The sequence below is a fragment of the Actinomycetes bacterium genome, assembly GCA_022396035.1.
GTDB lineage: Bacteria > Actinomycetota > Humimicrobiia > Humimicrobiales > Humimicrobiaceae > Halolacustris.
Map to the genome: position 1 here is coordinate 1 of JAIOXO010000010.1, position 57,087 is coordinate 57,087.

The 57,087-nt window shown below is 41.2% G+C and carries 59 protein-coding genes; 16 read left to right on the forward strand and 43 right to left on the reverse strand.

Going from position 1 to position 57,087, the window contains the following annotated elements:
• Positions 1–18: 18 nt before the first annotated feature.
• Positions 19–1,461: an MFS transporter gene (locus tag K9H14_04515; GenBank protein ID MCG9479455.1), complete on the forward strand. Its 1,443-nt coding sequence runs from the start codon at positions 19–21 to the stop codon at positions 1,459–1,461.
• Positions 1,462–1,640: 179 nt separating this feature from the next.
• A complete protein-coding gene (locus tag K9H14_04520; protein ID MCG9479456.1) occupies positions 1,641–2,999 on the forward strand; it encodes a 2-isopropylmalate synthase in 1,359 nt (452 codons plus the stop codon).
• On the opposite strand, the gene K9H14_04525 is transcribed toward K9H14_04520, so the two are convergent.
• The 8 genes from K9H14_04525 to eno all read right to left on the reverse strand — a co-directional run bounded on the left by K9H14_04525 (position 3,000) and on the right by eno (position 12,347).
• Positions 3,000–4,013, reverse strand: coding sequence for a hypothetical protein (locus K9H14_04525; protein MCG9479457.1), 1,014 nt, complete (start codon positions 4,011–4,013; stop codon positions 3,000–3,002). It lies immediately after the preceding gene.
• 152 nt (positions 4,014–4,165) lie between these two features.
• Positions 4,166–5,221, reverse strand: a complete 1,056-nt coding sequence (gene cobT / locus K9H14_04530) for a nicotinate-nucleotide--dimethylbenzimidazole phosphoribosyltransferase (protein MCG9479458.1) — start codon at positions 5,219–5,221, stop codon at positions 4,166–4,168.
• A gap of 201 nt (positions 5,222–5,422) precedes the next feature.
• A complete protein-coding gene (locus tag K9H14_04535) occupies positions 5,423–7,390 on the reverse strand; it encodes an HD domain-containing protein (protein MCG9479459.1) in 1,968 nt (655 codons plus the stop codon).
• A 133-nt stretch (positions 7,391–7,523) separates the two neighbouring features.
• Entirely contained in the window at positions 7,524–8,480 is a 957-nt protein-coding gene (locus K9H14_04540) for a L,D-transpeptidase family protein (GenBank protein ID MCG9479460.1), read from the reverse strand.
• Position 8,481: 1 nt separating this feature from the next.
• The gene (locus tag K9H14_04545; GenBank protein MCG9479461.1) at positions 8,482–9,051 is read right to left on the reverse strand and encodes an HDIG domain-containing protein; all 570 of its coding nucleotides are present in this window, start codon (positions 9,049–9,051) and stop codon (positions 8,482–8,484) included.
• A gap of 67 nt (positions 9,052–9,118) precedes the next feature.
• A complete protein-coding gene (locus K9H14_04550; GenBank protein MCG9479462.1) occupies positions 9,119–9,895 on the reverse strand; it encodes a hypothetical protein in 777 nt (258 codons plus the stop codon).
• Positions 9,896–9,900: 5 nt separating this feature from the next.
• Complete coding sequence (locus K9H14_04555; protein MCG9479463.1) at positions 9,901–10,941, reverse strand: LacI family transcriptional regulator; 1,041 nt, start codon at positions 10,939–10,941, stop codon at positions 9,901–9,903.
• 110 nt (positions 10,942–11,051) lie between these two features.
• The gene (eno, locus tag K9H14_04560; protein ID MCG9479464.1) at positions 11,052–12,347 is read right to left on the reverse strand and encodes a phosphopyruvate hydratase; all 1,296 of its coding nucleotides are present in this window, start codon (positions 12,345–12,347) and stop codon (positions 11,052–11,054) included.
• 155 nt (positions 12,348–12,502) lie between these two features.
• On the opposite strand from eno, the gene K9H14_04565 reads away from it, so the two are divergent.
• From K9H14_04565 to K9H14_04580, 4 genes are all read left to right on the forward strand, one after another.
• Positions 12,503–12,670 (forward strand): hypothetical protein, encoded by a 168-nt coding sequence (locus tag K9H14_04565; GenBank protein MCG9479465.1) that lies wholly within the window; start codon positions 12,503–12,505, stop codon positions 12,668–12,670.
• Positions 12,671–12,752: 82 nt separating this feature from the next.
• Positions 12,753–14,243 (forward strand): efflux RND transporter periplasmic adaptor subunit, encoded by a 1,491-nt coding sequence (locus K9H14_04570; protein MCG9479466.1) that lies wholly within the window; start codon positions 12,753–12,755, stop codon positions 14,241–14,243.
• A 1-nt stretch (position 14,244) separates the two neighbouring features.
• Positions 14,245–14,979, forward strand: coding sequence for an ABC transporter ATP-binding protein (locus K9H14_04575; GenBank protein MCG9479467.1), 735 nt, complete (start codon positions 14,245–14,247; stop codon positions 14,977–14,979).
• 1 nt (position 14,980) lies between these two features.
• Positions 14,981–16,210 (forward strand): ABC transporter permease, encoded by a 1,230-nt coding sequence (locus K9H14_04580; protein ID MCG9479468.1) that lies wholly within the window; start codon positions 14,981–14,983, stop codon positions 16,208–16,210.
• A 5-nt stretch (positions 16,211–16,215) separates the two neighbouring features.
• Here K9H14_04580 and K9H14_04585 read toward each other — a convergent pair whose 3' ends face one another.
• The 14 genes from K9H14_04585 to K9H14_04650 all read right to left on the reverse strand — a co-directional run bounded on the left by K9H14_04585 (position 16,216) and on the right by K9H14_04650 (position 28,364).
• Positions 16,216–16,449, reverse strand: coding sequence for a YtxH domain-containing protein (locus K9H14_04585; protein ID MCG9479469.1), 234 nt, complete (start codon positions 16,447–16,449; stop codon positions 16,216–16,218).
• Between the two features lie 8 nt (positions 16,450–16,457).
• The gene (locus tag K9H14_04590; protein MCG9479470.1) at positions 16,458–17,378 is read right to left on the reverse strand and encodes a DUF4349 domain-containing protein; all 921 of its coding nucleotides are present in this window, start codon (positions 17,376–17,378) and stop codon (positions 16,458–16,460) included.
• A gap of 18 nt (positions 17,379–17,396) precedes the next feature.
• Positions 17,397–18,836 (reverse strand): NADPH-dependent glutamate synthase, encoded by a 1,440-nt coding sequence (gene gltA / locus K9H14_04595; GenBank protein MCG9479471.1) that lies wholly within the window; start codon positions 18,834–18,836, stop codon positions 17,397–17,399.
• A 32-nt stretch (positions 18,837–18,868) separates the two neighbouring features.
• Entirely contained in the window at positions 18,869–19,717 is an 849-nt protein-coding gene (locus tag K9H14_04600; GenBank protein ID MCG9479472.1) for a sulfide/dihydroorotate dehydrogenase-like FAD/NAD-binding protein, read from the reverse strand.
• A gap of 24 nt (positions 19,718–19,741) precedes the next feature.
• Complete coding sequence (locus tag K9H14_04605; GenBank protein ID MCG9479473.1) at positions 19,742–20,521, reverse strand: AAA family ATPase; 780 nt, start codon at positions 20,519–20,521, stop codon at positions 19,742–19,744.
• A gap of 18 nt (positions 20,522–20,539) precedes the next feature.
• Positions 20,540–21,448, reverse strand: coding sequence for a TPM domain-containing protein (locus K9H14_04610; GenBank protein MCG9479474.1), 909 nt, complete (start codon positions 21,446–21,448; stop codon positions 20,540–20,542).
• A 12-nt stretch (positions 21,449–21,460) separates the two neighbouring features.
• Positions 21,461–22,051: a LemA family protein gene (locus tag K9H14_04615; protein ID MCG9479475.1), complete on the reverse strand. Its 591-nt coding sequence runs from the start codon at positions 22,049–22,051 to the stop codon at positions 21,461–21,463.
• Positions 22,052–22,069: 18 nt separating this feature from the next.
• Positions 22,070–22,636: a nucleotide exchange factor GrpE gene (locus K9H14_04620; GenBank protein MCG9479476.1), complete on the reverse strand. Its 567-nt coding sequence runs from the start codon at positions 22,634–22,636 to the stop codon at positions 22,070–22,072.
• A gap of 18 nt (positions 22,637–22,654) precedes the next feature.
• A complete protein-coding gene (locus K9H14_04625; protein ID MCG9479477.1) occupies positions 22,655–24,415 on the reverse strand; it encodes a hypothetical protein in 1,761 nt (586 codons plus the stop codon).
• A gap of 58 nt (positions 24,416–24,473) precedes the next feature.
• Positions 24,474–24,905, reverse strand: a complete 432-nt coding sequence (locus K9H14_04630; GenBank protein ID MCG9479478.1) for a hypothetical protein — start codon at positions 24,903–24,905, stop codon at positions 24,474–24,476.
• Positions 24,898–25,932, reverse strand: a complete 1,035-nt coding sequence (locus K9H14_04635) for a histone deacetylase (GenBank protein ID MCG9479479.1) — start codon at positions 25,930–25,932, stop codon at positions 24,898–24,900. The genes K9H14_04630 and K9H14_04635 overlap by 8 nt, the downstream gene beginning before the upstream one ends.
• Position 25,933: 1 nt before the next feature.
• Positions 25,934–26,995, reverse strand: a complete 1,062-nt coding sequence (locus K9H14_04640; GenBank protein ID MCG9479480.1) for a peptidoglycan-binding protein — start codon at positions 26,993–26,995, stop codon at positions 25,934–25,936.
• A gap of 89 nt (positions 26,996–27,084) precedes the next feature.
• A complete protein-coding gene (locus K9H14_04645; protein ID MCG9479481.1) occupies positions 27,085–28,023 on the reverse strand; it encodes an FAD-dependent oxidoreductase in 939 nt (312 codons plus the stop codon).
• A gap of 101 nt (positions 28,024–28,124) precedes the next feature.
• On the reverse strand, positions 28,125–28,364 hold the full coding sequence (locus K9H14_04650) for a hypothetical protein (protein MCG9479482.1): 240 nt from the start codon (positions 28,362–28,364) through the stop codon (positions 28,125–28,127).
• Between the two features lie 166 nt (positions 28,365–28,530).
• Here K9H14_04650 and dhaL point away from each other — a divergent pair, with 166 nt between their 5' ends.
• The gene (gene dhaL / locus K9H14_04655; protein MCG9479483.1) at positions 28,531–29,181 is read left to right on the forward strand and encodes a dihydroxyacetone kinase subunit L; all 651 of its coding nucleotides are present in this window, start codon (positions 28,531–28,533) and stop codon (positions 29,179–29,181) included.
• Positions 29,182–29,185: 4 nt separating this feature from the next.
• On the forward strand, positions 29,186–30,181 hold the full coding sequence (gene dhaK / locus K9H14_04660; protein MCG9479484.1) for a dihydroxyacetone kinase subunit DhaK: 996 nt from the start codon (positions 29,186–29,188) through the stop codon (positions 30,179–30,181).
• 112 nt (positions 30,182–30,293) lie between these two features.
• Here the strand turns inward: dhaK and K9H14_04665 are convergent, their stop codons facing one another.
• The 3 genes from K9H14_04665 to K9H14_04675 form a co-directional block, all read right to left on the reverse strand.
• Positions 30,294–31,574: an iron-containing alcohol dehydrogenase gene (locus tag K9H14_04665; GenBank protein MCG9479485.1), complete on the reverse strand. Its 1,281-nt coding sequence runs from the start codon at positions 31,572–31,574 to the stop codon at positions 30,294–30,296.
• 123 nt (positions 31,575–31,697) lie between these two features.
• Complete coding sequence (locus tag K9H14_04670) at positions 31,698–32,741, reverse strand: M56 family metallopeptidase (GenBank protein ID MCG9479486.1); 1,044 nt, start codon at positions 32,739–32,741, stop codon at positions 31,698–31,700.
• A 23-nt stretch (positions 32,742–32,764) separates the two neighbouring features.
• Entirely contained in the window at positions 32,765–33,202 is a 438-nt protein-coding gene (locus K9H14_04675; protein MCG9479487.1) for a BlaI/MecI/CopY family transcriptional regulator, read from the reverse strand.
• Positions 33,203–33,600: 398 nt separating this feature from the next.
• On the opposite strand from K9H14_04675, the gene K9H14_04680 reads away from it, so the two are divergent.
• Both K9H14_04680 and K9H14_04685 read left to right on the forward strand, forming a co-directional pair.
• Positions 33,601–33,780, forward strand: a complete 180-nt coding sequence (locus K9H14_04680; GenBank protein ID MCG9479488.1) for a hypothetical protein — start codon at positions 33,601–33,603, stop codon at positions 33,778–33,780.
• Positions 33,781–33,828: 48 nt separating this feature from the next.
• Positions 33,829–34,218: a hypothetical protein gene (locus tag K9H14_04685; GenBank protein ID MCG9479489.1), complete on the forward strand. Its 390-nt coding sequence runs from the start codon at positions 33,829–33,831 to the stop codon at positions 34,216–34,218.
• Positions 34,219–34,714: 496 nt separating this feature from the next.
• Here K9H14_04685 and amaP read toward each other — a convergent pair whose 3' ends face one another.
• Complete coding sequence (gene amaP / locus K9H14_04690) at positions 34,715–35,350, reverse strand: alkaline shock response membrane anchor protein AmaP (GenBank protein ID MCG9479490.1); 636 nt, start codon at positions 35,348–35,350, stop codon at positions 34,715–34,717.
• A gap of 157 nt (positions 35,351–35,507) precedes the next feature.
• On the opposite strand from amaP, the gene K9H14_04695 reads away from it, so the two are divergent.
• Complete coding sequence (locus tag K9H14_04695; GenBank protein MCG9479491.1) at positions 35,508–36,839, forward strand: DUF2254 domain-containing protein; 1,332 nt, start codon at positions 35,508–35,510, stop codon at positions 36,837–36,839.
• Positions 36,840–36,970: 131 nt separating this feature from the next.
• Here K9H14_04695 and K9H14_04700 read toward each other — a convergent pair whose 3' ends face one another.
• Complete coding sequence (locus tag K9H14_04700) at positions 36,971–37,402, reverse strand: transcriptional repressor (protein MCG9479492.1); 432 nt, start codon at positions 37,400–37,402, stop codon at positions 36,971–36,973.
• Positions 37,403–37,511: 109 nt separating this feature from the next.
• On the opposite strand from K9H14_04700, the gene K9H14_04705 reads away from it, so the two are divergent.
• The gene (locus tag K9H14_04705; GenBank protein MCG9479493.1) at positions 37,512–38,039 is read left to right on the forward strand and encodes a flavin reductase family protein; all 528 of its coding nucleotides are present in this window, start codon (positions 37,512–37,514) and stop codon (positions 38,037–38,039) included.
• Between the two features lie 28 nt (positions 38,040–38,067).
• Here K9H14_04705 and K9H14_04710 read toward each other — a convergent pair whose 3' ends face one another.
• Positions 38,068–38,901, reverse strand: a complete 834-nt coding sequence (locus K9H14_04710; GenBank protein ID MCG9479494.1) for a hypothetical protein — start codon at positions 38,899–38,901, stop codon at positions 38,068–38,070.
• 151 nt (positions 38,902–39,052) lie between these two features.
• The gene (hcp, locus tag K9H14_04715) at positions 39,053–40,618 is read right to left on the reverse strand and encodes a hydroxylamine reductase (GenBank protein ID MCG9479495.1); all 1,566 of its coding nucleotides are present in this window, start codon (positions 40,616–40,618) and stop codon (positions 39,053–39,055) included.
• Between the two features lie 112 nt (positions 40,619–40,730).
• On the opposite strand from hcp, the gene K9H14_04720 reads away from it, so the two are divergent.
• Positions 40,731–41,426 carry a Crp/Fnr family transcriptional regulator gene (locus K9H14_04720; GenBank protein MCG9479496.1) on the forward strand — a complete coding sequence of 232 codons (696 nt, stop codon included), beginning with the start codon at positions 40,731–40,733 and terminating at the stop codon, positions 41,424–41,426.
• A gap of 47 nt (positions 41,427–41,473) precedes the next feature.
• Here the strand turns inward: K9H14_04720 and arsM are convergent, their stop codons facing one another.
• From arsM to K9H14_04735, 3 genes are all read right to left on the reverse strand, one after another.
• A complete protein-coding gene (arsM, locus tag K9H14_04725; protein MCG9479497.1) occupies positions 41,474–42,274 on the reverse strand; it encodes an arsenite methyltransferase in 801 nt (266 codons plus the stop codon).
• A gap of 189 nt (positions 42,275–42,463) precedes the next feature.
• Entirely contained in the window at positions 42,464–42,682 is a 219-nt protein-coding gene (locus K9H14_04730) for a hypothetical protein (GenBank protein ID MCG9479498.1), read from the reverse strand.
• Positions 42,683–42,708: 26 nt separating this feature from the next.
• The gene (locus K9H14_04735) at positions 42,709–43,113 is read right to left on the reverse strand and encodes a DUF4332 domain-containing protein (protein ID MCG9479499.1); all 405 of its coding nucleotides are present in this window, start codon (positions 43,111–43,113) and stop codon (positions 42,709–42,711) included.
• 190 nt (positions 43,114–43,303) lie between these two features.
• Between K9H14_04735 and K9H14_04740 the strand changes: the two genes are divergently transcribed.
• Positions 43,304–44,080, forward strand: a complete 777-nt coding sequence (locus K9H14_04740) for a SagB/ThcOx family dehydrogenase (protein ID MCG9479500.1) — start codon at positions 43,304–43,306, stop codon at positions 44,078–44,080.
• Between the two features lie 60 nt (positions 44,081–44,140).
• Here K9H14_04740 and K9H14_04745 read toward each other — a convergent pair whose 3' ends face one another.
• Positions 44,141–45,082: a YvcK family protein gene (locus K9H14_04745; GenBank protein MCG9479501.1), complete on the reverse strand. Its 942-nt coding sequence runs from the start codon at positions 45,080–45,082 to the stop codon at positions 44,141–44,143.
• Positions 45,083–45,217: 135 nt separating this feature from the next.
• Between K9H14_04745 and nagB the strand changes: the two genes are divergently transcribed.
• A complete protein-coding gene (gene nagB / locus K9H14_04750) occupies positions 45,218–46,015 on the forward strand; it encodes a glucosamine-6-phosphate deaminase (protein MCG9479502.1) in 798 nt (265 codons plus the stop codon).
• On the opposite strand, the gene K9H14_04755 is transcribed toward nagB, so the two are convergent.
• From K9H14_04755 to K9H14_04765, 3 genes are read right to left on the reverse strand one after another with little or no spacing between them, the layout of a single operon-like run.
• Entirely contained in the window at positions 46,012–46,908 is an 897-nt protein-coding gene (locus K9H14_04755; protein MCG9479503.1) for a hypothetical protein, read from the reverse strand. The two genes, nagB and K9H14_04755, sit on opposite strands and share 4 nt — an antisense overlap.
• A gap of 31 nt (positions 46,909–46,939) precedes the next feature.
• On the reverse strand, positions 46,940–48,292 hold the full coding sequence (glmM, locus tag K9H14_04760) for a phosphoglucosamine mutase (protein MCG9479504.1): 1,353 nt from the start codon (positions 48,290–48,292) through the stop codon (positions 46,940–46,942).
• 3 nt (positions 48,293–48,295) lie between these two features.
• Positions 48,296–49,102 carry a glucose-1-phosphate thymidylyltransferase gene (locus K9H14_04765; GenBank protein MCG9479505.1) on the reverse strand — a complete coding sequence of 269 codons (807 nt, stop codon included), beginning with the start codon at positions 49,100–49,102 and terminating at the stop codon, positions 48,296–48,298.
• 247 nt (positions 49,103–49,349) lie between these two features.
• Here K9H14_04765 and K9H14_04770 point away from each other — a divergent pair, with 247 nt between their 5' ends.
• Entirely contained in the window at positions 49,350–50,180 is an 831-nt protein-coding gene (locus K9H14_04770) for a restriction endonuclease (GenBank protein ID MCG9479506.1), read from the forward strand.
• Positions 50,181–50,194: 14 nt separating this feature from the next.
• On the opposite strand, the gene K9H14_04775 is transcribed toward K9H14_04770, so the two are convergent.
• The 7 genes from K9H14_04775 to K9H14_04805 all read right to left on the reverse strand — a co-directional run bounded on the left by K9H14_04775 (position 50,195) and on the right by K9H14_04805 (position 56,776).
• A complete protein-coding gene (locus K9H14_04775; protein ID MCG9479507.1) occupies positions 50,195–50,842 on the reverse strand; it encodes a class I SAM-dependent methyltransferase in 648 nt (215 codons plus the stop codon).
• 163 nt (positions 50,843–51,005) lie between these two features.
• A complete protein-coding gene (locus K9H14_04780) occupies positions 51,006–51,386 on the reverse strand; it encodes a VOC family protein (GenBank protein MCG9479508.1) in 381 nt (126 codons plus the stop codon).
• 18 nt (positions 51,387–51,404) lie between these two features.
• Complete coding sequence (locus K9H14_04785; protein ID MCG9479509.1) at positions 51,405–52,283, reverse strand: formate/nitrite transporter family protein; 879 nt, start codon at positions 52,281–52,283, stop codon at positions 51,405–51,407.
• Positions 52,284–52,597: 314 nt separating this feature from the next.
• Positions 52,598–53,860, reverse strand: a complete 1,263-nt coding sequence (locus K9H14_04790) for a 2,4-dienoyl-CoA reductase (GenBank protein ID MCG9479510.1) — start codon at positions 53,858–53,860, stop codon at positions 52,598–52,600.
• 139 nt (positions 53,861–53,999) lie between these two features.
• On the reverse strand, positions 54,000–54,890 hold the full coding sequence (locus K9H14_04795) for a helix-turn-helix transcriptional regulator (GenBank protein ID MCG9479511.1): 891 nt from the start codon (positions 54,888–54,890) through the stop codon (positions 54,000–54,002).
• Between the two features lie 163 nt (positions 54,891–55,053).
• Positions 55,054–55,890, reverse strand: a complete 837-nt coding sequence (locus K9H14_04800; protein ID MCG9479512.1) for a phosphoenolpyruvate hydrolase family protein — start codon at positions 55,888–55,890, stop codon at positions 55,054–55,056.
• A gap of 1 nt (position 55,891) precedes the next feature.
• Positions 55,892–56,776, reverse strand: a complete 885-nt coding sequence (locus K9H14_04805; protein MCG9479513.1) for an amidohydrolase family protein — start codon at positions 56,774–56,776, stop codon at positions 55,892–55,894.
• Positions 56,777–57,087 lie beyond the last annotated feature (311 nt).

Here is a 57,087-nt window from a genome sequence, read left to right on the forward strand (position 1 = left end):
GTTAATATTTAAAAAATTATGTTCAAAACAAACCACCAGCCTGGATCAATTTGTAGTCTCTCCACCAAAAAGAGAATAAATATACTCCTGGCCGTATGCCTGGGAATTTTTATGACCCCTCTTGATTCCAGCCTGGTCAATATTGCCTTACCGGATATAAGCCACCACTTTAATGTTCAATTGATACAGGTGCAGTGGGTAGTCATTTCCTACCTGCTGGTTATCTCCAGTCTGCTTTTAACCTGGGGCAGACTGGGAGATACCATAGGCCAAAAAAGGACTTATAGCGCAGGCCTGGCAATATTTACTCTGGGGTCGCTGTTCTGTGCTGTCTCTCCCTCCTTAGTCCTGCTGATAATATTTAGGGGGGTACAGGCAATAGGGGCAGGCATGATTATGGCTATGGGGCCCGCACTTATTACTGAATATGCTCCGCCCAGGCACTTGGGACGATATCTGGGAATAATGGCCATAGCAGTTTCGGCAGCTTTAGCTACAGGGCCGGTGCTGGGAGGGTTTCTTACCTATTTCTTCGGCTGGCCGTCCATTTTTTTAATAAATATTCCTATAGCTGCCGGCAGCCTTATTTATGCCTGGAAGGTTATTCCTGCCACCAGACCCAAACCAAAACAAAAATTTGATATATTGGGTTCAATCCTGCTTTTTGTAGCCCTGTCCTGCATTATTTTCCCTATCAGCTTTGTTCAGCGCTTGGGATGGAACTCCGCCTACATTATATTACCTTTAGCAGCAGGAATTATTTCTATGGCTGTATTTTTATTCACCCAGAAAAGAAACAGCTACAGCCTTATAGACCTGAGCTTATTTTCTAATCCTCTGTTCCTAACAGGCAATATTGCCCTTCTTCTAAATTATGTGGTTCAATATTCCATCGTATTTATAATGCCTTTTTATCTTCAGGACCTGCTGGGCTTATCCCCATCAATAGCAGGGCTGCTTTTAATTACATTTCCCCTGACAGTAATGGTGGCAGCTCCTTTAAGCGGCCTGCTGTCAGATAGGTTTAACCTGAGGTTTCTAAGCTCTGCAGGAATGATAATAATAGCCGTAGGTTCTTACTGCCTTTCTTCCCTCGGCCAGGGTTCTACCAGGTTTGAAATAATCGGCGGCCTGGCACTGATAGGCCTGGGCAGCGGCCTGTTTATAACCCCCAATAACAGCGATATAATGGCTTCAGTTCCTGCTGACAGGCGGGGCATTTCTTCCAGTATGATTGCTGCCATGCGCAATATGGGCATGGTGTTTGGAGTATCTGCTGCCGGCTACCTGTTTACTGCCAGACAGACCTACCTAACTGAATTTTACCGGCACTATGATTTAAGCATTTCCACTATCCAGGCTCTGTCTTTTCAGGGTGGGCTGAAGATTACTTTTTTAGTTGCCTGCGGCCTGGCAATAATTGCAGCCTTATCCGCTTTTATTAGAGGCAGGTTAAAATAAACCCTCGACTCACTGTTTATCTATAATATATTTATAGATTAATATCTAAATAATGTTACATTTTTTTTCCCTATATATATCACCCATTCTTTGTTAAAATATGGTTACTTTTGGTAAGACAATTAGATGTTAAGGAGTGAGATATGGGAAATAATGTAAGATATAACAATAAGAGCAGGATGCTTGAAATTGAATACAGTTACAAGGATGTGGAAAAACCTAACCTGTTCAGGAATTTTTATCCATATACAGAAATACCCAAGATTGTATTTAATCATCGTTCAGTGCCCATGAATATACCTGAAAAACTTTATATAACCGATACCACCTTCCGTGACGGTCAACAAGCCAGGTCCCCCTACACCGTAGACCAGATCTGCAAGATATATGATCTTCTGCACCATCTGGACAATAATGCCGGAGTTATAAAACAGTCTGAATTTTTTGTATACTCCAAAAAGGATAAAGAGGCAGTAGCCAGATGTATGGAAAAGGGCTATGAATACCCCAGGATATCGTCATGGATAAGAGCCAAAAAAGAAGATTTTAATATAGTCAAAAGTTTGGGCATAAAAGAAACCGGCATACTGGTTTCCTGTTCTGATTATCATATATTTAAAAAATTAAATATGAACCGTTCCCAGGCCATCAAGACTTATTTGGGTGTGGTAAACGATGCATTGGAAGCGGGAGTTATACCCCGGTGCCATCTGGAAGATATAACCAGGGCAGACTTCTACGGCTTTGTATTGCCCTTTGTAAACCAGTTGATGGAACTATCCCGCCAGGCTGAGACTCCGGTAAAAATAAGGGCCTGCGATACCCTGGGACTGGGAGTTACCATACAGGGAGTAGCTTTACCCCGGAGTGTACAGCAAATAATATATGGGCTTCTAAATTATGGCGAAGTTCCTTCTGAGTGGCTGGAATGGCATGGCCATAATGACTTTTACAAAGCAGTGGATAATTCAGTAACTGCCTGGCTATATGGAGCAGCATCGGTTAACACCTCCCTTTTAGGTATAGGCGAGAGAACCGGCAATACTCCTCTGGAAGCAATGGTCATAGAATTTGCCCAGCTTAAGGGTCAGGATTTTGGCATGGACCTGAGAAAGATTACAGATATTGCGGATTTCTTTGAAAATGAATTGAATTATGAAGTTCCTCCCCGTACTCCTTTTGTGGGCAGGGCTTTCAATTCCACCCGTGCAGGCATACATGCAGACGGACTGCTTAAAGATGAAGAAATTTACAATATATTTGATACCGAAAAAATACTGGGCAAGCCTCCTACAGTAGTTATAAATGCACATTCAGGGCTGGCAGGAATTGCTGCCTGGCTGAATAATTACTTTATGCTAAAGGAAGACAGAAGAATAGACAAAAAGGATAAAAAACTGCAGAAAATAAAGGAATGGGTTGACAAAGAGTATGATGAAGAAAACAGAACCACAGTAATAGGCGATGCTGAAATGGAACATATAGTAAGCAAGTACATGCCTGAACTATTTAAGCTCAGAGAAAGCAGGGTTGAATAATTACAGCTTTCCAGTAAAATGTTCCAGCCCTTTGTGGGGATGTTCCGAGTTATAAACTATATCATATAGGCTGCTCAACAGGGGCAGCCTATCTTTTATGCCCAGGCTTTTTACATAATCTATTCCCAGCTTAAGGGCGTGATAGCCTTCCGCTACCTCTCCTATCTGGAGCATGTCTTTATATGCTTTACCTGCCTCTACTCCCTTTCCAATAAGTTCTCCAAATCGCCTGTTTCTACCGGACTGGGAAGTAACATATAGATCCCCTACCCCCGCTGGCCCATAAGCGGTACACTCTTTACCGCCGCCAGCCTCAACTATTAACGCCATCTCCTTTACCCCCTGCCCAAAGACCAGTGAACTCAGGTTATGGTAAGCACCGGGTTTCTCCTCTGCATACAGCCCATCACATATTCCCAGCGCCATAGCATAAACATTCTTAAAAGCAGAGCATATTTCTACCCCGCATACATCAGGGGTAGTTTCAGTTATATAATAAGGGGCCCTGATTTTTTTAATAATTCTTGTAAGGTCTCCTGCTCTGGTTCCATATACACTCAAGGTGGGAGTAAAATAGGCCAGTTCCACTGCCTTTACCGGACCGCCTACGGAAACCCACTTTAAAGCTTTACCTGTTTTCTGGAGGGCAGCTGCACTTATTCTTTTTACTTGCCCTCCGGCCTCTATCAGCCCCTTAGTGAGGCAAAAAAAGGCTGCCTGTGACCAACCTTTGCATCCTTCCAGCCGGTTCAATACCGGCATAAAGCCCTGGCTGGTTACGGCCATAAATATTAACTGACAGCCTTCTATAGCCTGCTGCAGATCTTCAGAATAGTAAATAGATACTGAACCTGGAAGAGGCTTCTTTAATTTGGGGTGGCTTCCTTTCCTGGCAGCAGAAACAATCTCATCATCCAGCCAGGTACCCCATAAATTAACTTCAATCCCTGCCTGGGCCAGGGGGAAAGTAATAGCACTTCCCATATATCCTGCTCCAATTACCGCTGCCTTCATATTTTTCCTTTAGCTTAAATTAATATCCTGATATGGTTTGTTACTATTATAATCATAAAAATAGTGCACTGACAAGAAAAGTATCGGCATAATTATTCTAATATATTCCCATTTTAACCACTTGAAAAAGCAGTTATGTTTTCTTAAATAGTTTATTTGGATTTGGAAACCCCGGCAGAGTCAAAGGTAGCCATCTGGTTCATTATCTTAACCGCTGCCTCTGCAATATTAATGCCCAAAGCGGCTCCGGTTCCCTCACCCAGCCTCATATCAAAATCAAACATGGGCTTTAATCCCAGATAATCCAGCATTAAAGTATGCCCGGCTTCAGCTGAGCGATGGGAGGCCAGCATATAGGATTTACACCGGGGAGCAATAGCATGGGCTATAAGGGCGCCAGCCGTAGAAATAAAACCGTCTACCACCACCGGTATACCCACCATAGCTGCCCCCAGTATTAATCCTGCTATTCCCCCTATTTCCAATCCGCCAACCTTGGCCAGGACATCCAAACCATCTCCGGCAACCGGTTTATTAACCCTCAGGGCTTTCTCTATTACTTCTTTCTTCTTTTTAATTCCCCGGCGGTCAATACCGGTTCCGCTTCCGGTTACTGTGTCAACCTTTGCTCCGCATATTACCGCAGCAACAGCACTGCTGGCAGTAGTATTGCCAATACCCATTTCTCCCGTCCCTATTATCTGGCAACCTTCCCGGGCCAGATCTTTTACTATTTCAATCCCGGTATTAACCGCAGCCAGTGCCTGCTGAAGGCTCATTGCCGGGCCTTTAGTCATGTTTGCAGTACCAGGGGCAATTTTTTTATTATACAGGCCGGTATGGGATTTGAAATCATGATTTACCCCTATATCCACTACGCATACCCGGGCTCCAATATGTTCGGCCAGTACATTTATGGCTGCCCCTCCGGATAAAATATTATAAACCATCTGTGTGGTTACCTGCTGGGGGTAAGCGCTTACCCCTTCCTCTACCACTCCGTGGTCCGCAGCCATGGTAACTATATATTTGTGCTCCAGGGCAGGACTTAAATTTTGAGTAATAGCTGCTATCTGCATGGCAACAGCTTCCAGTCTTCCCAGGCTGCCTTTGGGCTTGGTTAAACTGTCCAGTTTCTGCTGGGCTTCAGTAAAAAAACGGGGCTGTAGGGTACGAATATTTTCATTTATTTCTTCTTTGCTGTACATTATGCTCCTTTTAAATAAAAGCCCTCAAGTTTTGTTGAGAGCTTTGGTTATTAATAGATTTTATACAAAAAATAATTTTACAGACTTAATTAATACTATCATAAAAAAGAAAGAAAAAGTAAGAAGCCAGGTAAGCAAGACAGTTTAAGAAAACAGTATAATTTTTCTTCTATCTCCGGATCAAGCTGGCTGCCAGTGATTCTAACCTGTCTTCTCTTTCCATATTTGCTGAGGCTGCTCATGCTGTTCAAAAATCTTAAGGCAAGCTACTGCCGCTGCTAAATCATACAGTTTGCCCTTATATTTTTCAATCTCCCTTAATGCCTCTTCTTCCCCCAGTGCGGCACGGTAAGGACGATGGGAACTTATAGCCTCTACCACATCCGCTACTGCAATAATTTTAGCACCCAGACTGATCTGTTTTGCCTTAAGGCCCTGCGGATAACCGCTTCCATCCAAACGTTCATGGTGCTGGAGCACATATTTTTTTACCGGATCTTCAAACTTAATTTTTTCTATCATCTGGTAGCTGGTTTGGGGATGCACCCTAATCATTTTTTTCTCTATTTCAGACAGTTTGCCCGGTTTGGAAAGTATGGATGCAGGTATACTGATTTTGCCAATATCATGTACCAGGCTTCCAATCCCTATGGCTTCAATCTCATGACCGGGGAGTCCCATTTGCCGGGCAATCTTTTTGGCCAGTATTGCCACCCTTATCTGGTGGCTATGGGTATATGGATCCTTGTATTCAACAATTGAAGATAAAGCCTTTATGGTACCATCTAAAGCCTCTTTGGTATGCCGGTAACTAATTTCTAAATCCTTTATGGCCTTATCCCTCTCCTGTTCCAGATAAATATTATTAAGGCCCAAAAAGAGATCGTCGGATATTTCCTTTAGCAGAACCAGCTCCTTTTTTCCATAAATAGTTTTCTCCAGAGAAATAGACAGCACTCCGTAAAACCTGTGTTTGCTGCTTATGGGGGCTATTATCTGTTTATACTGGTTTTCTTTTATAAGGCTGCAGCCGGCACATTCTTTCTGAAGTTTGTCTATAACCATAATTTCAGGCCTGCTTAACATCTTCTTTAAACAAAAGGGAAGATTACCTTCAGCCACCTGGGCCAAAAATTGATCAAACTGGCGGTCAATGCCGGTACAAAAGCCTCTCTTGAACCCGTGGTTCCTGTCAAACAACAGTATCCATGCAATTTTATATCCCCTGGTTTTTACCAGATCCCTGCAGGTTCCCTCAATAAGCCTGTCAGCATCCTTTTCGGACACAATTAATTGATTTATATTCCTGATCACCATAAGCAGGCTGTTCAGATGCTCAATTCTTTGTTCATAGTTCTTCTGCCTGGATATGTCAATTATAATTCCTTTCACATATTCGGGATTGCCGTCACTGCCGACAATATTCTGGATTATTTCTTTTACCCATAACTTTTGGCCATTTTTCTTTATCAGCCGGTATTCCCTCTCCCGGGAATAATTGGGTACCTTTCTAATCTTGGCTGAAGATTTTAAAACCAAATCCCTGTCATACTTATAAACCAGGTCCAGCCAGTTAACCTTTCCTTCCAAAAATTCATCCGGTTTATAGCCGGTGATATCCTCTACTGCTCCGGTTAAAAACTCAAAATTAAAATTCATATCACCCTGAAAATTAATCCCCTTAAAATTTTTTATAAACAGCCTGTATCTTCCTTCATCAGCCCTCAATTTCTTTTCATCCAGTTTTTGCTGAATTATTACAGAAATTACAGCAGAGACACCCTCCAGCAGTTTTCTTTCTTCCTTGAGAAAAGAGCCTTCATGGGCTCGGGGTTCCTCCTGGGTATAAAATACTTCAATACTGCCCAGTTTTTTACCGCTAAATTCAAGATCAGCAGACTGTACCCAGGGTGAACTTTTAAAATTTTTACTGGCATAAATATGGCCGCCATGGCTTATACGAACACGGGTTGCTTCCGGATACTGCCAGGAAGAAGGTAAAAGATTGACCACATTGGCTAAATAACTATCAATATCTTCACTATCCAGCCCCAGCTTCAGCACTCCATACATACCTGACAGCTCTTTGATTCTTTCTGCCAGCTGGTGCCTGGTTTCGGACTTAATTTTCTTTAAAATTTCTTCAGTTTTGTATTCAAAGGTAGTCATAAACACTTATAAGACTTATTAATATATATTAATGTAGCCTTTTATTATAACAGTTGTTGCTTTTAGTAGCTATATGCAGGATATTATCCCTTTCCAACCGAAGCCTTATTGTAGTTTATGTCAGCAGTTTATGTTAGTAGATATTTATCTCAACTCCAAGCGGCAGGGTTTCATACAGCCATTTTGCATCTTCTACTTTAAGCCTGATGCATCCATGGCTGGCGGGTGAGCCCAGCTTTTGGGCTTCCTCCTGGATAAGGTTGCCTTCCTGGTCAAAGGGTAAGCTATGAAAGAGGTAAGCTCCATAAAACCTTATATAATAATAGGCACCCACCTCATATTTGGGGAGCCAGGCATAATATATTTTTTCATTGGTCCAAAAAGTCCCTGTAGGTGTAGGGTCCTCTGCGGTTCCACCCGAACAGGGCATAGACCTCAACAGCTGGTCCTGAAAGTAAACATCCACCTGCTGTTGGTCCAAGTTTACATCAATGGTAAACAGGTCACTGTTACTGTAGTCTATAACCTGATTTTGTTCAGCTGGTTTTTCCGGTAGGACATATTGCAGGCTGACTGTTTCCGTGGCAGTGCCCTGGCTATTTTCTGCTATTGCCTGCAACTCATAACTTTGCCCCTGGGTAAGGTTTACCTGGGCTATGTCCCCACCCCAGGCCCCATTACTATCATCTTTGCTCCAGCTAATTTCAGGCTCTGGGTTTCCGCTAACTATAGCCTTTACCCGGTAATAGCAAATAGGCCCGTCTCCTGCATATTCCGGTCCTGCTATTACCTTCAGCTCCAGCTGGGGGGAAGCCAGCTCCGGTTGCTGACCGGTCTCCTGCTGCTGTTCTGTATTCTGTTCGGGGGTGGAATCCTCAAATTCAGGTTCGTTTTTCTCAGGTTCCTGACCGGGCTCTGCCGGCTGTTTGTCCTCTTCCGGAAGCGTCTGGTCTTCCTCCTCTTCCTGGTTTATATCCACTGCCTCCTGCTGTGCAGGCTTATCCTGGCTGCTGGCTGCAGCCTGGCAGCCGGCCATAAAAATTAAGACTATAAGTAAAATTGCTATAATAAAAAGTGCTTTTCTTCTCATATCATAACCCCAGCTGTTTATCTATTTTTTGCATTGCTCCCAAACCAATACCAACAAACTGCTCCAGTGAAAAACCCAGCCTGGATGATTCCTTAATCTGGGAACGGTTCGCTCCCCTGGCAAAAGATTTCTCACCGAAACGGTTGATTACAAACCGGGCGTCAATTGATTTCAGTTTCTTTTCAGGGCTTATAAGGGCTGAGGCTACTATAAGACCGGAAAGCGGATCAGAAGCATGAAGGGCTATATCCATATCCGTTTTTAAAGCCAGGCCATGCATCTGATTATGTACTTTTACCGCATACACTATATCCGGGCTAAAACCCTCGTTTTCTAGAATTTCAGCTCCTTTCAAAGAATGAGTATGGGGGTCATCTGCGGTCTGGTCGTAATCAATATCATGTACCAGTCCTGCAACCTTCCATTTTTCTACCTGGTAATCTTTACCCTGTTTATTCAAATCAGAGGCAATCTCCCCCATTATGGCTTCTACTGCCAGGCAATGTTTTATCAGGTTTCGGTTGGAAACATATTGTTTTAATAATCTATAGGCCAGATCCCTGTCTGTCATAAGCGCCTCCAATAAATTACAGATACATAATCATAAAATAAAATCACATTTTTTTCTAATCCAATTATCAGCTCTGGCATCCAGGGCAAAAATAGGTTCCCCTGCCCGCTATCCTTATATTTTGTATACAGCTTCCGCATTCAGGGCAAATGCTGCCCTGTTTTCTTCTGCCGATAAGCCAGTTATCCGGAAGCCTGCTGTAATCAGCATTTACCTCTACTGCGGTATTCAGGACATAAAACATGCAGTCATAAAGCCTTCTGATCCGGTCGGCATACAAATTTTTTAGGTTCTCCCCGGGATTGACCCGGGCATGGAAGCAAATCTCATCTGCATAGATGTTCCCAATTCCGGCTGCCAGTGACTGGTTTAGCAGTGCAGTTTTTACTTTAGATTTTCTGCCGGTAAATAACTGCTTAAAACTTGACCAGCTAATACCGAGGGCATCAGGACCCAGTTTTTTATCTCTTATAAACCGCATCCGGTCCGGGGTAATAGTTAATTTACCCAACTTCCTGGTAGAAATATAATAAAGGCTGCCATTTTTAAAATTAAAAATCACCTTAGAATACTCAGGGGCTTTTAGCTCCTGGTTGTATTCCAGCCTGCCGGTCATGCCAAAATGCATAACCAGAAAAATTCCCCGGTCATTTTCTGCAAACATATATTTGCCGTGCCTGCAGACAGAAACAAACCGGTGGCCGGTGATATTTGAACTCAACTTCTGAACAGACACCCCATCAAGAACGTAATCATCTATCACCTGAATATGAGTTACTTTATTACCGGTCGAGGTGTGTGCAAAATATTTTTTGTAAGCTTCTACTTCCGGTAATTCTGGCATAATTATCAGGTATGTGCGCCCACCGATTCTCTTTTCACCAGCTGGGCTTTAAGATAAATAACTTCTTTTTTATTGTTATCTCTTTCTATAGAATTAAACAGGATATTGGCTCCAGCTTTGCCCATCCTTCGTTTAGGAAGGCTTATGGTAGACAGGGCAGGATTGGCAAACCTGGCTGCACTTATATTGCCGTATCCTATTATGGAAACGTCATCAGGAATTACCAGCCCGTTATTCTGTATGGCTTTCATCGCTCCCAGGGCCATGATATCGGTCTGGCAAATCAGGGCGGTGAATTCCGGCTTACCTTTATTTTTTATATGGCTGTCAACTGTGTCATGGCCATAGCTATACTGATTTATAATTATCTGGTTAGCTAAAAAAACCAGGTGTGAATCCAGTTTCAGGCCATTTTGCTCCAAACCTTCTATATAACCACTATACTTGTTTTCCGGAATAACGATATTGGGTGCACTCCATCCCAGATAGCCAATCAAGTTATGGCCTTTGTTTACCAGGTAAATAATCGCATCCTTTATGGCCTGGTTACTGTTAACCACCACCGAGGGATAATTGGTCTCTTCACAATACCGGTTGACTAGTACCAGATTTTTAAGATCCCAGGTTGCGGACATTACTTTTTTAAATCCGCAGGAACCACCGACAAAAATATAACCGTCCACAAACATGGATCCCAGCTTTTTTAACTGGTTTATCTCCACCTCATCATCATAATAGGTACTAACCACTACCGCCAGGTAACCTCTCTTTTTTGCTTCTTCATCGATTCCCTGGACCACTTCAGCATAAAAAGGATTATTTATATCCGGCAGCACTATACCTATAATACCAGTCTTTTTTTTGCTCAGGCCCCTGGCAATAATATTGGGGCTGTAATTGTATTTTTCGGCAATTTCAAAAACCTTTTTCTTGGTCTCTTCTTTTACATGCCTCTGTCCGGATAAAGCATTGGATACCGTTGCAGTGGATACGCCAACCATTTTTGCAATGTCTTTTATGGTTAACTGAGTTTTTTTATCATCCATGGAAAATAGTGGTAGTTGTCCTTAAGGCTAATGATATAGAAACATTAGTTTGGTGACAAACATAAAAAATTTAGGAAAGAAATGGCCAGGATTTACCTGGCCATTTAACCTTATCTCTGAATATTATAAAAAGAATTGAGTCCCAGATACCTGGCCTCGTCTCCCAATTCTTCTTCAATCCTGAGCAGCTGGTTGTATTTGCTAACCCTGTCTGTCCTGGAAGGTGCTCCGGTTTTTATCTGGCCTGCATTTACTCCCACCACAATATCAGCAATGGTAGTGTCTTCAGTCTCCCCTGATCTATGGGATACCACCGCAGTATAACCTGCTGTCTTGGCCATCTCTATGGCATCCAGGGTTTCAGTAAGGGTACCTATCTGGTTTACTTTTATCAGTATGGAATTGGCTACCTTCAGATCTATGCCTTTTTTCAGCCGGCCAGTATTGGTCACAAACAGATCATCCCCTACCAGCTGTACTTTCTGGCCTATTCTTTCAGTAAGTTTCTTCCAGCCAGCCCAATCTTCCTCAGCCATACCGTCTTCAATGGAAATTATGGGATAGTTTTCTACCAGATTCTGGTAATAGTCTACCATCTGGTCCGGGCTCAAAACCTTGCCCTCCCCGGTCAGGTGGTATTTGCCCCCTTTAAAGAATTCAGTAGCAGCAGGATCCAGGGCTATAAAAATTTCCCTGCCCGGCTCATAACCTGCTTTCTGGATAGCAGTTAAAATATATTTTATGGCATCTTCATTAGTGTCCAGGTTGGGGGCAAAGCCTCCTTCATCTCCTACCGAGGTGCTGAGCCCCTTGTCCTTTAATACGCTTTTTAACGAATGGAATATTTCCGCACCCATCCTCAAAGCCTGCTTAAAAGAGTTTGCTCCCAGGGGCATTACCATAAATTCCTGCAGGTCTACGCTATTGTCAGCATGCTTGCCTCCATTGAGTATATTCATCATCGGTGATGGAAGAACATGGGCATTAACCCCACCAATATACTTATAAAGGGGGACATCCAGGGCTACAGCAGCTGCTTTGGCTACAGCCAGTGATACTCCCAGCATGGCATTGGCACCCAGTTTTTCTTTATTGTCGGTGCCATCCATTTCCAGCAGCAGCTGGTCTATTTCTCTCTGATATATTGCATCCATGTTTTCCAGCTCGGGAGCAATAATGTTATTTACATTTTCAACTGCTTTCTGTACCCCTTTTCCCATGTATCGGCTCTGGTCATTATCCCTTAATTCCACTGCCTCGAACTGTCCGGTAGAAGCTCCCGAAGGCACAGCCGCCCTTCCTACTGCTCCGCAATCAAGAACCGTTTCCACTTCTACTGTGGGGTTTCCTCTCGAATCCAGAATCTCTCTGGCATAAACATCAATAATCGTAGTCCAATCACTCATTACGCTGCTCCTTATCCTAAAAATTAATTTTAATGTCAATGGCTAGTCACATTGTAAAGCATTATATCATAATAAAAAACCGATTAAATATTTTGTGCTTGTAATTTGATAACCAAATTCTATAATATATAAAATTAAAACAGAATCCTGTATACATGGGAATAATTGATTATCTAACTCCATTAAAAATTAAGGTTAAAGGGTTTGCCAGAAACAGAATCATGGGGGTATTAAAAGGACTTGTAAATTCGGCTAAAGCAATGGCTGCCTATATCAAAATTCACTGTATGGTGTATATGAAGCTTTTAGAGACTGGACTCTAAAAGAATCTCAAACCATCAGCAATCATGTATAATACAATATATGTATGGATAAATTTTCAATAAAAGAGTCGGGAAATTAAATATGAAAACTAAAAAACCATTATTATTTATTCTGGTTTTAATTGCTGTTTTATCTGTTTTTAGCCTAAACTCCTGCAGACAGCAGGAAACCGAGCAGTTAGAAACCTTTACTGTATCCAGGGGCGACATAAGGCAGGAGGTCTCCTCCACCGGATATGTGGAATCCAGCCAGGTTAGAAATTATTCCCTGCAATCAGCCGGTGAAGTCTTATTCTCTGTACAGAAAGGACAAACTTTCAACCAGGGGGATAAACTACTGGAAGTGGATAATCAGATAACCATACTTAGCCTGGAGCAGGCCAAGGTTAATGTGGAAATATCCGAAAGCTCACTGGTTCAGGCTAAAATTAGTTTCCAGCAGGCATTGGATAATAACCATATAGCAGTGCAGCTGGGCAAAGAAAATAAAGAGCTTTCCCATCAGAGCACGGTTAATGCCCTGGTTGCCCTGCAGGATACACAGAAACTGACCGATAAGTCTAACTCTTATTCCAGGTCAGCGCTGGATAGTGCCCGGCAGTCTGTAAATACCGCCCAGATAACCATTGAAGCGGCAGAACAGTCAATAGCCGATGCCGGCAACATACTGGATGAGGCCAGAGATGAGTCCCTGATAAACGATACCCAGATTGCCCAGTATGAAGCCAACCTTAATTCAGCCCGGGCTAATCTGGAAAATGCCCTAGCCCAGAAGGAGGCAGCGCAGCTTCAGGCAGAATCGGCCCAGAAAAGCTATGAACAGGCCAAGGCCCAATCCAGCTCCCAGATTAATAATGCCCAGGGGGCCTATCAGCAAACCCAGATTAATGAGAGCATAACCTACTGGTCCACCCTGGGGGAAACCCAGAATACCAAGAAACAGATACTGATGGCCCAACAATCTATAGAACAGGCAGAACAACAGCTGCAGCTGGCTAAGATAAATGTGGAAATGGCCAGCCTTGATTTGGATAAAAACAAGGTAATGGCTCCTTTTGGAGGCATAGTTCTGGCAGCTCCCCTGTCCCCGGGTGAGCTGGCTTCACCGGGCATGAGCGTGATATCCATTATAGATAATGACTATATAATCAGCTCCAATATAAATGAGACCGATATAACCAAGCTAAGGCTGGGCCAGGAAGTGACCTTTACCCTGGATGCCTATTATGGTAAACATTATAAGGGGAAAATAACTGACATATCCCCCCTGTCTGAAAACCTGGGAGGGCTGGTATCTTTTGAGATAGAAGTAACCCCTGACCAGGGCCAGGATCTTCTGTATGGACTCTCAGCCAACCTTACCATCGTAACCGCCCAGGCTGCAGATGTTCTGTTGGCGCCGGCGGGGTCAGTTTACGAACAGGACGGAAAACAGTATGTAGATATAACAGAAGATACCCGGATAGAACAGGTGGAAGTTGAAACCGGTATTTCTGATTATGAATACATTGAAATTATATCAGGCTTGGAACAAGGGGATGTAATTATTACCTCCAGGATTGAAAATGACTGATATCATTGATATTGAAAATATCCGCAAAACCTACAATATTGGAAAAATCCAGATAAAAGCCTTAAGGGGTATTGACCTGGTAATAACCGAAGGTGAATTTGTAACCGTAATGGGGCCTTCAGGCAGCGGTAAATCGACATTAATGAACATACTGGGCTGCCTGGATACTCCTACTTCGGGAAAATATACCCTGGGCAGCACAGATGTAAGCAAATTAAATGACAGCCAGCTGGCAGAAATACGTAACAATAAAATAGGTTTTGTGTTTCAGACCTTTAACCTGCTTTCCCGTTCCAATATTTACCGTAATGTAGAGCTGCCGCTGGTTTATTCCAAAAATACAGAAAACAGAAACCGGAAAGTTCTGGATGCTGTGGAGTCTGTAGGGCTAACCGGTTGGATAAAACACCGACCCAATGAGATTTCCGGAGGCCAGAAGCAAAGGGTGGCTATTGCCCGGGCCCTGATTAATAATCCTGCAATTATACTTGCAGACGAACCCACGGGAAATCTTGATTCAGTTACCGGAGAAGAAATAATGGCTATCTTCCAGAAATTAAACCAGCAGGGAATAACCATCCTGCTGGTTACCCATGAAATGGGAATAGCCAGGCATACCCAGAGAATAATTTATCTAAGAGACGGAAAAATATACAGGCATGAAAAAGTTGCAAATCCTATAGACGCCGGCAAAAAGCTTAAAGAAATGCCCAAACTGGAAGACGAGGTAGATTAGAATGCAAAGGATGTTTGAGAATATAAAGATAGCCTTCCAGGCACTTGCTTTAAATAAATTAAGGTCGTTTTTAACCATGCTGGGTATAATAATAGGAGTGGGGGCAGTAGTAGCCATGCTGTCTATAGGAACCGGCGCCCAGCAGATGGTGCTGCAGAACATTCAGGATATAGGCTCTAACCTGATTATAGTATCGCCGGGTTCACAGGATAATGAAGGCGGTTTTGAACAGATGCTGGGAACTGTAGCCCAGGACCAGCTGAAAATTGAGGATGTAGACGCTATAGAGCAGCAATCCAAACATATTGAGGGTGCCATACCGGTTATTTTAAGCTCATCAGTAATAAGTTATCTGGGAAGCAATTCCAGCGCAAGTATCTATGCCTCTACTGCCAAAGCCCTGGATATCTATAATTTTGAAATGGAGGGCGGCCGGTTTTTTAATTCCAGCGACGTGGCCAACTCAGCCAATGTTGCAGTAATAGGCCAAACCATAATCAGGGATCTTTTTGGTAAAAGAAATCCCATAGGGGAAATTATTAAGATAGACAAAAAGAATTTTACGGTAATTGGTACCGTAAAAGAAATGGGCTCCAACCAGTTTGGGCAGGATCAGGACAATGTTGTATCAGTACCCATCACCACCGCCCAAAACAAATTATATGGTATGGATTATATAAATTTAATCATGGCCCAGAGCAAAAGCGAAGCAGTTATAGATCAGGCTTCCCGGGAAGTAAGAACCATACTTAGAAGGACACATAATCTTATGCCTGACCAGGAAAATGATTTTACGGTACAAAACCAGACCCAGATGCTGGACATAGTAAGCACTATAACCAATATTTTCACTATTACCATTGCCGGTATTGCCGGAATTTCCCTGCTGGTGGGGGGAATAGGAATAATGAATATAATGCTGGTATCAGTTACAGAAAGAACCAGGGAAATTGGCATAAGGAAAGCAGTAGGGGCTAAAAACAGGGATATACTTATTCAATTTTTAATAGAGAGCATAGTGCTTAGCGTAAGCGGAGGAATAGTGGGAATCGCTTTTGCGGTACTGGTATCAACAATCATCACCCGGCTTACAGTGCTAAGCACTTCAATAACTGCTTACCCTATTATACTGGCCATTAGCTTTTCCATGGTGGTGGGGCTATTTTTCGGCATCTACCCCGCCATGAGAGCAGCCAGACTTAACCCTATAGATGCATTAAGGTATGAGTAAACCCGCTAATCCGCATCCTCTACTTTTTCTTTCATATCTTCCAGATATTCGCCAATCCTGCCCTTAAGCATGGCCATCTTATCTATCAGGGTGGTGCAGGCGCAGCCAATAGACTGCTCCGCTCTCTCTGCCAGTATCTTCCTGGTCTTCTCCCCTGACCTGGGAGCAAAAAGTATTCCTGCAATTACTCCCAAGCCAAAAGTTAATAATAAATTGGTAAAAACCCTCTGGTTCTTCATGTTCTAAATCACTCCTTTTTTCGGGATCTTCTTCTTTTTACAGATTTCACTATCAACCAAATAATTATTACTATTATAGCTACAAAAACTAACACCGGGCTTATTATTATCAGGGTTGAAATAAGTCCGTTAAACACCCTTACAGCACCTTTTGCACCCCTTTTTATTGCATCCATAAACCCCCAGTCAGAAGCTTCCCTGATGGTGGTAGGTTCAGTTAAATATACCTCTATGGTAGAGAAAGAGACCATATTGTCAAGGTAGTTGAGCCTTCCCTGAAGGACCTCAATTTCACCCTGCACATTACTCAGTTCTCTCTGCACTTCTATACTGTCCTTTACCGACTTTGACTGCTCCATTAAATCCAGCAGCACTTCTTCCTGTACCTTGAGATTCCTTAATCTGCTCTGCAGGTCAATATACTCTTCGGTAACATCCTGGCCGGACATACTTATATTTTTTACCTGGCCCAGGGCTTTAACTTTATCTATTACCGGGTCAAACTTGTCTGCAGGAACTCTCACTATTATCCTGCCGCTGGTAAGCTTTCCTTCTGCATCAGAATAGCTTTCGGAACTGCTAACAAAACCGCCATTATTCTCTGCTATATCACTTATTTCAAAAAGTTTATCCTCAAACTCCCCCGCGCCTATCTCCAGTTCAATATAGGAGTTCTGAATTATCTTCCTCTCCAGGGGTGGGGTATTTATGTAGTCAGAAGAGCCTGCATCTGCCGATTCTTCCATGGGAGCCGCCTCGGCCTCGGCATAACTCATTTCCTCAGTTGCCATCGCCTGTCCACCCTGATCCCTGGCCGGTGCTTCTGCCGCCTCATCCATTTCAAAAGCCGAACCGCAACCAGTGCCTGCAGCCGCCAGAACCAGAACAAAAATTAAAAGTATTGCAAATTTTTTTATAGCATATCTCATGGTTTTCCTCCCCATTATTTACCATTTTCCGCTTTTTATATAGTTATCAATAGCATGGGCAGCTTTTTTGCCAGCGCCCATAGCCAGAATAACCGTAGCAGCTCCGGTTACAATATCGCCACCTGCAAATACCCCTTTCATATTAGTCTTGCCTGTCTCCAGGTCAGCCTCTATATTTCCCCACTTGTTAAGCTTCAGTTTGGGGGTATCAGCCAACAGCAAAGGATTGGGACCCTGACCGATAGCCATTACCACCACATCAACGTCCAGGTCATACTCGGAGCCTTCAATGGGGATGGGTCTCCTCCTGCCGGACTGGTCCGGCTCCCCCAGGTCCATCTTAATTACTCTAAGCTTATCTACCCAGCCGTCTTTTCCCTTGATTTTCACCGGATTAGTAAGCAGCACAAACTCTATACCTTCTTCTTTAGCATGTTCAGCCTCTTCTTTTCGTGCCGGCATTTCCTGCTCGCTTCTTCTATATACCAGATACACATGTTCGGCGCCAAGCCTCTTGGCGGTCCTGGCAGAATCCATTGCCACATTTCCACCGCCAACCACCGCTACCTTTGGAGCTTTCTTTATAGGGGTGTCAGAACCGGGAAATTCATAAGCTTTCATCAAATTAGACCGGGTAAGGTACTCATTGGCAGAATATACTCCATTCAGGTTCTCCCCTTCAATATCCATAAAATAAGGAAGGCCTGCCCCGGTGGCTATAAACACAGACTCATAACCCATATCAAAAAGTTCCTGTACAGACAAGACTTTCCCTATAACCATATCCAGCTTTATCTCCACTCCCATAGTCTTCAAGCTGTCTATTTCTTTTTGCAATACCTTTTTGGGTAATCTGAATTCAGGAATTCCATATACCAGTACTCCTCCTGCCTTGTGAAGTGCCTCAAATATGGTTACCTGATACCCCATCTTTGCCAGTTCACTGGCACAGGCCAATCCTGCAGGCCCGCTGCCAATAACAGCAGTTTTATGTTCTGAGTTCTTTTCTGCTTCCTCTTTCTCTACCAGCATGCCCGTATCTGCTAATTCCTTTTTTATGGCCATATCTCCCAAAAATCTTTCCAGCCTTCCGATGGCTACCGGCTCATCTTTTATTCCCAGAATGCACTCTTTTTCACATTGGTCTTCCTGGGGACAAACCCTGCCGCATATAGCCGGAAGGGAATTCTTTTCCCTGATTTTATCTATGGCCTGATCAAATTTCTTCTGGTCTATAAGATCTATAAAACTCTTTATGTCTATCTCCACCGGGCAGCCATCAATACATTTAGGTTTCCTGCACTGCAGACATCTATCAGCTTCTTTTAAGGCATCCTCCATGCTGTAACCCAGGGCTACTTCATTAAAATTTTTAATCCTCTGCCGGGGGTCCTGCTGAGGCATTTCTGTTCTGGGAACTTTCTTCTTCTTAACTTTTTTGTTCACTTTATCTATCATAACTCCGGATTCATCCTTTCCTAGAATAAAAATTAGCCATGAGATTTGCAGCCACATTCATGCTGGTAATCCTTATGTGCCTTTTGTTCTTCTGTACAATACATTTTTTGTCTGGCAAACAATAATTTGAAATTTACTTGATGACCGTCAAACTCGGGACCATCCACACATACAAATTTAGTCTCATCGCCTACTTCCACCCTGCAGGCTCCGCACATCCCGGTGCCATCCACCATTATAGAGTTCAGGGAAACTATAGTTTTTATGCCATAAGGCCTGGTTACTTCGCTGACTGCAGCCATCATGGGTGCAGGACCAATTGCTACCACCCTATCCACCGAAAGGCTTTCTTCCTTTAAGAATTTGTCTAAAAATTCCGAAACAAAACCGCCAAAACCTTTACTGCCGTCATCAGTGCAAATAAAAAGGCGGTTACTGACTTCCTCCATCTTTTTTTCAAGTATAAGCCCCTGGCTGTTTCTGGCTCCTATAATGGATACAACATAATTTCCGGCCTGTTTAAGAGCCCTGGCAATGGGCATAACCGGGGCTATTCCTACTCCGCCCCCCACACAGACCACATTACCAAAATTTTCTATTTCACTGGGTTTGCCCAGGGGTCCCACCACATCTGTTAGGCTGTCTCCGGGTTCCAGCCTGGAAAGCTTGCTGGTAGTTTTTCCGGCAATCATTGACACCAGCGATATGAGCCCACGGTCTGGATCAAAATCAGCTATAGTCAGCGGTATGCGCTCCCCTTCTTCACAAACCCTTATAACTACAAACTGCCCCGCTGCTGCCTTTCTGGCCACCAATGGTGCTTCTACTTCGAACCTGTCTATATCTGAAGTTAGCTTTTTTTTACCAATTATTTTATACAAGTTGTATCACCATGCCTTTCAGTTTTATTTCTCAATATACTCATCAATCTTTTCGGCTATCTGGCTTACAGCTTCTGCAAATTTTTTATCTGCCTGGCAGGGTGAAAAATTACCTAAATCAGACTTTCTAACCTGTTCACTATAAGGCAAGCTTCCAATAAGGCTAAAATCCTTTAGCTTCTCTGCCACAGATTGATACTCATTAATAGATTTTATTTTATTGGCCACAATAAATAAAGACCTTATATGCAAATCCTGGGACATTTTTCTAACCGAATAAGCTGTCTGTATGCTTCTCAGCCCTGGTTCTACCACTACTAACAGCATATCCATGCCCTCACAGGTGCCTCTTCCCAGGTGTTCTATGCCTGCTTCCATATCCATTATTACTACTTCATCAGTGTCTACTATCAGATGCTTGAACAATCTTTTCAGTAACACATTTTCAGGACAGTAACACCCGCTTCCGCCCGGTTTTATGGTACCGGCAACCAAAAGTTTTATCCCTCCAACATCCACACCAAACCTTGAGGTTAAATCATCTACCTTGGGATTAAGTTTAAAATAAGCTCCATACCCTCCTGGCTTGGCCCCGGTTCTTTCCTCTACCAGATCTTTCATCTGGCTTACAGGTATTATGTTTAGAGCATCTTCCATCTTCATGCCCAGAGCTGTAGCCAGATTGGAGTCGGGATCAGCATCCACTACAATTACTTTCTGGCCCCTGGATTCATAAAACCTGGCCAGACAGGCAGTTAGAGTTGTCTTGCCTACTCCGCCTTTTCCGGATATAGCTATTTTCATTTTTTATCACCTATCCTTTTACCATTTTCCACTGGCACCGCCTCCTCCCGAAGATCCGCCGCCAAACCCGCCAAAACCTCCGGAACCGCCTGAAGAACCACCGCTTCCCCCCATCCAGGTGGAAGAGGACCGGCTCTTTTTAGGAATTTTTACCAGCTTTTCATCTTTAAAATCACAAACCTTACACCAGCGCTCCACTTTTTTCTGACCTTCCTGGGTGAAAGTGGCATCCTTCAATACAGTCTGTTTTGTCTTTAACCTGAAAAAACCCCTGCACTGGGGACACCTTTTCCTTATAAGGTTAACTAAAAAAATAATAATGGCAAATATAAAAAAAACTGGTAAACAGCAAATCAGCCAATAAGAAGGAAAAGACCCGCTGTTTTCGCGGGACTGAAGCGGTAAATCAGTTTCCACTCCTGCTTCCTGATATATGTATGAAGCTACCGCTTCCGCTCCTTCATAGACTCCTCTGCTGTAATCTCCCTGTTTGAATCTGGGAACTATTATGTTATCTATTATCCTCTTGGATTCAACATCAGTTATGGCTCCCTCCAGGCCATAACCAATCTCCAAGCGCAATTCCCTTTCTTCTATTGCCACCAGCAGCAGCACGCCATTATCTTTATCTTTCTTGCCTATACCCCATTGCTCAAAAAGCTCTATGGCATAATCCTCTATCACCCAGCCCTGAAGGTTTTCCACGGTTACCACTGCAATCTCAGCCGTAGTTTCAGACTCTGTTTTACTTAACAGGCTTTCCAGGCGGGAAACAACTTCCGGATCCAATACCCCGGCAAAATCATTCACATAACCGGTATATCCAGGGATGTCAATATCCTGGGCTAAAATCAAACCAGGGGTAGTCAAAACCATAGACACCACTATCAAAAGGGTTAAATAAAATAGTCTTTTTCTTTTTTTCATAACCCTGGACCGCTAATCCAATTCAATATTTACCTCAGGGGCCTGTTCTGCACCTTCCTGAGCTTCAAAGAAATCCTTGGGCATAAAACCAAACCAGCCGGCAATCATGTTTCGGGGAAACATCTTTATATTGGTATTATAATCCTTTACCGCTTCATTAAATCTTCTGCGCTCCTGGGCTATACGATTTTCACTTCCCTCAAGCTCTACTATTAGCTCGCTTACCGTTTCACTGGCCCTAAGTTCCGGAGTATCCTCTACAACCACCTTTAAATCTCTTATCAGGGAATTAATGGATTCATTTGCATTTTCAAGCTGGTCCGGGGACTGGGCCTGGTTAATGCTTTTTCTGGCTTCGGCAATTTCTTCAAAAATATCTTTTTCCAGCTGCATGTAAGCCTCCACGCTGGCCACTACATTGGGAATAAGGTCCAGTCTTCTCTGGTAAACATTTTGTACCTGGGCCCATGCATTTTCAACTTCTATCTCCTTAGCCGCCATATCATTTCTGGCATCTACCACATACCCGAAAAAAATAAGGCCAATTATTATAATGACCCCAATAAAGCCGAATAAACAACCAAATACTAATTTCTTGCTCAATCCCCACCTTCCTCAATATTATTTACAAACTTTGACCACTGCCGGTCTTATCAGATAATCCTTGAGCATATAACCTTTTCTTAATACATCCAGGATTACCCCCTCTTCTACTCCTTCCACTGACTCGGTGACCGCTGCTTCACATTTCTGGGGGTCAAACTCCTCACCTTCAGGACTTATCACTTCCAGCCCCTCTCTGGCCAGAACTTCCATCAAATTATTGTATATCATCAGTACACCATCATAGAACTGGTCATTTTTATGCTTGCCGTCCTTTCCTGCTTCCAGTGCTCTTTCAAAATTATCTATCACCGGAAGAAGTTTCTCTATCAAATCCTTATTGGCCCTTTTTATATGATCCATATGTTCTTTCAGGGTCCTCTTGCGGTAATTATCGTAATCAGCCTGAAGCCTTTTAATCCTGTCTATGTACTCGTCTTCAAGCTTCTTGTATTCATCCAGTTCTTTCTGAAGCAGCTCTATTTCTTCTACCAGCTCCTCGGTTTCCATGCCTGCTTCAGCACTTTTCCGGCCCGCCAGTTCATCTTTCTTTAATTTTTCTTTTTTCTTCTTTTCATCTGTCATAAGCCAAATACCTCCTGTTTAATTTCTTCCACTGCTAAACACAAATATGTCCCTGGTGGAAACCTCTTCATCAGTATAAAAATATCCATCACAATCAACAGGCGCAAAATGGAAATGCACTATTATCCGGTCACCGTTACCGGCAGAAATATTCTGAACCTTTACCGCCAGCTTCACTGATTTGCCTGGAGCCAGGTTTTCAATAACCGTTCCTATTTTCTCCGGCTCCACCAATGTCTGGGTGGACTCCTGGCTTCCCTCTATTATTTCTCCCGTATTTACATTTTCAGTGTAGGTGGTGGTGGTCATCACCCTCTTTCCTTCGCCTTGCTGTGTTTTTTTAGTAGTAACATCCCTGGCCTCTATTACTTCTTCTTCTCCTTCTTCATCTTCTACAGTATACTCATAAACTTCTCCAATTTCAGTAACCCCGTCTAGGGCCCAGTAATCGGCTATATAAGTTTGTTCAATACCTTCATTGCTGTAATAGTACTGCCCACTGTCCGGATCCCATATATGGGCCTCCCACAGGGGCCACATATTCTTATCCGGTTCAGGCTCCGGATCCAGTTTAATCCAGAGCATTATGGGCTGCAGGTCAACGGTTACATTGCCGTTATTGGTTATTTTATAATACTTATAATACCATTCCCTCCTGCCTATAATATTATCCTCAAAGGGGGAAATAAGTTCAATACTAATACTGTAAACCGGCGGCGGCAGTGCCAGAACATTGCTGGATATGGCATTCCCCGCCCGGTCCAGGGTCCAGAGAGTATAGTAGTAGGAGCTGCCTTTTTCTATATCCTGGTCGGTATAACTGCTTACTCCAATATCGCCAAAGGTAGCAATAACATCATGGTCGGGGTATTCCGGGTTAAGGCAGGGATCTTCTACCCTGACCAGCTTATAAGTATGGAAGTTATCATCATAGGAAGCACCCCAGGATAAATGATTTCCAAAACCGTCACTGTAGCCTGAAAGATTTGAAGGGTAAGGGCTGCTGCTGTCTTCGATAACCAGTATATGGGTAGATACCGGCTGGCTGGTAATACCATCCTGGGTAGTGCCCCATATAGATATATCATTTTCCCCCTTAATCAGGGCAACCTCGGTAAAACTGAAACTACCTTCAGAATCTGTAGTGGTCTGCCCTACAATCTTATCGTTTACCTGTACAAATATTTCTGAACCAGGGAGGTAATAGCCCTTAATATAGGTACTTGGATCTCCCTGTTTTAAGAAGTATATCTCTTCCATTTGCTTCAGGCTCTGGTTGTCCTGGTATAAAGCATACTCAATTTTTTCAGGAACCTTTACCAGCAGGCTGAACCTGGTAGGACTGCTCTTTTGTCCCGAATCGGATAAAGCAATTACTTCAATACTGTTCCGGCCTTCAACAATCTCCAAACCTTCCTTGCTTTCAAAGAATCCGTCCTGGTCGGCCCTTATGGAGCCTGCCTTAAGCACTCCGTTAACATATACTTCAATCCGGTTACCGGCATCGGCGTAACCCTCAATAAAGATAACCTGGCGGTCCGTGCCGGAATAGATAACCTCTTCTGCTCCATGGGAAGTTATAACCGGGGGGCTTACCACCCTGTTTAACAATTCCATTAACTGCTCGCCCATTTGATTGTCCCTGGCCTGGCCTTCAATCTGCTGCACACCGGTAATTTCACCGGTGCCCGGGTAGGAACAGCCCCAGCATAAAACCGATACTAAAATAATGGCGGCTATTGCTGCTGCTGATCTTCTATTTCTATTTTTCAGGTCCATAATGGTTAAGTATTTTTTGCATTAAAATATTATATTTTCCTGTAAATATCATTATATATTATATGAATGTTTTTTCAAAAACTATTTTCCACCTATTATTTTCCTCCTGGAGATAGATATATTTCTTGTAATCTTTGCTATCACCATTCATATAGATCACCGAAAATTCGGCTACCACCTTGCTCATATTTGACTCATAACCCAGATAGACAGTGCCTGATACCTCGATCTGCTCCACATCTGAAAGTATGGATTTAAATTCTTCTATATACTTGTCCCTGCTTATATTATTCTTGTCTTTATTAAGCAACAGGTAATCATAAATATAGCCGGGATCTCTTTCTTCCATGGCCTGCAAAAAATCCAGTACTGCTTTCTCGGGGCCGGTTTTAAAAAAATACCCTATATCTACTCTATCGTCATAATTCCTGCAGCCAAAACCAAGAATTAGCAGCAAGGCCATGACCGTTAATACCATCTTTTTAATCATCACTGATCCCGAATTTATTCTTGATTTTACTCACAATTCTTTTGCACCCTTGACCGGCATCATGACTGGCTGTTTCCCTCTCCCCTGCCTCTTCCCGGCAGCCCTTTATAGTTTGTTTAACACATCCACCCAGCACATCTGTATTATAGCCTCCCTCCAGGAATATACCCAGCTTCCCCCCGCAATATCTATAGCTCAAGTCCCTGATTACCCTCATTATCCTGTAGTATGACTCCTGCTCCAGGTTCAGGGACGACAGGGGGTCCAGCCGGTGAGAATCATAGCCTGCGCTTACCAGAATAAGGTCCGGCTTAAACCGGGACATAAGGGGAACTACAACCTCATATAAGGAAAAAATATAGCAATCCTGCCCGGTTCCTGCACTCAGGGGAAAATTAAGGTTATAACCCTCCCCCTGGCCTGCTCCTGTTTCTTCCAAACTGCCAGTGCCCGGATAATGGGGATACTGGTGAAAAGAAATATAGAACAGATTTTTGTTCTGGTAAAAAATATCCTGGGTAGCATTCCCATGATGGGCATCAAAATCAATAATCGCAATTTTTTCCAGACCAAAGCGTTTGAAGGCATGGGCAGCAGCAACAGCTATATTGTTAAAAATACAGAACCCGCTTCCCCGGGAGCTGAAAGCATGATGGCCGGGAGGGCGGACCAGGGCAAAAAACATGGACTGCCCTGGTTTTTTCCCACATATCAAATCAATACCCTTAACTGATGACCCTGCTGCCAGCAGGGCACATCGGTATGTGAACTGGGATACAACCGTATCCGCATCCAGATAAACCGGTTTCCCTTTTTTTGAGTATTCTTTTATCTGATTGATATAACTACTCTTATGTATTAAAGACAGGGTCTCTGTCTGTACCGGTTCAGGCCTTATAATGCTTAACTCAGAAATCTTGTCCCACCGGCCCAACTCCTCCATAATTCTGGACAGTCTTTCTGCCTTCTCGGGATGCATGGCCCCGGCATTATGTTTTAACAAATAATCATCATAAATTATATACATGCTAACTTTTGATAAAATTTATGATCCCCTGTGATAAATTAGTGCTTAGCTGCCTCTGATAGGAGGACTGTTTAAGCTTTTTTCTTTGTTCCCGGTTGGAGATAAAACCAGGTTCCACCAGAGCAGAAGTCATCTCTGTTTCTTTCAGTATGCTGTAGCTTGAACCATGCACCCTGCAGTCCCGCAATCCCAAATTTTGAACAATCATATCCTGTATACTGTTTGCTATCTTGCTTCCATTAACCGAATAAGAGCGCAGTCCCTTAAAATAATAACTGCTGCATCCATTGGCTGAATGTTCCCTGGAATAACTCAAATTGATGCTAACCAGTATGTCGGACCCTGTTTTATTGGCATAGTGGATACGGTCAGTTAAAAAGAGGCTCTGGTTGTCATCATTTACAGTTATAATTGAGCGTATTCCCTTTTCTTCCAGAAACTGCTTACAGTAATTGGCAATACTTTTGCAAATATATATTTTCTCTTTAAAATATTGTTCACTTTCCTGTTCATTTATATCATGTCCATAATCTATTGCTACTGCCACCATCCCCTGCCGTTTTCTTAACTCCAGCCTGCTGTTAAAAGGAAAGTTGGAAGTTTTTTTGGGTTCTATTATTCTCTTGAGCTTAAGCAAATGTTTTATGGTACCGTCGCCTACAATGCCATCTGCTGCTAAATTCATATTTTTCTGAAACTCTATTACTGCATCATGGGTATTTGGGCAGAATATGCCATTTTCCTTAAAATGGTAAAAACCAAGGCTTTTCAGCCAGTACTGCAGGGTCCTTACATCATCACCCCTAAAGGGTGGGTGTTTTAAATACAGGAGCCGGTCTCCTATCTTGTAGCCAGCATCTACCAGTTCCTGCCAGGTTTGTCCATCCACTGCGCCAGTTGAATCCAGCGCCCTTTTCTGCTGGAATTTTTTTACTGCATTTTCAGTATCCAGACCAAAAAATCCGTCAATTTGAGCATCACCCAGGTCATAACCTAATTTTTTCAGGCGCATCTGTAGGTCTACTATTTTTTCTCCGCTGTGATTTTTTTTTAGTATATCCACTATGGGTCATACCCCCCTGTATGAAAGACTGTTAAGCTGTCAGCACAGCTAAATTTATTTAAGTAAACACCTGACTTAATACCGGATGTCTACAGCAGGCCACGCATATGTTTATCCATAACTGTGGCCGCAATAGCACCGTCGGATACCGCAGTTATTACCTGCCGCAGCGGTGTATTTCTAACATCTCCGGCCGCATATATTCCCGGACGGGAAGTCCTCATATACTGATCGGTTACTATAAAGCCGTCCTGGTCTAATTCCACCAGATCTTTTACCAGTTTGGAATTAGGGACATACCCCACATATTCAAAAAGTCCATCAACGTCCAGCCGGGAAACCTTTTTATCTTCTAAATTCTTAATAAATATATGGTCCAGTTTTGATTCACCTACAAATTTATCTACAACTGTATTCCATAAGAATTTTATTCTTTTATTTTCAAAAGCCCGGTCCTGAAGTATTTGAACCGCCCTAAGCTCATCCCGTCGATGTATTATGTATACCGTACTGGCAAATTTGGCCAGAAAAAGGGCTTCTTCCACCGCTGTATCTCCTCCGCCTACTACTGCCACTACTTTATCCCTGTAAAGGGCACCATCACAGGTAGCGCAAAAAGAAATTCCGCTGCCTATAAGCTCTTTCTCTCCTTTCAGGTTTAACCTTTTGGGGCTGGCCCCGGTGGCCATGATGATGGAAGATACCTTATAGGTGTGGTCACTGTCATAAACCTTGCATTTAAACTGATTTTTTCCCTTTACCGGTTCTATAGAGGCTATGGAGCTGTACTCCTTTACCTCTATATCCAGCTCTTTGCAGTGACCTACAAATCCCTGTATAAGCTCAAATCCCGATTCTTTCTTGGAGCCCAGGTAATTTTCGATGAATTCAGTATTTACTATCTGGCCCCCAGGCATATGCTTTTCGGTTATTTCAAAATCAATATCTGCCCGCCGGGCATACAAAGCTGCACCCAGCCCTGCAGGACCTGCTCCAATTATCAATAATTCTTTTTTAATTTCTGCCATATAAAATCAACTCCATGTAGAACTTTTTATACCATTATAATTACAATGGAAATTAAAATAAATGGATAAATATTAAAGGAATAATAGTTTATAGCGGTAAGCTATTTATAGCGTCTGGCCGCATCTTTTATTCTTGCTTCCAGCTCTTCTTCGGATTTAATGCCGTTTATATCAATATCAAGATCCATAAGCAACCTTATGGCACTTCTCACAATCTCGGTATTAGCAATTTTATGGCCTCCGCTTTTTTTACATTCAATACCCATATTTTCAAGGAATGAAACCATTGCTGAAGGCATAGTTATAGGGACTCTGAAATAATCCTGCTTCTTTTCTACCATTTTTACCTCTTGCTATGATATTATTGTATTTTTATGTATATGAGTATATCTATTAACATTCAAATTGTCAAACTGCAGCCTGCGTCCGGGCCTAAATTATATTTTTTTCCAGGTATCATATCTGTTATAATAATTACCATTATATAAAAGCAAAACAAGGAGCAAAATGGCTACACAGAAAGAAACTCTTATAGGGATTATACAGGCCATAAGCAATAAACTGATTGATGCTGAAAAGATGCTCACCGAGCTTGATTCCAGTGTGGGTGATGCCGATTGCGGTATAGGAGTAAAAAGGGGTTTTACTGCAGTTAAAGATTCTCTGGGCCAGCTTAACTCCATGGAATTGGGGGATATTCTTAAAAAGGTAGGTTTTACCCTTGCTTATACCATAGGAGGCACCTCCGGGGCAATGCTGGGCACCGGGTTTCTGGAAGCAGGCAAGAGCATTGCAGATAAAACTGAAATAGGCAGCCAGGATTTAGCTGATGCCCTGGAGGCCGCAAATATAGTTATCAAAAGAAGGGGCGGCAAAACCCAGGTTGGGGATAAAACCCTTATAGATGCTCTTGAGCCCGCGGTAGAAAGCATAAAGTCTTCCGCAGCCAGGAAAGACGCAGGCATGGTGCAAATAATTGAGCAGGCATACCAGGCAGCCAAACAGGGTTCTGACAGCACCATAGATTTAATTGCAAAAAAGGGCCGGGCATCATATCTGGGAGAGCGGAGCAAGGGACACCGTGACCCGGGGTCAGTGGTTATTTATTTAATATTTGAGGCTGCTCTGGAATATTTAAAATCAACAGGACAGGGATAGGTTTATGAAAAAGATTATTAACAAGCCGGAAGATGTAGTAAGTGAAATGCTGCAGGGCTTGGCAGACAGCAGGCCGGACACCATTGGCTTAATTCCAGAAAAAAGAATTGTTTACAGAAAAGATCCCTATCTTAACAAAGTAGGTATTATTTCCGGTTCAGGAAGTGGGCATGAGCCCGACCAGGCCTTTTATGTGGGCCGGGGAATGCTTGATGCCGCCTGTGCCGGGCCGGTGTTTGCAGCCCCTACCCTGGATGCTATTGTAGATGCATCAAGAATGGTAGACAGGGGCCGAGGTGTATTGTTTTTAGTCAAAAACTATACCGGGGATAGGGCCAATTTTGAGATGGCCAGTGAAATGCTGGAATTTGAAGGAGGCCCCTCCACAGAAACAATTATTATCAACGACGATGTAGCAGTAAAGGACAGTACTTTTACCGCTGGGCGGCGGGGCGTCGCCGGAGCAATACTGGTTTATAAAATTGTGGGCGCAAAATCTGATGAAGGCTCAAATCTGGATGATTTAAAGAACCTGGCCATGGAGGTAAATAGTAATTTAAGGACCATGGGATTTGCCCTGAAACCATGCACCACCCCTGAAAAGGGCTCCCCTACTTTTGATCTGGAAGAAGACGAAATAGAAATTGGCGTTGGCCTGCACGGAGAGCCGGGAAGAAAGAGGACCTCTTACCAGAGGGCCAATATTATAATTAAGACTTTAACTGATGCGGTACTGCAGGATCTACCTTTTACCGCTGGCGATGAAGTAGCCCTTATGATTAATGGGCTGGGGGGAACCCCCATTGGAGAATTGTATATAGCAGCAAATATAACTCATAAGCTGCTGAGGGAAAGTGCTATCCGGGTACACCGTACTTATGTAAACAACTATTGTACTTCACTGGATATGGAGGGATGTTCGGTAACCCTGTTAAAGCTGAATCAGGAATATAAAAGGCTACTTGATCTACCGGCAGATATACCCATAGGTTACTTTTAATCAAGCTTGTCCCTTCAGTTGATGTTTACATGCCGGGACCATGAGAAACCGGGGATTAGTTTAATTTGTGCTGTAGTTAAAAGATACAAACCTGATAATGAATTTAAGCAATCTATTTGCGGTCCAGGTTTTTTATCAATCCCAGATTACCGCTTTCTGCCGCTTTTAATATTAGTCCCATATATTCATCTACAGTCTCTAAATTCAAAGCAACAGGCATGCTTTTTAGCTTCATGGATAGCTGCGGGTTTTTTGCATTTTCCAGTACTTTAGGCAGTATGCGGCTATCATAGCCATCCAGCTGGGCTAGAGTAGTGGGAAAGCCAATAGCCCGGTAAAAGGAAAGCATGGACCTGCCTGCTGCTTCTCCCAGGCTGCGAAAATCATTTGCAGGTTGATGATCCATATACCGCTCAAACACAGGAATCAGTTTCCTTAATTTATCTTCTATGGCAGGAGAGAAAAAAACAGTATAGTAGGGATTCAGTATGGCACAGGCCCGTCCATGGCTGGTCAGCTCTACCATGGAAAAGCTGTTAAGATGCGGCCCGCTGGTTCCACCCAGCATTAAGGCATATCCCCCCAGATCGGTAGCTAATCCTATAGCATGGCGGTATTTTATATTATCCAAATCCTTAAGAAGCAGCGGCAGATAATCAACTATTAAGGATATACAGTTAAGACACACCTGCTCGGTGAGACCACTGTCCCCGGATCCGTAATATACTTCGAGGCAATGAGAAAACCCATCCAGGGCCCCATCGAGAGTAAGATTACGGTCCATGGTGGTGGTAACTGAATAATCAAAAACTGCCCTGTCTGGAACCAATGCCATATCGGTAATGATTTTTTTCTGCCCTTTCCGGGGATAATTTATTACTGAATTCTTACTCAAATGTGAGCCTGAACCGGCTATAGTCTGGACCGCGACCATTGGATACAATTTCTTTTGCGTTTTCTTCAAGGCTTCAGATACCTTGCCTATTCCCAAAAAAGACTCCAGGTTTTCTTCACCTAAGCTGGCCGCAGCATTGGCAGCTTTAATACAGTCTATGGCAGACCCTCCCCCTACTGCCAGCAGCAGGTCCGGTCTAGCCTGGCTTATAGCCTCGGCTGTAGCCATAACTGAGCTCACCGGATTATTCACAGGGGGTGTATCAATAGTAACCGGGCTATTTATATGACTCTTATCCAGAATGTCATTTATTTCTTTTCTTATATTACCAGCCCATTTTCTTTTAGATATCATCAACAAAGGATTCTGTCCGAATTCCAGGCAATAATTGCCTGTAGCCTGACTGCAGTCCTGTCCAAAGCAATAATTATCTTTTCTATAATCCTTAAGGATCCGGGCAGATTCCTCTAATCTCTGGTCCATATTTTTTCCTGACATGATTTAAAATTATATCAACCGGCAATCATCTGGGTCCTTTTAACAAATGCTCCATAACCATTAAAACACAATACAATTCATTTATAAAATTTAACCAAACAACCTGGCCCATGCCTGGGATACTTATCTCAGGATTACGGTATAATTTCCTGTATTTATAACTATCATAAACTGTAATAACAGTATCAATACCCAGATTATAGCCATTATGACTTTTACCGCCACACTGGCCTGAAGCTGATTTAAATCCGTTTTTATTAAAGAATCTATACGGTGCCTCAGCTTACTTAAATTTAAAGCTGACTGGGGAGAAAAAGGACATAAATGATTAGAAACCCTTTTATTTTGAGAGGATATTAATTCCTTCATCTTCCTTATAGAGGTTAGTATATCCATGGCTAATGTTTTACCTTCTTTGCCCGAATGTTTTAACACCAGCTGGTCGCTTCCCTTCTCCTGCTCCATTTTTATCATACCATAGGATAAATGGGCAAATGGGCTGAAAAACATCATATCTCTCAGTATTAATGCTGCCCACCTTATAAGGCTGTCATGTCTTTTTATATGTGATAGCTCATGGGCAATCACCACCTCGGTCTCAGCAGGGTTGAGGCATTCTATTAATTGTGGTGCTATTACCAGTGAAGGTTTTTTTATTCCAATGACAAATGGACTGTAATAGGGTTTGTGGGTAAGGCTGACTTCAGGCTGTTTTATGCCAAGTTTATCCCGGTATGTATCTATAATGGAAAAGATAGAAGGAAGATCCTTGCTTCCAACCTTTTCATCGCTGGCAAGCCTTTTATAAAAGACGTAAAGGTAAACCCACCGGTATACAATTATTAAACCTATGGTTACTACAGCTAAAAACAGCAGATAATAGTTCGTACTGGAAAATACCAGCCTGCTGAAATTAAAGTTATCAAAAATATTATGGGGATCTGGAATCCTTAATCCTCCCCATATAACCGCTGTACCAGATACGGAATTACCCATATAAACATTTTCAGTTAAAATAAAATAAGGCCGCAGCAAGGGAAGAAAAAGATAAAATATCCTTATATTGGGATCCCTTATCCTGAAAATAGTTAAAACTGCCAATCCTACTGCCAGTCCTGTGAAACTGGCATAAATTGCAGGTACTGCATATCTTGTAATTATGTCCAAAATGAACATTCTGGCCCAATTGGTTAGTACTTATCTATTTCCTTTATCAGTTTGTCTATGCCCTGTTTTGAAATATTTTGATTGTCACTTATGAAATTAGAAACAAACTGTTTAGCATTATCTTCAAGAAGATTATCAGCAACTGATTTTATTAAGCTTTTGGAAAGATCTTTTTTATCTACATTAGCGGAATAAATATAAGTTTTTTCGCTTTTGTCCTGCTTTAGCAGACCCTTATACGCCAATGCAGTCATGGTTGACATTACTGTAGTATAGGGCGTAAATTCATCTTTATTTTCTTCTATTTCTTTTTTTAGCATAGTCTCATGAACTTTTCTTACTGTAACCTTTTCCTGTTCCCATACTATTTTCATAATCTCTATTTCCAATGCGCTAATGCTGTTTAATTTATCTATCCCAATCTTCTTATGCTTTCTTTTGGTCTCTTTTCTCTTGGCCATATTTTCTCCTTTATTAGTTTATTTATATATTCTAAGTTTAAAAATCAGACCAATAATAATAGCAATCTATTATTATTGCAAGTTTTCAATTATTAGGTATTTTAAAAAATCTAATCTAAAAATCTTAATCTCTCTTTTATTATTGTTTATCAAAATTATGGTATACGTTAATTATATAACTTAAGTAATAGTAAAAAATTATTCTTATCCCTGCTGCTGTTCCCTGGATAGATTTATATTATTTTACCATCCATAATCAATTAAAAAACCCACAACTTAATCAAATTTTAGCAGATTTTTTTATTTGCCTTTCAGTAACATTTAATCCAGCCATAATTCTATTAATTGCTTATTATAATAGGTTATAATATTTATATGTACACAAACTCCAGGTTAAGGTGAAGGCTGAACATGGCATAAAAAATTACTCAGGATTAGCTATCAAAGCAATGGGAGCCGGTATATTATCAATTTTTTCATTAGTCAGCGGAGTTCCTTTTGGAATTATCGCTATTGTTTGCGGATCAATAGACTGCGGCAAAACCACCAGCAGTTTTTATATTCTATGGTTAAGTTAAACCAAAACCGAAAATCTCTTATTCCGTCTATATCAAGAGGTGGTAGAAATGAATAAAAAATTAACCCTTATACTTATCATAATAACCGCAATGTTTTTAGCATTAGTTTTGGGTATGGTTTTTGATCAGGGAATCCTGATATTCTGGGTAGGCGGGATACTGGCCGCAATGGGAATAGTATTGATAATTATGGCTATAAGAAAAACAGGATCAAAAGCGCTTAAAGCATTTCTGTTTATAACCGGAGGATCTGCTGCAGGTATTGTTGTATTTGCCCTGCTCCATAACCTTATATATGCCCTGCTGGTAGCGTCAGGGGTAAACATTCAGGATGAGGCCGGGTTTTTTATACTGGCCACCATAGTGTGCCCCCTGGCACTAATAGCCGGCCTGGCCGGCAGCTTTATCCATCTACACCGTCAGGGTATAACTACTTGACCTATATGCAGCCAATGGCTGGCCGTATACCTGATTCTGCCCCTGTAAATTAGAGTTAATCACACTAATGATAATGTTATAAACAGGGTAAGGAGGTTCAGGTGATAATCAAATCCTACCTGTTTAGGGAAATAAAAATTAGCAACCGGACCTACAAGAGCGATAAATTGTATACCCTGAAAAAATTAATCCCCACTGGTACAGGGAAAGCGGGCATGAAATAAAAAAAATGGCCTGCAGGAAATATTTGATTTCAACCCTGAACTGCTGATCATCGGTACCGGGACCAGCGGCTTGCTCCAAGTAGATCAAAAATTCATACAGAAACTCAAGCAAAACAATATATGGTACATCATAGAGCCTACACCTTTGGCTTATAGAGCAATACAACCGTGCCGCCAGTACTAATAGAACTGTGGGTGTATTCCGCCTAACCTGTTAATTATTGCCTTTATCTGGCCAGGGTAAACAAATCATGAAAATTACTTTGCCTTTATCACTGTTCCTGGTCCCCCTGATCCTGCTGATCTTCCTCTGATTCCTGTGGTTGCTGCGGGGGTTCTTCGGTAACCGGAGTAATTTTTTCCTCTGCAACCTGTTCCTGTTTTTTACCTACAAAACTGGTAGCCATATAGTTAGTCTTAAGCACCTTAAAACCCAAATCCTGTGATGCAAAGTTACTGGCTATACTCCTTATCTGCTGGGTTTTATCAGTTACATTAATTCCTTTTACAAGGGCGGAAGATATATTAATGATAATCCCATCATTCTTGGGAACTACATCCACTTTGGGATCCACTATGCCGTCAACACCCTGTAACTCTTCCCTGACCTGATTAGCAACACTCTTTACAGTTATCATGATTTTACCGGACTGGTCGCTGGTTACACTGGCTGCCTTTATTTTTCTTCGATAGAACTCCAGCACCAGTAATGCCAGGCTGACCAGCAATATAACAAACAGAATAAGTGCCAGTATAAACTGGTTGGTAGTATTGAAGTAATTTACCACCCTGTCTGCCACATCACCTATATTGTAAAGGTCGACAAATATATTTACTATGGATACTATGCATATCACCGCCACCAGCAACAGCAGGATAACCATAATTATTTTATTAAAAATATTCATATCCTCTTCCCCCTCATTTTTCTAATAAAATCTATAATAATTTTATCCTATATTGGTGATAATTACATTTATTAAAAAATTATCTTTTCGATTTAAAAAAAATTTTAAATTATAATACAATTAAGCATAAGCTAACCCGTTTATTAAGGAAGAAAACTTGCTTAGGAAACTGATACTAAGGTATAAGGAAAGCATCTGGTTTATACCCAGCCTCTGCATTCTTGGTTCCATAGTCCTGGCCTTTATAACTACGGTGGTTGATAACACCTTCCAGCCCCAGCTTAGACAGTTTTTACCTGCATTTGCCTTTACCAGCGTTAACCTGGGAAGAGATATACTTACTGTAATTGCCACTTCCCTGCTAACCATGACCACTATTACCTTTTCAACCATTATGGTAGTTTTATCCATATATTCATCCCAATTTTCACCCCGTACCCTGCAAAATTTCATATCTGACCGGCTCACCCAGATAGTTCTGGGGGTTTTTATTGCAGGTTTTACCTATGCAGTAGTCTCTTTGTTGTTTATGCATGAACGGGAACCGGAAACCCTGGTTTTCTCTGCTTTTTTTGCCATTATTCTTGCCCTGATAAGCATTGGTTATTTTATAAGGTTTATCCAGTACATAACCTCTTCCATACAGGTAAATAATTTGATGGAAAAACTCAGCCAGGAAGTGCTGCAGATACTCAAAAGAAAAAAAAGAACCATACAGGATATGAAGAAGAATGGAAAAGTATTATCCAATGTAAAGCCGGGAATTATAAATCTGCATAAAAGAAACCATATAGAAATAAAAGCCAGGCTTTACGGCCATATACAATATATTGATATTGAAGGCCTTATGAGGTTTGCCAGGGAACATAATGTATTGGTGGAAACCACAGTTAAAATAGGAGATTATGTTGGTAAATCCACTATTGTTCTCTTGATTTGGAACCATGATATGGAAAAAGAACTTAAATGCAATGTCTCCAAATACTTCTCTCTGGGAAATTATAAAAGCACCAGCCAGGATTTGGATTTTGGTATCCAGAAGATAGAGGAAATAGCTCTAAGGGCAATTTCCCCGGGGATAAACGACCCTAATACAGCTATGCTTGGGGTGCGAAATATGGCGGTAGTAATGTCAGAGATAAATCATTACTGCGCAGGCAAAAAATATTTTTATGACCAAAAACAAAACCTAAGGCTTATACTGGATGAAAGAAATTATGAGGAGATACTTTATGCCAGCTTTTACAAGATACTGAATTTTTCCAGAAACCAGATTTCGTTATTCTCCACCATACTGGAAGCCATAAGCATAATAGCTGAAAACAGGGACCGGAGATCCAGAGATACACTGTATGAATTCTGCAAATATACCATTAACGGGTTCAATCACCAGATATTACAAAAAAAGGATAGGTATTTTTTGAATATAAAGCTGGAAAAAATTGCCAAACATCTAAAAGTAGAACCCAAAAAACTATTGCTAAGCTGATATAAAATGAAACGGCGCATATATGCCGGCCCATTAGAAACACCAGTATTCCCACAACTATCAAGGTATTTTTAGAAAGTATGGAAACCTTTTCTTTTCTTATTTAGTAATTATTGTTGGTGCAGAAAAACTTACTGATGAGAGCTGCAGTCGCTGCATATCCCCTCAAAAACAACCCTTACATTTTTTACCTCAAACTTTTCCTCTACCCCTTCAGGAATATTGAAATCAAAAGGGCAATCGCATATATCTATAATCCGGTTACATTTAGAGCAAAAAAAATGATAGTGTTCTTGGGTATTACCTTCATACCTTCTGGTGGAGCATAAGCCATCAACAATTTCAGCAACGCCAATATCATGAAAAAAAGAAAGAGTCCTATATACAGTATCAAAAGATATATTGGGGAAAATTTCTTTCACCCTTTTATACAAGGCTTCCACATTAGGATGATCGGTGGAATTAATCAACTCTTTATATATAACCGTTCTCTGGGGAGTAATTTTGAAATTATTTTCCCTGCATTTCTCATTAAATTTTTCTAACAGTTTTTCATTATTCATTATGCTGGTTATTATATAATAAAATATCTTATTTGCAAATTAATTCAGGTTTTGCTTTTATGCACAAATAATTTAAAATATTTTAATTAACAAATATCGGAAGGAGCATATGAAAAAGGATATTGGAGTCCATGAAAGATTATACCCTAATCCTGTGGTTCTGGTTTCATCTTCCTATGAAAACCAGGACAATATCATAACTCTTGCCTGGACAGGCACTGTGTGCAGCAACCCCCCTTTAATATCAATATCTATCCGGCCCTCCAGGCATTCCCATGGTTTAATTAAAAACTCTGGTGAGTTTGTCATAAATATACCCAACCAACACCAGGCAGACCTATGTAACTATTGCGGTACTGTTTCCGGCAAGGATACTGACAAGTTCAAACAGCTTGATTTAACTAAAGCCAGCCTGGATAAAGTTAAAGCCAGGATGATTGAAGATTGTCCTATTAATATAGGTTGCAGGGTACGGGACATAATTTCTTTGGGTACCCATGACCTTTTTATTGCAGAAGTGCTCCAGGTCTTGGTGGATCAGGACTGGGTTTATACAGATGGGGATCTGGATTATGATAAACTCTCTACCCTTAGCTGGTGTATGGGAAAATATTACAGGAATGTAGCTTTAAGATAATTAGGGCGGTTTTAAAGAATACCCTGGTTTACACAAACTTTATGCTGTCTAGGTGAAGTTTTACATAATTAAAACTTTTCTGGCCGGATTTCCATTCCGCCTTTATATCTGTGGGTATCCTCATACCATTAAACTGGCGGTAATTGCTGTAAGTGCCTATCCATTCCTGCCTGTCCCACCGCCCATCTCTTTCCCGGTATCTGTCCTCGGTACAAGCCCGGGTGATCTGGCCCTGTTTGTTTATATCAAATTCTATTCCGGCTATATGTGAACCATCTGCAATTGATGCCTTTACCCTGTCCCTGCCCATAGCTTCCCAGTTGATATTATCAGAGAAAATGAGGGCGGTGGGACAGAATGTTAGCTCTGATACATACCTTGTAAGAGAAGATATATCCATCTCTTTTCCCCGGGCATGAGTTACTGTAAATATGGATAACCACCTTATGAGCATATTCCCTTTGCCCCTATAGTACATATCTCTGGCACTCAACCACCCGCCCAGGGCAGTACTAACTCTGGCTATCCAGATAAATGCAGGATCTCTGCCATCAAAATACTGCACTGCGGATACCGGCAGCCAGCTGGAACTTTCCCTGGTTTTAATAAAACCTGATTGACGGACCAAAGCTATACTGGGAACCTGTTGACCCGGAGTCAGGCAATAATCAAAATACCTCTGAAGCGGCGGGGGTAGATTTTCGATTACCCGGGGCGAGTAGATTTTTTGTGGTCTGTCTTTTGCGTCCTCAAGTATCTGTTTCAGCTCTTTTTTTATACCTGAACTGGTAGCCCATATCCTAAATGCCGCTGCCAATAAAAGCATTTCTAAAACTACCAGTATTGTAATAAGAATTTCCATAATATTCCCTTAAATTTGCCGGTTAAATCGTTACCTTGATAATACTAATAAAAATAGAGCAGGGCAATATGCTTAAAGGTCTGTAAATTATGAAAAAATTTAAAAGCCAGGCAGGATAGAGGTACCCCGCCTGGCAATGGCATAATCAAGATTAACCAAGGATGGCTTCCAGGTCTTCCCGGGGGGTACTTACAGGTTTTAAATTGAATTTATCCACCAGGACACTTAAAACATTATCCGATATAAAAGCGGGTAAGGTTGGTCCCAGATAGATATCTTTAATACCCAGGGCCAGAAGGGTTAACAGTATGCAAACCGCTTTTTGTTCATACCATGAAAGCACCAGAGTTAATGGTAACTCATTCACACTACAGTCAAAAGCTTCAGCTAGAGCAGTAGCTACTTTTATGGCTGAATAAGCATCATTGCATTGTCCCATATCCATTATCCGGGGAAAATCTCCGATCTTTCCCAAATCCAAATCATTGAATCTATATTTTCCACAGGCCAGGGTTAGTATTAATGAATCCTGGGGGGTTTGCTTTACAAACTCGGTATAATAATTTCGTCCCGGTTTAGCTCCGTCACACCCGCCAACCAGAAAGAAATGACTGATAGCCCCGGATTTCACTGCTTCTACTACCTGGTCTGCTGCACTTAAAACCGTATTCCGTGCAAACCCGGTCATAAGCTTGGATCCGCCGTTTATTCCAGTAAACTGCTTATCCTCCTTATATCCCCCCAACTCAATAGCTTTGTCGATAACCGGAGAAAAATCCTTCTTGCCTTCAGGAGAGTCGGGGATGTGTTTTATCTGGGGATAGCCAACCACGCAGGTAGTAAATACCCGGTCCGCATAGCTCTTTCTCGGAGGCATGAGACAGTTAGTGGTAAACAATATGGGTGCCGGTATATTATCGAACTCTTTCTGCTGATTCTGCCAGGCGGTTCCAAAATTACCCTTGAGGTGGCTATAATGCTTTAATTCAGGATAACCATGAGCCGGCAGCATCTCCCCATGGGTGTATATATTAATGCCTTTGCCCTCGGTCTGCTCCAGCAGCTGTTTTAAATCCAGAAGGTCATGGCCGGTTATAACTATAAACGGGCCTTTTTCTACATGAGTGGTCACTTCTACCGGAACCGGATCTCCATAAGCAGAGGTATTAGCCTCATCTAACAGTTCCATACACCTTAAATTTATCTGGCCAAAATCCATTAATAAGTCCAGCCACTGCTCAACGGTATGTTCTTCACCCAATGTCTTCATGCCTTTATAGAGCCATTGGGTAACTTCCTCATCATATTTCCCTAAAACATATGCATGCCAGGCATAGGCACCCATACCTCTTAATCCCAATAAAAGAGTTGACCTCAATGACACTATATCCGGATCTCCAGACCATAACTTTTGGATTGGGAAAGCCTTACTACCACCCAGTTTTTCAGCTTGCTCATTAACCCGGCCGGTTAACTGTTTTATTCTCTCCGGATCAAAATTTACATTGGTTACAGTAGCAAACAGACCCTGAAACATAAGTTCATCCGCTGCCCGGGGAGCGTCTTTTCCTTCAGCAGCCCTGGCCAAACCTATCAGGGCACAGGTCAGTTCATCCTGCCCGTTAGCCGTTTCCGGCTTTTTACCGCATACCCCGGTTTTCACACAGCCCTTACCGCCTGCGGTTTGTTCACATTGAAAACAGAACATCTTATCCATGTATTCCTCCATTTTTTATTTACAGTCCTTTTATTAGTCTAATAATTATAATATAATTCTGACCCAATAGCTGTATCTCTGGATACATAATTAAATAAATATATAGATTATAATGTTAGAAAGATACCATGATACAATTTCAGAATCAGTTCTTTTTGCCGGCTTGGACCAGCAAGCTATTTTGGCCATGCTCAAATGCTTAAATCCCAGAGTGCGCAGTTATAAAAGAAATGATTATATCTTCATATCCGGGGATTCTTTTACCAGCGTTGGCATTATCCTTGAAGGCCTGGCAGGAGTATTAAGTGAAAAGCCCAATGGGGATAGGGTAGTTATAAACACCCTGAAAAAAAGTGAAGTTTTTGGAGAGATGGTAGCCTTCTCCCCTTTAAACCAGTGGCCCAATACTGTCCAGGCCTTAAAATCCTGCAAAATATTACTTATTCCCAAGATACGGATAATAGGAGAATGCCCCAAACTCTGCCCCTGGCACAGATCCCTAGTTGAAAACTTTTTAAAACTACTCAGCCAGAAAGCATTAATGCTGAACAGGAAAGTAGAATATCTTTCCATAAAAGGAATAAGGGCAAAAGTAAGCACTTATCTATATGAACAATACAGGCACCACCAGTTCGAAAGCATTGTTTTGAATTTAAACCGCAATGAACTGGCTGATTTTTTAAGTGTATCCAGACCCTCCATGTCCCGTGAAATCTGTAAAATGAGGGATGAAGGAATTATTGACTTTCATCTAAACCGGTTTAAGATAAAAGATTCCCAAGCCCTAAAATCAATGGCAGAATTATAGAAACTGCCAGTGGCGCCATTGCTATCAACACTGACAGCAAGTTATCTCTAATTACCGGAGGGCTTAAAAGCAATAATTTTTATACTTACCGCTGCTTTTTCAAGGTCTTTACTAATATCAGGATGATTTAATTTAGACAAGCCCGAAAATATAAGGGGGTAGTAATCCTCACTTAAAACTTCAATTTTTTCAAATCCTGCCTGCTCAATAAGCTCAAGATACCGGTCTTTTCTTATAGCCCCGGACAAACATGAAGTATAGGCAGATCTGTTTTCCATGACTACCTGGGGCAAGTCTTTTAATAGCACAATATCGGAAACTACCACCCTTCCTCCTGGCTTTAATGCTTTAAAAGCCTGTTCAAATACTTCCTTTTTCCGGGTGGAAAGGTTAATAACACAATTAGATATTATTAAATCAACACTCCCTTCCGGCACAGGAAGGTCTTCGATTTCTCCCAGTATAAACTCTACATTATTGTAATTTTCCTTCTCTGCAAAAGCCTTGGCTTTCTCTATCATTTCCGGAGTCATATCCACACCGATTACCTTACCCTGGGACCCAACTCTGGATGCCGCTATAAAACAGTCTATACCTGCTCCGGAGCCCAGATCCAGTACAGTCTCTCCCGGCTTTATGGAAGCAAGGGCCCCGGGATTGCCGCAACCCAGGCCGAGGTCTGCCCCCTGGGGTATCCGTTCTAAATCCTGCCGGCTATACCCTATATCCATGCTTATATCTTTTGTACTTTCCTGACCACAACAGCCTGATTTGCAACATCCGCTGCCTGTTTGTGCTGCCCGGGCATAATCTTCTTTTATAGCCTTTTTTATATAATCTTTATCCATATTAAACCTTCCTTAATCAATACTATATTCATACATTTAAATATATAATACTATTTTAATCAAGCCCTATTTTCAGCTTTTTATCAAAGAATACAGGGCAACCTCAATTTTGGGCTGCCCTGTTAGATATAAACCAGGCTTTTATCCAATAACCTGATTTTTAGTCTCTTAATTTTTTACTGATTTACTCTATTTCTTAAACCTGCCTAAAATATCTTTGCCCTTTCCTTTCAGGTCTTCAACCTTGGCTTTGGCTTCCTCAATTTTAGCTTCCAGATCTTCTATCTTATCTTTTACTTTGGTATCGCCGGCCAGTTTCTTTGCTTTTTCCTTCAATTCTTTTAGTTCATTTTCCCATTCTGCAATCTGTTTTTTTAGCTTGTCTGTAGACATTTTTCCTAAATCCATAATATTTGTCTCTTTCCGGCTATAAATTAATATTCTATTACTCTCTTAAGTTTTTTAGCCTGATTGACCCAATCTTTGACCATATCCATAGATGGCGGCCTTCTAACCAATTTCTTTTTTTGATTAGTCTTCATTATTGCTTCATACAAATTTTCCACTTTCTTCTTGGATAATTCTACAACTGTATCCACTCCTGCTTCTTCCAATAAATCTGAATATTCTTCCCCTACTCCTTTAATCCTGAAAAGATCAGCAAGATTAACCCACTCTAGAACCAGTTTATGGTCTATTTTGGCATCCTGTTCGATTTTCTTCCTTTCTTTAGCCGTCGCTCCCTTTTTTAATAAGGCTTCTGTGGTCTTGATGTTTAAGGCAGCTAATTTTTTAGTATACTGTGGACCTATGCCCTCAATCTTTGCAATACTGGCCATATTTTCTCCCCTTTAATATATTGATATGTATTTTATAATTATATCATATAAGCCACATAATAAAATTATACTTTTTTTAGAACAAGCATATTAGGCTGCCGCAGCCTTTTGTCCGACACATCTGTAAACATTCTCATTGTTCTGACCTGTACCTATTCATTTGCCTTCTGTTTTATGCAATAATTTAGGAATGAATAACAATAAGCAATTAGAAAGATACAGGTATTTTTTAAAGGATTATCTGAGACTGGAGACTGATTTTTCCACCACAGACCAGAATCGGGGTAAACCGCCTCCACCGGTGGAAAAAGAAATAAACCCTGACAGCCGGGTAATTTCTCTTCCTTCACCGGATGAGGGAGATGGGGTTCATAATAAGGGGATAATTGAAGCTATTAAAAACCGGAAAAGCCACCGTAGATTTTCTAAAAAGCCTTTGAGTCTTAAACAATTATCTTTCCTATTATGGGCAACCCAGGGTGTCAGGCAGATAAAGGGCTCCACGGTTTTAAGGAATGTTCCTTCTGCCGGTAACCGGCACCCCCTGGAAACCTATATCTGTGCCTTAAATATTACCGGTCTGGTGCCCGGCATTTATTTGTATCGTCCTCTGGAACATGAATTAAGAGTTGTAAACACCGCTGAGCCTGAAAATCTGGCCACAGAGATTGAGCTGGCGACCTTGGGCCAGGCCTTTATTGGCACAGCAGCTGTAGTTCTGATCTGGACTGCTGTTTGCTACCGGACTGAATGGAGATATGGTAAAGCCTCTCATAAAGTTATAGCCCTAGACGCCGGGCATGCTTGCCAGAGCCTATACCTTGCCGTTTCAGCTATTGGTGGAGGAACCTGCGCTATTGCTGCCTATAATCAGGACCTTGCCAATCAGCTGATAGGAGTCGATGGAAAAGAGGAATTCGTAATTTACCTCGCTCCGGTAGGCCTTATAGATAAGCAAGAGACTTAAACCAGTACTAGCTAACACTGATGGTCAAATGTTTCTGTTAAAACACTATAACCTTTGAATTTAAATAATTTTTTTAAATATTATCTCTGCCGTCCTGGCTGGATCATGTCTGATGTATTGGTTGCCCCCAAACAGCTCCTCCCTAATTATTCTTGTCCCTGACTGAACATGCTTTAAGTCATCTACAACCTTAAAAGAATTACTTTCAGCATGCCTGTTGGTGAGTGAATCAGGAATTTTGGAAGAATCTATAAGTATATAATCCAATTCGCATCCCAGATAATTTTCTACCACCCTGACATGATCACCGGCTTTAAACCCATCAGTCTCTCCAGGCTGGGTCATTATATTGCAGATGTAAACTTTTTTAGCCTTCGACTCCCTAATAGCTTCTGCCACTCCTCTAACCAGGAGATTGGGTATGATACTGGAGAACAGGCTTCCCGGTCCCAGCACTATGAGCTCTGCCTCCCGGCATGCTTTTATGACTCCTTTATAAGCCTGGGGACTGGAAGGCTGAAGAAAAACTTTTTTTATAGATTGCCTGTAGCCTACAATCCTGGTTTGCCCCAGCAGGGACTTACCATCATTAAATTCTGCCCCAAGTATTACATTTTCCAGGGTAGAGGGCAAAACCCTGCCCTGAATATTTAAAATCTGGCTTACCTCCAGCAGGCCCTTGGCAAAACTGCCGGTAAGCTCGCTCAGGGCTGCTATCATCAGGTTGCCAAAAGAATGCCCTGACAGATTTGAATTACCCCGGAATCTGTACTGGAAAAGCTCAGGCAACAGGGATCGGGAATCAGCCAGTGACACCAGGCAGTTCCTTATATCTCCAGGGGGCAGAATATTGAAATCCTTCCTTAACCTGCCCGAACTTCCGCCATCATCGGTAACCGTAACAATAGCTGTTATATGTCCGGTCCATTGCTTGATGCCTTTAAGCAGGGTAGATAAACCTGTACCTCCGCCTATGCCCACTACCTTTGCGTTTTCTTTCATGCCGTTTTGCCCTTATAATTAAATTTAGTAAAACTATGTATTGATATTTTCATTTTATTATATAAAAATAAAAAAATTAAACACATCTAATTTGAATTTAGATATAAATGCAAAGACATATATAAAAGGAGGGCAATGGAGCTTATAATTACTTCCGATTATGCAAGTATGAACAGGAAAGCAGCAGACACTATTTCTGCAACTATTAAAGAAAAACCAAACTGCGTGCTGGGCTTGGCTACCGGAAGTACACCTGTTGGAACCTATAAGGAACTGGTAAAAAGAAATCAGCAACACCAAATTGACTTTTCCCAGGTAATAACCTTTAATCTCGATGAATATATCGGTATCGGAATAGACCTGTCAAAACCTTATAGCCAGGACCAGAGCTATGCCCGTTTTATGCATGAACAGCTATTTTCACATATAAACATCAAACGGGAAAATATCCATATGCCGGACGGTACCGCTGAAAATTTAGAAAAACATTGTTCAGATTACGAACAGAAGATCAAGCAGATGAAAGGCATTGACCTGCAGTTGCTGGGAATTGGAGCCAATGGCCACATAGCTTTTAACGAACCCGGTTCTTCTCTGGCTTCACGAACCCGGATTCAACCCCTGGACCCTAAAACCCTAAACGACAACTATGAAAAATTTTACAAAAAGGCTGGAATAAAAAAAGAAGATATGCCCCATTATGCCTTTACCATGGGTGTAGGAACCATACTGGAAAGCAGGCATGCCCTGCTGCTTGGATCAGGCAAAAACAAGGCTAAGGCAGTTGCCGAAGCAATTGAAGGTCCCGTTACTTCCAAAATAACTGCTTCTGCCCTGCAGCTTCATCCCGGCCAGGTTACCATTATCTTAGACCAGCCGGCAGCATCAGAGTTAACCTGGTCTTTAAAATTAGTAAGGGAAAATTTAGCTTAGAAAATTTCATCAGCTTCTTCTGTAGTAAAAAAAAGCAGATTATTTTCATGGTTTGAAATAGCCTTACTGGTATCAATAAGGCAATCCTTTGCCTGTTTGCGCTCCATGGCGGCAGTTTTTTCCAATTCCCCCAACTTAACCGGAATCCCCTTTTCGGATACCATTTTTTTTATTTTTCCATATATGTCTTGGTTTCCAAATAAAAACCTTCCCTCCGCCAGTATCTTGGAGGCAACCATATATTCAAAACAGTCAAATCTTAATTGCTCTTTTACTCGGGCAATATCTTTAATAATATAATCAACCTCTTCTCTGTAGGCAGGGTTTTTAATAAGGTAATATTTCTGTTCATATATCCTCTGGTCCAGTTCCTCGACCAATTTCCGGTCCAAATTTTCAGTTACAATGATTATATCCAGATCGGAGCCTTTTATAACTTCTCCGGTTGAAAACTCAGGACGATTTTCAGAATGGGCCATATTATAAATTACGTCTCCAGCAATAATTACTGCAGTCTTATTCTTTATGGTCTCTGGCCGGGAATGCGATTCAGTAATCTGTTTGATTACACTTTCTGCCAGCTCCAGTTTACCTCTGCTTATCCTGTCTATTTCCGTTTTTAAAATACTGGCTTTCTCTTCTATAAGCTTTTTATCCTTCTCTAAGCCTATTACGGTATAAGTTAGAAACTCTCTTAAAATAGACGGCGACAGCCTGGCATAACCTTCCACTTTTTTATCCAGCCTGAGGTATCGCCGGCTAATGGTTTTTGTAGTAATTTGGGAGCAGATATGACAAAACCTCCAGACCTCAAGGGCTCTATGGCGGCTGTATTGCAGAAGATGCTTGCCGGTTAGAGGGTTGCCTTCTAAAATATCTATAATATATTCCATAATTACTGGACAAACTAATAAACGGAGATAACTATCCTAAATTCTTTTTTACCACATCTGCAATTTCATGAGCAAAATTTTCAGTTATCTTTGTGGTAGGCCCTTCTACCATAACCCGGCATATAGCCTGGGTACCCGAGTACCTGACCAGCACCCTCCCTTTTCCTTTCAGCTTGCCTTCTATCTGTTTGATGCAATCTACTATCTCCGGCTGCTTCTGGATAGGAGGTTTGCTGGCTACTTCTACATTTACTGTTACCTGGGGCAATATATCCATTATTTTGGTTAACTGCGATAATGGTTTGTTTTCTTTTTTTATAACTGCCAATAACTGCAAAGCAGAAAGAATGCCGTCTCCGGTTGTGTGATGATCTAAAAATATTATATGACCTGAATCCTCTCCCCCTATCACCGCCCCCAATTTAACCATTTCTTCTAAAACAAATCTATCTCCCACCTTGGTCTTAACCTGTTTAATTCCCAGTTTATCCATAGCCAGAGAAAGGCCCATATTGCTCATTACGGTGGTAACCAGGGTATTGTTGATCAGGTTTCCCTCTTCTTTCAGGTGTCTGGCGAAGATAGCCAGTAGCTGGTCCCCGCTTAAAATAGTCCCTTTCTCGTCAACTACTATCAGGCGGTCGCCGTCCCCGTCAAAAGCCAATCCTATGTCCGCTTTCTGCTGCAGTACCTTCTCTGCCAGATTCTGAGGGTAAAGGGCCCCGCAATTATGATTTATATTGATGCCGTCAGGTTCAATATTGATAGCAGTAATATCTGCCCTCATCTCCCTAAATAGTACCGGAGCCACCCTGTAAGTAGCCCCATGGGCACAATCGATAACAACTCTCATCCCCTCCAGGTTCATGCCCCTGGGAAAAGTATGCTTTAAAAACACAATATACCTGCCCAGTGCATCCATTTCTCTGCGGGCTTTGCCGATGCTTTCGGGACAGGCCAAGTGCTCCTGCAGTTCATTGCCCAGTACCAGCTGCTCTATCTTTTCTTCCTGTTGGTCATTTAATTTAAATCCTGTTTTAGAGAAAACTTTTATGCCATTGTCTTCAAAATGATTATGGGAGGCAGATATAACAATTCCTGCATCCGCATCCATATTGGTAGTCAAAAAAGCTATTCCGGGAGTAGGCATAGGCCCTACTAAAATAGCGTCTGCACCCATAGAAGTAATGCCTGCCGCCAGAGCATTTTCAAACAAATAACCTGAAAGCCTGGTATCTTTGCCTATTATGATTCTGGCTTTATGGTCTTCTTTGTTTTTTAAAATATGGGCCACCGCCTGACCAATTTTCATAGCCATGTCAGCAGTCATCGGATACTGGTTGGATACTCCCCTTATTCCGTCGGTTCCAAATAGTTTACCCATAATTTATTTCCTCTCTTTTATTTCGTGAACTTGCCTGTTCTTTATAATACTGTTGGGTCCGTAATATCCCCGGGCTGTAGTATTGGGATAAAGCAGGACATTTCTGGAAAGTAAGGTTCCGGGAGAAGTTACACTGTTACAGCCCGTTTCCACCCCATCACCGTATATGGCTCCAAATTTACGCAAACCTGTTTTATATTTCCTGCCCTCAATGGTAAGCACTACGCTGGAGTCAATTATCTTCAGATTGGCCAGTTTGGTTCCAGCTCCCAGATTCACTTTACCCAGAATGCTGTCACCAATATAGGCAAAATGGCCCGCCTTGCTTTCTCCCAGCATAACCGCTGTTTTCATCTCTGTAGTATGGCCAACCACACAGTGGTTGCCCACTATTATATTTCCCCTTAAATAGGCACCCTGCCTGATCTCATTATAATCCCCGATTATAGTGGGGCCTTTAATTAGCGCTCCGGGTTCCACCACTGTTCCTCTGCCTATATAAATATGGTCATCCATAATATAGGTCCCTGCGTAGATAATAGTGGCTCCTTCCAGTTTCTGGCCATCCCTGATAACTACCCCTTCAGAATTATCTATAGTAAAACCATTCTCCATTACATTGCCCTTATAAATCACCATATCCCTGGCAATAAATGAGCTGCCCTTCCTTACTTCTGCCACATTGGGGATAAGATTTTGGGTTAAAAAGCTTTTTATATTCCTCAAACCCTCCCACACATATTCACATCCATCAAACAGCTGACTGAGATAGTTGCCTTCCAGACCAAAAAAATTTTCTGGCTTTAACATATCATGCTCCTTACCGTCTAAGGCTCATAAAGTATTGTTAAAAAAATTATAAATATTTTTTAGATATTATCAACCGGGTAAAGGTGACCTCTGGTTTCACCCTTATTCATTTTTCCTGATAAATTCATGTCCCGGTAACTGATAAGGGTAAAAATTTTTTAAATTATTTAGTTTGAATATAAATATAGACACCTTTAAAATATAAATCATACTGATAATTAAATATTATACTTTAAGGTGGCCATAGATGGAAAGGTACATAGTCAAGGAAGACGGTGAACAGGAATTATACATCCCGGGAAAAATTAAGAAATCACTTCTAAAGGCAGGCGCTGAACCACAAATTGCAGAACATATAATAGCATTTATTGAAGAAAACCTTCAGAAAGTATCTAAATCAAAAGATATCTATAGGCTGGTATTAACCCAGCTGAAGAAAAAACAACCGGCAGCGGCAATAAAATATACCCTCAAAAAGGCCATAATGGACATGGGACCGGCAGGCTATACTTTTGAGAGATATTTTGCAAAAATATTGGAGCGTTATGGCTACATAACCCGGGTAGGAACCATGGTAAAAGGTCATTGTGTGGAGCATGAAATTGATGTAATTGCAAATAAAGACCAGGACCATTTTATGGTCGAATGTAAATATCATAACCATCCCGGCACTAAAAGTGATTTGAAAACGGCTCTATATATTTATGCCCGCTTCCTTGATTTAAAAAAAGGAAATCATAGCAACTCCCACAAATACCAGTTTTCCCAGGCCTGGCTGGTTACTAATACCAAATGCACCACCGAAGCAGTGAAGTACGCAAATTGTGTCAATATGAATATAATAGCCTGGCATTATCCCAAAGGCAGAAACCTTGAATATTACATAGAAGCAAAAAAACTGTATCCGGTTTCCATACTGCCGGGATTAAAAAAGAAAAAAAGGTACAAGTTGTTTGAAAATGAAATCTATACCATACAGGATTTACTAAAAAACAAGCCTGAATTTATTTCCAATCTTTTAGGTTTAGATAAAGATTCCTGCAACCGGCTATTTGCCAGAGCAGCCATGCTGCTGTAGGCAGTTAAGGGCTTTCAGACAGGCTTAAAAGATATATACCTGTAATTATCAGTATAAATAACTTTTAGACCCACCCTTTTGGCTATATTTTTCATAGTGTTTAGATTATAGAAGGACCGGTGACAGTCATCCCGCGTATAGTACCAGTCAAGAAATTGCTGTTTATCCCCGGGGTGAAATAGAGTCATAACCGCCAGTAAGCTATCGCTGTCCAGACACTGTTTAAATAGATAGAAGTAATCCAGAGGTTTCTGCAGGTGCTCTACTACCTCGGTAGCAGTTATCAGATTGTATTTTTTACCTTCATATATTCTATACGGAGAGTAAAAAAGATCATAAATATCCATTTTAAAGCCATACTCTTTTTCCAGTATGATTGCCAACACCGGATAAGGTCCGCTTCCAAAGTCCAGACCCTTTTTACTATTGCTGTAATCCAATACAGCATTATTTATAAATTTTTTAAAATATTCTACATAGGAACCATCATCATATGAGTTGTTATGCAGGTTATATCTTTCCAGCTCTTCCTGCCTGGAAATACTGGAGGCTTCATCTTTAAATATAAACTCGCATTGTGAACAGAAGTAATATTTTATACCCGAATCTTTCTGAAATATCTCCGTTGTCCCGCTATTGCAAATCTTGCATTTTTTTTTCATGTTCCTGTTACTTCACTTTGATCTTGAGTTTAGCAATACCTGCAATTTTATATTCATGGAAACATAAAGGGTAAATCAAGGTTTCAGGATAGCGCTTAATTTATCATCAGTGCCAACATAATAAATCTTTTTAAAGGTAAGCTCCCTAATTGAATTAAATCTGCTACTGGGCAAATACAATGGTGTAACCGTTACAGTCTTTAATAAAGAATTCTTTTCTTCCCCAGGAAGTTTGGTGCAGTTCTTTTACTATTTCTGCCTTTCCTGTCAGCCAACTGTATAACTCCTTCACACCTTCAGTTTCAATATATATAACCATCGAACCACCCATTTTCATCTGCTTAAATTGTGGAATCTTATTAGAAAGGCTTTCCCTGGACTGGAACATAATATCAGCTCCTTCGCAACGCATCATCGCCCAGTCAAACCTTCCCTTTTCAGGAAAAGTTCGAACAAGCTCAAAGCAGCCCAATGTTTCCTGGTAGAATTTTATAGTTTTATTTACGTCTTCAACCATTAAATTTGGAATCAGTCTTTTAAACATTTATTCACCTGTGCCTGTTTAAACTTTAAAGATATCATTTTTCTTCTTGAGCCTTATAGGCAGGACTATAATAATCCAGTATACAACTCCTACCATAACTGCACCGCCTATGATATTCCCGATAGTTACCGAAAACAAATTACCAAGGAAACCTAATATATTTAAATTACTAAGATTAATACCGGGATTAATTCTTATTAACGCTGAATTAACCTCTGGATTATTTTTTAAAAGCATGCCCAATGGAATAAAATACATATTAGCAATACTGTGTTCGAAACCTGAAGCAACAAAAGCGGTTATGGGAAATATTATGGCTGCTATCTTGCTGATTACAGTCCTAGCACTAAAACAAAGCCATACCGCCAGACACACCAGAGCATTACACAATATGCCCCTGGAGAATCCCTCCATGAAGCTTAAATTTACCTTGCTGGCAGCAATTAATACCGAACTTGCTCCTAGGAAGCAATCTTTTGCCTTCCACAAATTGGTTAGATAAATAAGGTATACTACACTTATGGAGCCTAAAAAATTACCTATGTAGCTGATCAGCCAATTCTTAAGCATCTGCCTGTAAGTAACTACCCCGGAAGCAATCCCCATCATGATTAAATTATTTCCAGTAAAAAGTTCTGCCCCTGCCACTATTACCAGTATAAGCCCCAGAGAGAAAGCAACCCCACCAACAAGCCTAGTTATTCCTATACTTAAATTGGAATCAAAAGTAACTACAGTGTAGAATTGAGCACCAAGAGCGATAAAGCTTCCAGCCAATATGGCCAGCATCAACAAACTCAGAAAATTCAGCTGTGCCTTATTTTTGCTGGCAGTCTCTACCCTTTTTTCCATGTCCGCAGGAGAATAATCATCAAATTGGACGTCGAACGGATGCATAGAAGCGCCTTCCCCTGAAATGAATGTTTTAGAATAATGTAATATTAGTACAAGAATAATACTAAAAATAAAATGTTTCAAGAATTTTTATCAGGCCGATTCCGCTTTATACTTTTAAATTCAAACCAATACTTGATTACTGGTTTAATTTAAACACTTTAGTCCATAACCAGCATATTTTAGAAACTACTAATCCTTTAAGGGCTCCCCCGGCCTTTTTAGTGGCCTGAAGGGAGCCCTTGTTATAATCAACTTCTTTTTATTTCAATTTAGCAACCTGTAAAAGAAGTCTATTATTTTGTAACTGTAAGAATCTAGTCCTCGCCAGTAACCTTGGCTCGTAATGGACCGAATTCTTTTCTTACCTTTCTTACCAGATCTTTGTAATATTTATCGTATACTGTACAACCAACATTTTCCTGCCTTATTAACAGCTCAACACATTTGTCACAGGCAATACACCAGTCGATATCGTCTTCTTTGTCATTGAGATATTTGGCCGGGAGCTTGGGATCTGCCAGTGACTGCCTTCCCAGAGCTACCATATCTGTATTACCTTGTTCTATATTGTAGTTACCCCAATGGACAAGTGAATTCCATTCAGGCTGAACTGCACGCAAGAAATTCTTACCATTGTTAAGTACTGAATAGGCACCGCCCATTACTGCCATATCTTTGCTAACATTTTCTTTTATAATTTTAGCCATGGTAAAGTGAATGTACACATCATCCGGTTTTTGCCTGTAAGGCATGTGCAGCTCCATGGTCACTGAAGGATTACCGGTAGATTCAAGTATGAAGTTTGCGCCCCTTTCTTCCAAACCCTTGCACAGGTCGATTGATTCTGTTAAATCAACTATGGGGCTATCCGGACCTGCAGTACCCTGTCCACCAGGAAAACCTTCCCACATGGACACTTTGGAGCCAACAATGAAGTTATCATCGTTTACTACTTTTCTTACCTTTTCAACCATATCAAAAGCAAATCTTCTCCTGTTTTCCCATGGTCCGCCATATTTCCAATTACGGTCATTATAGGGTCTCAGTACCTGGGAACCAAAATATCCATGACAGAACTTCAGGTCTACGCCATCAGCACCCAGCTCGTATAATATTTTCGATGCTTCCACAAACAAGTCAATGGTATCTTCCACATAGTCTTCGCCAATTACCTCTCCTCCAAAACCATGAAGGGGCTTAACACATACCCTCTTGGAGAATTTGCTTCCTGATACTTCACCGGAATGATTGAGCTGGACAATCAGTAAAGGTTTGGGATTTATTTCTTTCATATCTTTTATGAATTTTGCCCATTCCTTGATATTATCCTTGTTTCCCGGCTGCAGGCTTATCTGTGCATTCCTAGCTCTGCTGTCATACTGCATGGTTATAGACTCAAAAACTATAACCCCGGCATCACCCTCAAATAAGTTTTTGTAGCGTTCAATTGTTTTTTCTGAAAATCCTCCGTTTTCGCTCGCATCTGCGCACTCCATAGGCTGAATGACAAACCTGTTGCTGGCTGTCTTTTTACCTATTTTAATGGGTTGTGCCAGAGCGGTATCTTTGTTGCTCATAAGTTGCCTCCCTTTGCTCTGATTTTTAATAATGACATTTAGGTTTTTCTGGGTTTAAATAGATAATAAAATTCTAACATATACCCTTTCTAAGTAAATACCAGTCTAATTAAGTGAATATACTGGTAATAAACTAGTACTAATTCAGCTCATTAAGGTAGTTTTGTAGATTGGTTTTGCTATTTACCAGATCCAGCTTCTTTCTGATATTCATCCGGTGAAAGCATACAGTTTTTCTGGATACCTGAAGTATGCTGGCAATATCTTTTATTCTATTGCCCTCCCTTATAAGTTTGGCCACCTGAATCTCGGTGGGGGTTAGATTATATTTTTTGGAACTTATCTTCTTTAAGAAAGGAGAGGCAATACTGTCCAGCCTTTCTTCAAGCATAGTAACATACTTTATTTCTTCACTATCTTTTAGCCTTGATTTTAAATTGTGAATTATGGGTTTTAAGGAATTATTGATATTGTAAATTATATTACTGGAAATATCATTTTCCGTTTTCTTTGTCTGATTAATTAGTACCCTTAAAGCTGTTTCCTGGTCGGAAATAGTTTGTTTTTGAAAATTGAGTTTCTGCTTTAAATCATTTACTGCTTTTTTGTAGCTTGAAGTTTCAGTAGGATCTTTAATATATTCAATAATTGCCTCTACTTCATCTTTCTCATTATAAAGGGGAAAGGAATAAATTTCATGCCAGTTCTTTTCCTTATCCGGTTCGTCATAAGGCATAATACCCCTTATGGTCCTTTTTCCCTTTATAGCTTTCAAGGTGGGACACCCGATGCATGGAGACTCCCGGTTATGATATATTTTATAGCACTTTTCTCCTGTGAATGGAATTTTATGGGAAAACCAGTTTTCCAGGAGAAAATTTACTCCAATAATGTTTAAATCTACATCCAGTATGCTTATTCCATCTCTAATATTGTTAAAAATGAATTTAAAAAACTGTTCAAATTTTTCTTTGCTGTCAAAGTGGTTTTGCCTGCTTATGATTTCTTTTAAAAAGTCAGTATCTTTCATATTAAAACGTTAAGTATAATATCTCTGGCTATTTTTATTATATATAATATTTTTATATATATAAAATGGCCCTATAATATAGAGTTATTCAAACTGCTGCCAGTCACAAATAGCTAACCGCTTTAATCCTTGCCGGCCAAACTCTAACTTCTTATAACCATAATTACTTATCCAGGCTTATGGATTTATAATTCTTGGTTATATCAATTATCGCTGTTTCGGTAGGAACTCTTTCACCGCTGGAGCCGGAAGCGTAACCTACAGCATCTGTAGACTGTATTGAATATTTCGCAGTCTCCACATCTTTAAATGGCCCCCCATGGGTAATTACCATTATATCCTTATTAATCTTTTTTACCGCGTCACAAATTTTTTGGGTTTCTGCTGCTGCATCATCCAGAGTTATGGTCTTTTTAGCCCCGCTTAATCCTCCGGCGGTTAGCCCTATCATAGCCCCGATTATATCTGCACCAGCATTGGCCATCTTCTCTGCCTGTTCAGTATCAAAAGCCCAGGCTACCGAAAACACATCCTTGCTGTCAGCAATCTTAATAAGCTCTACTTCCCTAGAAAAACCAATCCCCGAACTTTCCAGCATATCAGCAAAATCCTTACCATAGATTCCTACAAACGGCTCATTGCTAACCCCGGAAAAGCCCATATTTATAACCTCGTCAACAAACTGATCCATTTCCCTTGTAGGATCATGAGCTCCAATGCCAGCAATACAGGGGGTCTGTTTAACTACCGGAAGTATCGGCCGGGAAAACTTTATCAACTCATCATTGGCATTGGAATAAGGCAACCATGCCATCAGTGATGAGGTTCCCATCATCCTATAGAAAGCTGTAGAATATATTCCTATTAAATCAGCTCCCCCAATTTCTGCACACTTTGCACTGAGGCCTATACCAGCGCCAAACATAAATATGGCTTTGTTGTTTTCAACCTGCTTTTTTAATAACTTACGGACCTCTAACCTAGAGTATTTTCCAGCCATCTTACCTCCAAGATTCAATTAATTTTTTACTGTTACTATATAATATCTTTTGCAAATCTTCTTCCTCTACAAAACCATCATACTGGTTATTTAGAGATTCTGCTGCTTTCTTTAATGCATCAATTGTGTCATTTTGGTCATATAAAGGGTAATCAGAACCGAAAAGAACCCGGTCAAAATTTCCCACCCATATCTTTACTTGGTACAAAAAATCTTCCATAGGCTTATAGCTTAACTCTTTGTACCTTCCCATATTACTGCTGACATCTACATATACATTTTTGTGTTTCCTCAGCATTACTGCAGTGTCATCAAACCATGGCTTTCCCGCATGTGAAAGCAATATTGGTAAATCCGGAAAGTCACATGCTACTTCATCCAGATATTCAGGCATTGAATAATAATTTTTAAAAGGGCTTATACCAATATAACCGGTATGGAATAAAATAGGCAATTTATAGGTTTCCATCAATTCATATACAGGATAGAGCTTCTTATCATTGGGATAAAATTCCTGAAAGGAAGGATGCAGTTTTAGTCCCCTAAAGCCAAAATCCTCTACGTATTCTTTTATTAGATCTAACGACTCTTTACCTCCGAGGGGGTCGGCCACGCATAGGCCAATCAGTCGGTTATTGCTTTTTTCTATCTCTTTTGCCAGGTAATTGTTTATTTTCTTGTACTTGTTATTGTCGGTTTCTGTTTCCAGGCTTATGCCTGCAACTATACTTATTTCAACTTTATCTTCATCCATCTTCCCCAATATACCTTCAGCAGTCAGGGCACTATAAGATTCATCCCAGATATTTCTTTTTTTAAGATACTGGACCATGGAAGGAGTAGTCTCTTCACTGGGCCATAGATGTGTGTGTGCATCTATTAACATTTTTCCCTCTCTTAATTTCTTTATGTTATCGCATATTTTTTACTAAAAACAAATACAGCCTTTATTTCAAAGCAAAATAATTTACAGCTATGCTGATACATTTATCTTAATCAACGTATCCGGTCTGCTATTGAAAAATCCACTAACCATTGCCACAACTTCAAAGCCTAGCTAATGAATACATAGACATCGGTTACCCGATTTAATGAGTTAATATATACAGACATAGGTTACTCCTATAGGTCGATCTTTGATAATTGAATATAAGTCTTTGGTAAAGGATAATCAAGCTTATCTACAAGGACAGAGTC

Coding starts and splice junctions, on each gene's coding strand:
- K9H14_04675 (MCG9479487.1), bottom strand. CDS start 33,202: ATGGCCAAGAGAAAAGAGACCAAAAGAAAGCATAAGAAGATTGGGATA.
- K9H14_04775 (MCG9479507.1), bottom strand. CDS start 50,842: ATGAAAAAAAAATGCAAGATTTGCAATAGCGGGACAACGGAGATATTT.
- K9H14_04550 (MCG9479462.1), bottom strand. CDS start 9,895: ATGCCAGAATTACCGGAAGTAGAAGCTTACAAAAAATATTTTGCACAC.
- K9H14_04635 (MCG9479479.1), bottom strand. CDS start 25,932: ATGTATATAATTTATGATGATTATTTGTTAAAACATAATGCCGGGGCC.
- K9H14_04685 (MCG9479489.1), top strand. CDS start 33,829: ATGAATAAAAAATTAACCCTTATACTTATCATAATAACCGCAATGTTT.
- K9H14_04605 (MCG9479473.1), bottom strand. CDS start 20,521: ATGAAAATAGCTATATCCGGAAAAGGCGGAGTAGGCAAGACAACTCTA.
- gltA (MCG9479471.1), bottom strand. CDS start 18,836: ATGATAGATAAAGTGAACAAAAAAGTTAAGAAGAAGAAAGTTCCCAGA.
- K9H14_04790 (MCG9479510.1), bottom strand. CDS start 53,860: ATGAGCAACAAAGATACCGCTCTGGCACAACCCATTAAAATAGGTAAA.
- dhaK (MCG9479484.1), top strand. CDS start 29,186: ATGAAAAAGATTATTAACAAGCCGGAAGATGTAGTAAGTGAAATGCTG.
- K9H14_04630 (MCG9479478.1), bottom strand. CDS start 24,905: ATGATTAAAAAGATGGTATTAACGGTCATGGCCTTGCTGCTAATTCTT.
- K9H14_04650 (MCG9479482.1), bottom strand. CDS start 28,364: ATGGTAGAAAAGAAGCAGGATTATTTCAGAGTCCCTATAACTATGCCT.
- eno (MCG9479464.1), bottom strand. CDS start 12,347: ATGAGTGATTGGACTACGATTATTGATGTTTATGCCAGAGAGATTCTG.
- K9H14_04705 (MCG9479493.1), top strand. CDS start 37,512: ATGAAAAAGGATATTGGAGTCCATGAAAGATTATACCCTAATCCTGTG.
- K9H14_04520 (MCG9479456.1), top strand. CDS start 1,641: ATGCTTGAAATTGAATACAGTTACAAGGATGTGGAAAAACCTAACCTG.
- K9H14_04580 (MCG9479468.1), top strand. CDS start 14,981: ATGCAAAGGATGTTTGAGAATATAAAGATAGCCTTCCAGGCACTTGCT.
- K9H14_04610 (MCG9479474.1), bottom strand. CDS start 21,448: ATGAAAAAAAGAAAAAGACTATTTTATTTAACCCTTTTGATAGTGGTG.
- K9H14_04515 (MCG9479455.1), top strand. CDS start 19: ATGTTCAAAACAAACCACCAGCCTGGATCAATTTGTAGTCTCTCCACC.
- K9H14_04795 (MCG9479511.1), bottom strand. CDS start 54,890: ATGAAAGATACTGACTTTTTAAAAGAAATCATAAGCAGGCAAAACCAC.
- K9H14_04755 (MCG9479503.1), bottom strand. CDS start 46,908: ATGGAATATATTATAGATATTTTAGAAGGCAACCCTCTAACCGGCAAG.
- K9H14_04700 (MCG9479492.1), bottom strand. CDS start 37,402: ATGAATAATGAAAAACTGTTAGAAAAATTTAATGAGAAATGCAGGGAA.
- K9H14_04740 (MCG9479500.1), top strand. CDS start 43,304: ATGAATAACAATAAGCAATTAGAAAGATACAGGTATTTTTTAAAGGAT.
- K9H14_04805 (MCG9479513.1), bottom strand. CDS start 56,776: ATGTTAATAGATGCACACACACATCTATGGCCCAGTGAAGAGACTACT.
- K9H14_04735 (MCG9479499.1), bottom strand. CDS start 43,113: ATGGCCAGTATTGCAAAGATTGAGGGCATAGGTCCACAGTATACTAAA.
- K9H14_04665 (MCG9479485.1), bottom strand. CDS start 31,574: ATGTCAGGAAAAAATATGGACCAGAGATTAGAGGAATCTGCCCGGATC.
- K9H14_04625 (MCG9479477.1), bottom strand. CDS start 24,415: ATGGACCTGAAAAATAGAAATAGAAGATCAGCAGCAGCAATAGCCGCC.
- K9H14_04570 (MCG9479466.1), top strand. CDS start 12,753: ATGAAAACTAAAAAACCATTATTATTTATTCTGGTTTTAATTGCTGTT.
- K9H14_04785 (MCG9479509.1), bottom strand. CDS start 52,283: ATGCATCCGTTCGACGTCCAATTTGATGATTATTCTCCTGCGGACATG.
- K9H14_04545 (MCG9479461.1), bottom strand. CDS start 9,051: ATGACAGACAGGGATCTGGCCTATAGATTATTAAAACAATATGTTTCC.
- glmM (MCG9479504.1), bottom strand. CDS start 48,292: ATGGGTAAACTATTTGGAACCGACGGAATAAGGGGAGTATCCAACCAG.
- cobT (MCG9479458.1), bottom strand. CDS start 5,221: ATGTACAGCAAAGAAGAAATAAATGAAAATATTCGTACCCTACAGCCC.
- K9H14_04770 (MCG9479506.1), top strand. CDS start 49,350: ATGGAAAGGTACATAGTCAAGGAAGACGGTGAACAGGAATTATACATC.
- K9H14_04710 (MCG9479494.1), bottom strand. CDS start 38,901: ATGGAAATTCTTATTACAATACTGGTAGTTTTAGAAATGCTTTTATTG.
- K9H14_04525 (MCG9479457.1), bottom strand. CDS start 4,013: ATGAAGGCAGCGGTAATTGGAGCAGGATATATGGGAAGTGCTATTACT.
- K9H14_04555 (MCG9479463.1), bottom strand. CDS start 10,941: ATGGATGATAAAAAAACTCAGTTAACCATAAAAGACATTGCAAAAATG.
- K9H14_04540 (MCG9479460.1), bottom strand. CDS start 8,480: ATGAGAAGAAAAGCACTTTTTATTATAGCAATTTTACTTATAGTCTTA.
- arsM (MCG9479497.1), bottom strand. CDS start 42,274: ATGGATAAAGATTATATAAAAAAGGCTATAAAAGAAGATTATGCCCGG.
- K9H14_04780 (MCG9479508.1), bottom strand. CDS start 51,386: ATGTTTAAAAGACTGATTCCAAATTTAATGGTTGAAGACGTAAATAAA.
- amaP (MCG9479490.1), bottom strand. CDS start 35,350: ATGAATATTTTTAATAAAATAATTATGGTTATCCTGCTGTTGCTGGTG.
- dhaL (MCG9479483.1), top strand. CDS start 28,531: ATGGCTACACAGAAAGAAACTCTTATAGGGATTATACAGGCCATAAGC.
- K9H14_04590 (MCG9479470.1), bottom strand. CDS start 17,378: ATGAGATATGCTATAAAAAAATTTGCAATACTTTTAATTTTTGTTCTG.
- K9H14_04620 (MCG9479476.1), bottom strand. CDS start 22,636: ATGACAGATGAAAAGAAGAAAAAAGAAAAATTAAAGAAAGATGAACTG.
- K9H14_04745 (MCG9479501.1), bottom strand. CDS start 45,082: ATGAAAGAAAACGCAAAGGTAGTGGGCATAGGCGGAGGTACAGGTTTA.
- K9H14_04645 (MCG9479481.1), bottom strand. CDS start 28,023: ATGGCAGAAATTAAAAAAGAATTATTGATAATTGGAGCAGGTCCTGCA.
- K9H14_04765 (MCG9479505.1), bottom strand. CDS start 49,102: ATGTTAAAGCCAGAAAATTTTTTTGGTCTGGAAGGCAACTATCTCAGT.
- K9H14_04800 (MCG9479512.1), bottom strand. CDS start 55,890: ATGGCTGGAAAATACTCTAGGTTAGAGGTCCGTAAGTTATTAAAAAAG.
- K9H14_04535 (MCG9479459.1), bottom strand. CDS start 7,390: ATGACTACCTTTGAATACAAAACTGAAGAAATTTTAAAGAAAATTAAG.
- K9H14_04565 (MCG9479465.1), top strand. CDS start 12,503: ATGGGAATAATTGATTATCTAACTCCATTAAAAATTAAGGTTAAAGGG.
- K9H14_04585 (MCG9479469.1), bottom strand. CDS start 16,449: ATGAAGAACCAGAGGGTTTTTACCAATTTATTATTAACTTTTGGCTTG.
- K9H14_04720 (MCG9479496.1), top strand. CDS start 40,731: ATGTTAGAAAGATACCATGATACAATTTCAGAATCAGTTCTTTTTGCC.
- nagB (MCG9479502.1), top strand. CDS start 45,218: ATGGAGCTTATAATTACTTCCGATTATGCAAGTATGAACAGGAAAGCA.
- hcp (MCG9479495.1), bottom strand. CDS start 40,618: ATGGATAAGATGTTCTGTTTTCAATGTGAACAAACCGCAGGCGGTAAG.
- K9H14_04730 (MCG9479498.1), bottom strand. CDS start 42,682: ATGGATTTAGGAAAAATGTCTACAGACAAGCTAAAAAAACAGATTGCA.